Source organism: Janthinobacterium sp. FT14W, from assembly GCF_009208755.1.
Lineage (GTDB): Bacteria > Pseudomonadota > Gammaproteobacteria > Burkholderiales > Burkholderiaceae_D > Janthinobacterium > Janthinobacterium violaceinigrum.
Genome location: NZ_WFLL01000022.1, coordinates 1 through 57,671, shown reverse-complemented (window position 1 = coordinate 57,671; position 57,671 = coordinate 1). Strand labels below are relative to the sequence as shown.

The window sequence follows — 57,671 nt, the reverse complement described above, 5'->3', positions numbered from 1 at the left end:
GGCGCGTGAAGATGAAACCGTCCAATTGCTCGCCGAAGTATTCGACCATATCGTTGCGTTCCGCTTCGTCATGCACGAGCACGTCCAGGCCCAGCGCTTCCTGGCGCGCCACGGCAGGGGCGATTTCGGCGCGCATCTGCCGTGCGTACTCGGCCGCCGGCAACTCTCCCCGTTTATGGCTGGCGCGGGCGGCGCGGATGGCCGTCGTTTGCGGGAAGGAGCCGATGGTCGTCGTCGGGAAGCGGGGCAGCTGAAAACGCGCGCGCTGCACGGCCTGGCGCAGGGCAAAGCTGGAATCGCGGCGGTCCACGGTGGGCGACAGCGTTTGCAGGCGCTGCGCGACGGGCGGGCGGTGCACGCGGGCGCTGGCGCGCCGCCCTGCGATGGCCTGGCGGGACGTTGCCAGCGCGGCCAGCGCGGCGGCATCGGACTGCCCTTCCAGTGCGCCCTTGAGCAGGGACAGTTCCGTCAATTTCTCCGTGGCAAACGCCAGCCAGGTCCTGATTTCCCCGTCGAGACCCGTTTCCGCTTCCAGGCTGAACGGCGCGTGCAGCAAGGAGCACGACGGCGCCAGCCACAGGGGACCCGTGCGTCTGGCGGCCAGCGGCTGCAGCACGGCCAGGGCCGCATCGAGGTCGGTGCGCCAGACATTGCGGCCATCGACGATGCCGATCGACAAGACTTTATGCGCGGGCAGCCAGTCCGTCACGCTGACCAGCTCATGCCGCGCGCGGATGCCGTCCACGTGCAGGCCGGCCACGGGCAGGCGGCACGTCAGGCTGAGGTTTTCTTCCAGCGGCGAGAAATACGTGGCCAGCAGGATATTCACGCCCACCTGGTTCAGCTGCCAGTAGGTGCTTTCGAAGGCGCTGCGCCACGCGTTGGGCAAGTCCAGACCCAGGATCGGTTCGTCGATCTGCACCCAGGTGACGCCTTGCTGTTTCAGGCGGTCGAGCAGGGCGCCGTAGACGGGCAGCAATTGTTCCAGCAGGGCCAGGCGGTCAAAGCCCGGTGTCTTTTCCTTGCCCAGCCACAGGAAGGTGAGGGGGCCGATCAGGGCCGCCTTGACCGGGTGGCCCAGCGCCTGCGCCTCGGCCACTTCCGCCAGCAGGCGCTCGCCGGCCAGCGAAAACCGGGTCTGCGGCGACAATTCGGGCACCAGGTAATGGTAATTGGTGTCAAACCACTTGGTCATTTCCAGCGCGTGATGGCCGGCCTCGTGTGCCTGGTGGCCGTGGCAGCAGTCCCCGTGCGGCGCACGCGTGTCTGCGCCGCGCGCCAGCGTGAAATAGCGCGACAGCGGCGACTGCTCTGGCGTGAAATTGAAGCGGGCCGGTTCGCAGCCCAGCAGCTGGATGTGGTTGGCCACCTGGTCGTAAAAGGCGAAGTCGCCCACGGTGACGTAGTCGAGCCCCGCGTCGCGTTGCAGCGCCCAGTGGCGCGCGCGCAGTTGCCGGCCCGTCGCTTCCAGGTCCGCCTCGGACGCCGCGCCGCGCCAGTGGCTTTCCAGCGCCAGTTTCAGCTCACGCGCGGCGCCGATACGGGGAAAGCCAAGGATGTGGGTGTGCACGGTCATGATGTCATCGAGATTTAATGTGAATGCGCTAGAGTGTGCGGCAACTTGGTCTATAATCAAAACGAAACATTTTGCCGAATAACATGAAAATAATTCACGTACATCATCCATTGTCCCGATGCTAGAAATCCGCCACCTGCGCACCCTGAGTGCCTTGCGTTCGTCCGGCAGCCTGGTGCGCGCCGCGCAGCTGCTCAACCTGACCCAGTCGGCCCTGTCGCACCAGATCCGCCTGCTGGAAGAGCGCTACAAGGCGCCTTTGTTCGAGCGCAAGTCGATGCCGATCGCCTTTACGGCCACGGGCAGCCGCCTGCTGGAGCTGGCCGACAAGCTGCTGCCCGAGATCGAACTGGCCGAGCGCGACGTGGCGCGCCTGTCGCAAGGGGACAAGGGGCAGTTGCGCGTGGCGCTCGAATGCCATACCTGCTTCGACTGGCTGATGCCCGTGATGGATGCGTTCCGCCAGCGCTGGCCGGAAGTGGAGATCGACCTCGTGTCCGGCTTTCACAGCGAGCCGGCGGACTTGCTGCGTTCGGGCGAGGCGGATCTCGTGATCGGCTCGCCGTACGGCCCCGATTTCACCGTGTTTCCCTTGTTCCGCTTTGAAATGTTGGTGGTGATGGCGCAAAAGCACCGGCTGCAGGCGCAGCGCCGGCTGGCGGCGGCCGACTTTACGGGTGAAACATTAATTACCTATCCCGTGCCGGAAGAGCGCATCGACCTGATCCGCGAAGTGCTGCGGCCGGCCGGCATCGCGTTCGAACGCCGCACGGCGGAATTGACGGTGGCCGTGCTGCAGCTGGTGGCGAGCCGGCGCGGCATCGCCGCCTTGCCGAACTGGGCCATCAAGAATTACGTCGACTACGATTATGTGGTGGCGCGCCCGGTGGGCGAGCACGGCTTGTGGAGCGACCTGTATGTGTCCGTGCCCGACCATCTGCAGGACAAGGCATATGTGCGCGATTTCGTCAGCGTGATACGCGAGCAGTGCGCGGCCTCGCTCGATGGTATCAAGTTGTTGTCCTGATCAACGTTGAATTGGAAACAAACCAACAGGAAAGCTTGAGATATATCAAGGTTCAGCAATGAACCACCGCTTACAGTTGAGTACTGTGCGGCGCAACATGGCGCCGCCTACTCTTAGGGGAGGAACGACATGTTTTCATTTTCCGAACAATGGGCGCTCGCCGGCAAGGCCGTGGTGGAAGCACAATTGAGCACTGCGCAAGCGTATGCCCAGGCCGCCGTCGACAGCGGCACCAGCGTGCTGGACTTGCAGCTCGATGCGGCCCGCGCGGCGCTGGCCGCCGCTACGGTAGCGGGCAATCAGCTGCTGTCCGTGAAGGACCCGCAAGCCTTGCTGCAGCTGTCGCGCACGCAGTCGCAACTGGCCATCGAACGCATCGGTGCATATGGTCGCCAGGCAAAGGATGTTGCTCAAGAAACCCAGGAGAAATTCGACAGCGTGACAAAGGGTGAGTTTGCTGCATCGCGTCAAAAGTTTGGCGAGCTGTTGCAGGTGGTGAAGCAAACCCCCGTGCCCCTGATTATTCCCTTCAATAATTTTCTAAAAACCACTTTCGGCGGCGCCGATGAAGGGTATGATAAAAATAAAAACACGCGTCCCGCTCGTCAAACGTAGGCGCGTTACGGCCCGGCAGCGGCTATCCGCCGCGCCAGGCCGTCCGCCGCCATCGCCGGACAGGCTGTCATCGCCGCCGCCTGCGGTGCGGCGCTGGAACTGCGGCGTATGCCGCGCTAGAATGAAACACGGCTTGCTGTGTCTTCCCGGATTCATTGGATTGTATTACCACCTTGACCTTGGCCCTCGTGGCCTGCTTATCGGAGAAATAAATGGATGATGTCGTAATCGTGGCCGCCGGCCGTACCGCAGTCGGCAAATTCGGTGGCAGTCTGGCCAAGATTCCTGCGTCCGAACTGGGCGCGCATGTAATCAAGGGCTTGCTGGCACAAACCGGCATCGACCCGAACCTGATCGGCGAAGCGATCCTGGGCCAGGTGCTGACGGCCGCCGTCGGCCAGAACGCCGCGCGCCAGGCTGTCATCAAGGCTGGCTTGCCCAGCGCCATCCCGGCATTTACCATCAACAAGGTCTGCGGCAGCGGCCTGAAGGCCACGCACCTGGCGGCGCAAGCGATCAAGTGCGGCGACGCCAACATCATCATCGCCGGCGGCCAGGAAAACATGAGCGCTTCGCCGCACGCGATGAACGGTTCGCGCGACGGTTTCCGCATGGGCGACTTCAAGATGATCGATACCATGATCGTCGACGGCCTGTGGGACGTGTACAACCAGTACCACATGGGCATCACGGCGGAAAACGTCGCCAAGAAATACGAAGTGACGCGCGCCGAGCAGGATGAGTTCGCGCTGCAGTCGCAACTGAAGGCGGAAGCGGCGCAAAAAGCGGGCAAGTTCAAGGATGAAATCCTGCCGCTGGAAATCGCCAACAAAAAAGGCACGGTTGTCTTCGACAGCGACGAATACATCAAGCCCGGCTCGACCCTGGAATCGCTGGCCGGCCTGCGCCCCGCGTTTGCCAAGGATGGCACGGTCACGGCCGGCAACGCTTCCGGCCTGAACGACGGCGCCGCCGCCGTCATCATGATGTCCGCTTCGCAAGCGAAGGAACTGGGCCTCAAGCCGCTGGCACGCATCAAGGCCTACGCCTCGTCGGGCCTGGACCCGGCCGTCATGGGCATGGGTCCCGTCTCGGCCTCGCGCCTGTGCCTGAAAAAAGCGGGCTGGACGCATGAAGAGCTGGACTTGATGGAAATCAACGAAGCGTTTGCCGCGCAAGCGATTGCCGTCAACAAGGAAATGGGCTGGGATACCAGCAAGATCAATGTGAACGGCGGCGCGATTGCCATCGGCCACCCGATCGGCGCCTCGGGCGCGCGCATCCTGGTTACCCTGATCCACGAAATGATACGCCGCGACGCCAAGAAAGGCCTGGCCGCACTGTGCATCGGCGGCGGCATGGGCGTAGCCCTCGCCATCGAGCGCGACTAAGTAGCTGGCACCGCACCCAAGCTACTGCGCGGCGCTCTTTGCGGCCTGCGATGCTCACCGTGCTCCAGCACGGTTGCGCTTCTTGGCCACAAATCATCGCCGCTCGCTACGCTTGAGTGCGATGCGCTACGCCGCCGTCACGCGGCGGTTTTGGATTGCTTTCATTAGATTATTAACTTTTTAGCAACAGAACGACACTGAGGGGATGAAAATGGCAAGAGTTGCATTGGTAACTGGTGGCATGGGTGGTCTGGGCGAAGCGGTGTGTTTCAAGCTGGCGGCGCTCGGTTATCGCGTGGTGACCACCTATTCCCCGGGCAATCCGAAGGTCGCGGAATGGCTGGCGACGACCAAGGACATGGGCTACGACTTCAAGGCATATCCATGCGACGTGGCCGACTACGATTCGGCGGCTGCCTGCGTGGCGGCCGTGGAAGCGGAAATCGGTCCTGTCGACGTGCTGGTGAATAACGCCGGCATCACGCGCGACATGACGTTCAAGAAGATGGACAAGCCGAACTGGGACGCCGTGATGGGCACCAACCTCGATTCCGTGTTCAACATGACCAAGCCTGTCTGCGACGGCATGGTGGAACGCGGCTGGGGCCGCATCATCAATATCTCGTCCGTGAATGGCCAGAAGGGCGCTTTCGGCCAGACCAACTATTCGGCCGCGAAAGCCGGCATGCATGGTTTCACCAAGTCGCTGGCGCTGGAAGTGGCGCGCAAGAACGTCACCGTCAACACCATCTCGCCCGGCTACATCGGCACCAAGATGGTCATGGCGATTCCGCAGGAAGTGCTCGACAGCAAAATCATCCCGCAAATTCCGATGGCGCGCCTGGGCAAGCCGGAAGAAGTGGCCGGTCTGGTGGCCTACCTGGCCTCCGATGAGGCAGCGTTCGTCACGGGCGCGAATATCTCGATCAACGGCGGCCAGCACATGTCGTAATCGTTGGTGCGGACAAACAAAAAAGACAGCTGCGGCTGTCTTTTTTTATGCTGGCGAGCAAAACGGGACCAGCGCGTGCTTTGCCTTAGAATCAGCATTTCTCCATTGCATCATCTCCATGACTCTTCTTCCCGCCTTGCGCCGCGCCAGCGTGCTGGCCTTCCTTCTCCTGGGCACGTCCGCCGTCCAGGCCAGCGTCGCGTTCCACGTCACGGTGATTAGCGAGCGCGTCAACAAGCCCGGCGTGAAAACCAGCCTGCCCGCGCGCGATACGCAGGACAGCGATGTCGTGCTGGGCCCGCATTACCTGAGCGTGCGCGATGGCCGGCGCCTGTCCGTGCTCGACTTTGCCACGCGCCGCCGCTACGCAATCGATACGGCGGCGGGAACCTATGACAGTTACTCGCTGTTCGATGCCGTGGGCTTTCGCGCCGTCGAACTGCGCCACCGGCAGGGCATGGCCGGCATCCTGACGGCCGGCAAGCTGGAACAGCATGCGGCCTTGCTCGTGTACGAGGAACAGGCCTTGTCGCTACTGGCCGGCAAGCGGCGTGGCCCGCTGCTGCCGCAGGTGCTCGACGGCGCCGTGCTGTGGTCGCTCGACGGGCAGCCCCTGCTGCGCCTGGGGATAGCCGGCAGCCCCGTCAGCGGCGACGACGCCACGGCGTTTGCCCAGTATCTGCGCTACACCTGGGGCGGCCACCCGCTGGTGCTGAAGATGCTGGCCGGTGGCAAGCGCATTCCCGCCCAGTTCACCTTGCATTACCAGGAGGTGGGCGGCACGGTCGCGCGCCATTTCCGCATCGGCGCCATGACGGCGGAGGCGCCCGCCGCTTACACGCTGGCCGCCTACCGGCCCCGCCCGCTGGCGGCCGATGCGCCCCCGCTCGAGCGCGTGCTGGCGCAGGCGGCGACGCTGCCGCCGCTGGGGCCCCAGGCGCCTCCGGCGCTGCGGGCCGAGGCGGAAAAGCTCTTTGCGGCAGAGCAACCATTTGACGCTTTCCTGAGCATGCTGGAAGACCATTTTTCCACGGGCGCGCTGGTGGAGAAACTGACGCCCCGGCAGCAGCTGGCCATGCAGCAATGCCAGCCCATCCACGACTTGACGCGGGGGCTGCAGGCCAAGGACCAGGAAGGCATCGCGGCCGCGCTGGCCACCGTGCAGGAATTAAGGACGCAGACGGGGCTGGAGCAGCCTGTATTGGCCTTGTTCGAAGGAAATCTGCGCGCCAAGCTGGGGCAGTGGCCGGCAGCGACGGCCCTGTATCTGCAAGTGCTGCAAGCCAGGCCCCACATGGCGGCCGTGTACCAGGATCTGGGCGACGCCTTGCTGGCGCAGTTCGATGCGCCAAATGCGTGGCGCAGCTGGGATGCGGGCCGGGCCATGGCGCCCACGCTGCGGCAATTTCGCAAGGTCAACGATCTGGAGGCCCGCTTGCTGAGCGATTATCCCGCTTTCTTTGCCGGCGGTATGGCAGTTCAGCCCAGCACCAGCCGTCCGGCCAGCAGCACGAAGACGGAGGGCAGCACGAACTTGCCGTAAGGCGAAGGTTTGCCCCGCAGGCGGCGTGCCAGGCGCGCGGCCAGCATGGCGTACACGGCGTCGAACAGCAGACCCACCAGCACCAGGGTGGCACCCAGGCGCAGGTATTGCATGCCGACACTGTCGCTGCCGGTGACGAACTGCGGTAAAAACATGCTGCAAAACAGCAGTGCCTTTGGATTGAGCAGATTCGTCAGGAAGCCGCGCACCAGGCTGGCGCGGGCGCTGTGCGCCGTGGCGGGCGTCTGCGCTTCGGCCGCCGCGCTTTTCGACAGGGCCGACTGCAGCAGGCGCAGCGCCAGGTACAACAGGTAGGCGGCGCCCGCCCATTTGACCCACTGCAAGGCTTGCGGATGCGTCACCATCAGCGCCGCCAGGCCCGCGCCCGACAGCGCCACGTGCACGGCGCGCGCGCCGGCGATGCCCACTGCCGTCACCAGTGCCGTGGCCACGCCGCGCGCGGCGCCCGTGGCCAGCACCAGCGCCATGTCGGGGCCAGGTAATAAAAAGGCGCCAGCCAGTGCCAGCAGGTACATCAGGAAGGTAGAATCGGACATGGGCCAGTCGACAAGAAAAGCGGGAGCATGCGCACGGTGCAGCCTGCTCGCCGGGCCCCATTATGTTCCTGCCGTGATGAAATGTGCTTGCTTTTCCTGCCCTGCATGCCCTAGTATTCGGGTAGATTCCACTCCCATAAAAACAAAAATTAGATGAAAATTTCAGAAGTTAGCCTCGACGCCACCGATTTGCAGATACTCAGGCTGTTGCAGGATGAAGGAAGGCTGTCGAATGCGCGTCTGGCCGAGCGCTTGAAGCTCAGCGAAACCCCCGTGTGGCGCCGCTTGCGCCGCCTGGAAGAGGAGGGGTTTATTACCGGCTACCAGGCTTTGCTCAATCGCAAGAAGCTGGGCATCGGCCTGGTGGCGTTCGTGCGGGTCGTGTTTGCCAACCATGGCGGCGAGCAGCCTTCGCAGTTCGAGCAAGCCATCGCGACGATCCCAGAAATTTTGTCGTGCCACAATGTGGCGGGCGAAGCCGATTACTTCCTGCAAGTGGTGGCGCGCGACCTGGAAGCGTATGGCGAATTTGTCTCGACCGTGCTGCGCCGCCTGCCCGGCGTGGCGGAAATCCAGTCCAGCCTGTCGATGCGCGAAATCAAGTCGTCGAACCGCCTGCCCTTGCTGCTGGCCTGAGCCGGCGGGGGCGCACTATAATTGGAACAGTTGCCAGGCACGCAGTGCCTGGCGCCCTGACCGTATCTAGAGGACCGCCATGCCCGATTCCCTGACTCCCCTGTTTCCCGCCCTGTCGCCGAACCGGCACGGCATGCTGGCGGTCGATGACATCCACACCATTTACTGGGAAGAGTGCGGCAATCCCGACGGCATTCCCGTGCTGTTCCTGCATGGCGGCCCCGGCGCGGGCCTGTCGCCGCAGCACCGCCGCTTCTTCGACCCGCAGCGCTACCGCGTGATCCTGTTCGACCAGCGCGGCGCGGGCAAGTCCACGCCGCTGGGCGAATGGCGCAACAACACGACGCAGCTGCTGATTGAGGACATCGAACGCTTGCGCGCCCAGTTCGGCATCACCCAATGGCTGGTGTTCGGCGGTTCCTGGGGCTCGACCCTGGCGCTCGCGTATGGCCAGGCGCATCCCGAAGCCTGTCTCGGCTTCGTGCTGCGCGGCATTTTCCTGTGCACGCAGGCGGAAATCGACTGGTTCATCGATGGCGTGCGCTGGTTCTATCCGGAACTGTATGAGGAATTCGCCGCGCCCATCCCGGCAGAGGAGCGGGGCGACTTGCTGGCGGCCTACGTGAAACGCATCCTCAGCAGCGATCCCGCCGTGTACTGGCCGGCCGCGCGCGCCTGGAGCCGCTTCGAGGGGCGCCGCGTCTACCTGATGCCGCAACCGGAAGATGCGCCGAACGATGCGCTGGACCTGGGCGTGGGCCGGCTCGAATCGCATTACATGGCCAACCTGGGTTTTTTCGAGGAAGACCAGCTGATACGCAACATGGCGCGCATCGCGCATTTGCCGGCCGTCATCGTGCAGGGACGTTACGACGCCATCTGCCCGCCGCTGTCGGCCTATCGCCTGCAGCAAGCCTGGCCCGGCGCGCAGCTGGACATGATCCCGGACGCGGGCCATGGCGCGCTCGAGCACGGCATCGCTTCGGCGCTGGTGCGTGCCACCGAGCGCTTCGTGCCGGGGCGCGGCTTCGCATGATCTTGCAACACGCCGGTTGGCAAAGGGGCCAGCCGGCGTGCGCCACCTGCTACACTATGGCCTGTGCTGGCGCCAAGGTCGGGCGCCGGTGTGAACCCACGACTTTTTATCCATGAACATACAGATCGGCGACATCGGCCATATCATCCAGCTGGCGATTGCGCCGGTTTTCCTGTTGACCGGTATCGGCACCATGCTGGTGGTGCTGACGAACCGCCTGGGCCGCATCATCGACCGCACGCGCGTGCTGGAAGACCGGCTCGACATCGGCTACAACGATTTCTATATGGATGAGCTAGATACCCTGTATCGGCGCACCCATCTGATCAATTATTCGATTTCGCTCAGCACGGCCTGCGGCTTCTTTGTCTGCGTCATCATCGCCATGCTGTTTTTGGGCGACATCCTGAACCTGACCCTGGATAAATACATCGCGGCCTTCTTTGTGCTGGCCGTGGTTTGCCTGATCGGCTGTTTTATTTATTTATTGCGCGAAATTTACCTGGCCGCGACGGCCCAGCGCATCCGGCGCCATATCCGCCCGCCCCGCTAGGCGGCGCGCGCCGGCTTACCCTACTATTGAAGAACGAGTCCAGCATGCACGATTACAAACGTCCCCCCACCCTGCACCGCTACGGCCAGCGCAGCGAACTCGAGCTGGCGCTGAGCCTGGGCCAGTTCCGCCTGGTACCAGCGGGCAATTGTCTGACCCTGAGCTTTTCGCAAGTATGGGACAAGCAACTGTTCGACCTGTTCGCCCCGGCCGACGCCTGTCTGATCATCCACAATACGGAAGAATTCGGCGAACGCCTGCACCGCGCCGTGCAGCGCACCTTGCCCAGCTGGGCCGGCATCGATGGCCTGGTCGAATATGGCCAGCGCGCCGCCCTGGGCGCCGCCTTCACCAAGACGCGCGCCGAAGCGCCGGAGCAGGAATGGCTGTTCGCCTGGCGCTCGATGCAGCCGCAGGCCAGCCTGAACCCCGTCACCGTGAAGCTGGGCAGCCTGGAAAACTTCGCGGAAATCCGCGACCGCGATACCTACCTGGCGTAGTTCAGCCGGATTTTTCCGCGTGCTGGCTGTCGATGCGGGTGAGCACGGCGGCCATCATGCGCTCGATATCGCCGCGTATCATGGTCGTGCCCAGCATGCCGGGCACATAGAAGCCCGGCATCAGCCGGCTGGAAAAGACGATGCGCGTGCCGCCCGTCTCGGGGATCGGATACAGATTCCAGCGCGATTCGTAGTGCCGCATGTCGCCGGAGATCAGGGCGATGTCGATGGCCGTGAACGGCGTTTCCGTGGCCCGCACCACCAGGTGGATGGGGTGGTTCATGAACAGGAAGCGCGCCATGCCCTGCTGCTCGATGATGACTTCATTGCCGTTGCGCGACAGCACGCGGCAGGAGCTCAAGTCCGGCACGAATTCATTCATGCGCTCGTAGGTGGTCAGGGTCTTCCAGACGGAGGCCGGCGGCGCCTGCACGCTGCCGCTGGCATCGACTTCATACATGCGCTGCCCGTCGACCTCGATGCGCTTGACGTCGACCTTGAGCTTGTCCAGCCGCAGTGCCTGCGCCTGCGCCAGCACGGTAGCGGGGAGGGCGCACAGCATCAGCAGGCAGAGGAAGAGTCGCGTCATGCCACCTAGCCTACGGGAAAGTACCGCGCGGCACAAGCTGTACGCATCGCCGGCCCGTGCGGCGGGCGATTTAGAACTCCCGGTCTAGAGAAATACGCTGCGGCGGCCCGCAATGCTTGTTACCGTACGGCCTGCATACCATCTTCTATCGGACCGACCATGACTGCCTATCCCCACCTGCTGGCCCCGCTCGACCTGGGCTTCACCACCTTGCGCAACAGAGTCATCATGGGGTCCATGCACACGGGCCTGGAAGACCGTTTTTATCATTATGGCAAGCTGGCCGCGTTTTACCGCGAGCGGGCGCGGGGCGGCGTGGGGCTGATCGTCACGGGCGGCATTTCGCCGAACCGCCAGGGCTGGCTGCTGCCGTTCGGCGGCACCCTCAATTTCCTCGGCGACGTGCCGAACCACCGCAAGGTGACGCGTGCCGTGCACGAGGAGGGCGGCAAGATCGTCATGCAGATCCTGCATGCGGGCCGCTATGGCTATCAGCCCTTCGTCGTCTCGGCGTCGGCCAAGAAATCGCCGATCTCCCCGTTCCGCCCCCGTCCCTTGAGCGAACGGGGCATCGAGCGCACGATCTGCGACTACGTGCGCTGCGCGCGCCTGGCGCACAAGGCCGGCTACGACGGCATCGAAGTGATGGGCAGCGAAGGCTATCTGCTGAACCAGTTCCTGTGCGCGCGCACCAACCTGCGCCAGGACCGCTGGGGCGGCAGCATCGAGAACCGCATGCGCCTGCCCGTGGAGATCGTGCGCCGCATCCGCGCCGCCGTCGGCCCCGACTTCATCATCATGTACCGCCATTCGCTGCTCGATCTGGTCGAGGGCGGCAATACCTGGGACGACGTGGTGGCGGTGGCCAAGGCCCTGGAGCAGGCGGGCGTGACGATTCTCAACACGGGCTTCGGCTGGCATGAGGCGCGCGTGCCCACCATCGTCACCTCGGTGCCGCGCGCCGCCTTTGCCAGCGTGGCGGGCCGGCTGCGCCGCGAAGTGAGTATTCCCGTGGTGGCGTCGAACCGCATCAACATGCCGCACGAAGCCAATGCCATCCTGGAGCGGGGCGACTGCGACCTGGTGTCGATGGCGCGCCCGTTCCTGGCCGACCCGTTCTTTGTCGCCAAGGCGGCAGCGGGCCGCGCCGACGAGATCAATACCTGCATCGGCTGCAACCAGGCGTGCCTGGACCACACGTTCGCCAACAAGCGCGCCAGCTGCCTGGTCAACCCGCGCGCCTGCCATGAAACGGAACTCGTGTACGCGACCAAGGCCGTGCCGCGCCGGGTGGCCGTCGTCGGCGCCGGCCCCGCCGGCCTGTCCGCCGCCACCGTGGCCGCCGAATGCGGGCACGAGGTGACCCTGTTCGACAGCAGCGACAGCGTGGGCGGCCAGTTCAAGGTGGCCATGCAGATACCGGGCAAGGAAGAATTCACGGAAACCATCCGCTATTTTGCCCGCCGCATCGCCTTGTCGAATATCAAGCTGCGCCTGGGCCAGCGCGTCACGCGCGAGCAATTGCTGGCCGGCGGCTACGACGACGTGATCGTCGCCACGGGCATCAAGGTGCGCCTGCCGGCCATTCCCGGCATCGACCACCCGAAGGTGCTGTCGTATCTGGACGTGCTGCAGGAGAAGAAGCCCGTGGGCGCGCGCGTGGCCATCATCGGCGCGGGCGGCATCGGCTTCGACGTGGGCGAGTATTTGCTGCACGACCCGGCGCACCCGCTGCCGCAACCCGTGGCCACGTGGGCGGGCGAGTGGGGCGTGGACCTGGATGCGGCCACCGGCGGCGGCCTGGTGCCGCCCGTGGCGCCGGATCCCGTGCGGCAGATTTTCCTGTTGCAGCGCAAGACGTCGAAGGTGGGCGCGGGCCTGGGCAAGACGTCGGGCTGGGTGCACCGGGCGGCGCTGGCGAGAAATGGCGTGGCCATGCTGGCCGGCGTGACCTACGACAAGATCGACGGGCAGGGCTTGCACATCACGGTGGGCGGCGAGCAGCGCCTGCTGGCCGTGGACAACGTGGTCATCTGCGCGGGCCAGGACAGTTTGACGGAACTCATGCCGCCCGTGGACAAGGATGGCAAGCCCCTGCAGGCGGGCGGCCCCCGTTTCCACAAGATCGGCGGCGCCGCGCTGGCGGCGGAACTCGATGCCAAGCGGGCGATACGGGAAGGGGCGGAGCTGGCCGCCAGTTTGTAAATTGAGGGCTGGGGTCAGACCCGACGGGGGGATGCGCCCCAGTGGGGCACATCCCGATCCCGCAGGGACCGACCCCGGCATTTGCATGGGCTAGCGGTTCGGCATCAAGGAACCTTAATGGCCATGCCCCTTCTTCGCCGCATCAAAGCTCTGCAGTACGTGCTCGGCCATGCCATTCGCCAGTTCGTGCTCGCCGATAAACACCTTGCCCGCGTTTTCCGCGCGCAGCAATTCCGCCTCTTCCTCGCTGTGCGTGCGCACCACCGTCATGATGGCGGGGTTGAGCGCGCGCGCCGTCTCGATCATGGCGCGCACGTGGAAGGTGTCCGGCGTGGCGATGACGAGCATGGTGGCGTGCGTGATGTGCGCCTGGATCAGCACGGCCGGTTCGCCCGCATTGCCGGCCACGGCCGGAATGCCCTGCTTGCGCAGCTGGTCGACGATTTCGCGGTTTTCCTCGGCCACGACGAAGTGGATGCCCCGTTCCATCAGGGCGGCGGCGATGCGACGGCCCACCCGGCCGTAGCCGACCAGCACGATCTGGCCCGACAGCTTTTCCTGCGGCACCGTCATCGGCAGCTCGGCCAGCGGGTCGGTCGTGCGTTCGAACTTGCGGGCAAAATCGCTGTTGCTCATCACGCGCAGCAGCGGCTTGGCCATGCTGAACACGACGGGGTTGAGGGCGATGGACAGGATGGCGCCGGCCAGGATCAGGCTTTGCCCTTCCTGCGGCATCAGGCCCAGCGACAGGCCCAGGGCGGCCAGAATGAACGAGAATTCGCCGATCTGCGCCAGGCTGGCCGAGACGATGATGGCCGTTTTCGGCGGATAGCGTAGGGCCATCACCAGCAGGAAGGCGGCGATCGACTTGCCGAAGATAATGATGGCGCACACGGCCAGCACTTGCAGGGGCTTGTCGATGAGGATGTTCGGCTCGAACAGCATGCCGACGGAAACAAAGAACAGCACGGCAAACGCGTCGCGCAGGGGCAGCGACTCTTCCGCGGCGCGGTGGCTGAGTTCGGATTCGCGCAGCACCATGCCGGCAAAGAAGGCGCCCAGGGCAAACGACACGCCGAACAGCTTGGTGGAAGCGTAGGCGATGCCGACGGCGGCGGCGATCACGCACAGGGTAAACAGTTCGCGCGAACCGGTGCGCGCCACTTGCCACAGGATCCACGGGAACAGCTTGCGGCCCACGACCAGCATGAAGACGATGAAACCGGCCACTTGCCCCAGGGTCACGGCCAGGGTTTGCCACAGGCTGACGGCTTCGGCGCCAGGGGCGACCTTGCCGCCCAGCGCGCCGGCAAACGCGGGCAGCAGCACCAGGACCAGCACGGTGACGAGGTCTTCCACCACCAGCCAGCCGACGGCGATGCGGCCATTCAGGGAATCGAGGATGCCCCGTTCTTCCAGCGCGCGCAGCAGCACCACGGTACTGGCGACGGACAGGGCCAGGCCAAAGATCAGTCCGCCACCGAGGGTCCAGCCCCACCAGTGGGCCAGGCCCATGCCCATCGCCGTGGCGACGGCGATCTGCAGGATGGCGCCGGGCAGCGCAATCTTGCGCACGTCCCATAGATCTTCGATGGAAAAGTGCAGGCCGACACCGAACATCATCAGCATCACCCCGATTTCCGCCAATTGCCCGGCTATTTCCGCATCTGCCACAAAACCGGGCGTGGCCGGTCCGATGATGATGCCGGCGGCCAGATAGCCGACCAATGCCGGCAGTTTCAGGCGCGCGGCGATGAAGCCGAAGATGAGGCCGAACCCGAGGGCGGCGGCAATGGTGGTGATCAGGCTGATGTCATGGGGCATGCGTGTGGGGTTCCTTATGGCGAGAGAAAAGATGTTGCTCAGCGGCTAAGTATAAACGCATCAAAGCCCTTGCCGGAAAATTTCCTGCGGCTTTATTGCAAAAAACCTGTGCTATATCTTCGTTCAGGTGGCTGCGAACGCATGCCTAACCACCTGGAACTGCGCCTAATTCAAGGAATCAGGCGATTCTACCGCAGGATGTTCCCGTCCGGCTCACAGCTTGCGCACGACCACGCAGCCGATGGAATAGCCGGCGCCGAACGAGCAGATGACGCCCATGGCGCCTGCCGCCATGTCATCCTGATACTTATGGAAGGCGATGATGGAACCGGCCGACGAGGTGTTGGCGTAGGTGTCGAGGATCACGGGCGCTTCGTTCGCTTCCGCGTCGCGGCCCAGGATCAGGCGCGCGATCAGCAGATTCATGTTCAGGTTGGCCTGGTGCAGCCAGTAGCGGCTCACTTGCGCCACTTCCACGCCGGCCTTGGCCAGCGTCGCCTTGATCATCTCGGCCGCCATCGGGCACACTTCCTTGAAGACCTTGCGGCCTTGTTGGCGGAACAGTTTGTCGGCCTTGCCCACGCCGGACTCGTCGAAACGGTTGAGGAAGCCGAAATTGTTGCGGATGGCATTCGAGAAGCGCGTTTTCAGTTCCGTGCCGATGATCTCGAACTGGTGCTGCGAGACGGCCGTGTCTTTCGCTTCGACGATGATGGCCGTGCAGGCGTCGCCAAAGATGAAATGGCTGTCGCGGTCGCGCCAGTTCAGGTGGCCGCTGGTGATTTCGGGATTGAGGACCAGCACGGCGCGCGCCTGGCCGCTTTGCACGGCGGCCACGGCTTGCTGGATGCCGAAGGTGGCGGACGAACACGCCACGTTCATGTCAAAGCCATACCCGTCGATGCCCAGCGCATCCTGCACTTCCACGGCCATGGCCGGGTAGGCGCGCTGCATATTGCTGCAAGCTACGAGCACCATGTCGATGTCGGCCGGCGTGCGGCCCGCGCGCGCCAGCGCGTCATGCGCGGCAGCGACGGCCATTTCCGCCTGCAAGGACAGTTCGTCATCGCCCCGTTCCGCGATGCGCGAGACCATGCGCGCCGGGTCGAGGATGCCTTCCTTTTCCATCACGAAGCGCGACTTGATGCCGGAGGCCTTTTCGATGAAGGCCACGCTCGACAGGTCCAGCGCCGTGACGGTGCCCGCGGCGATCGCGTCGGCATTGTCGGCATTGAACTTTTCCGCGTAGGCATTGAAGCAGGCGACCAGCTCTTCGTTGGAGATCGAAAATGGCGGCGTGTACAGTCCGGTACCGCTGATGACGACTTGTTTCATGATTAAACTTTCAAATTTGGCAATCGGCGCGGCGCCGATAAGTGAAGCAAATTTTACACAAACAGGCTCGACTGTAGAGAGTTTCGTGTTGCGGGGAGGGGGAAGTGTGGCGGAAGATTGATTTTTGTCGCGTGGACGGTTGCCGGGGGGCATTACGCCCCCCGCGATTCTGCTGGCGCTGCTGCTTACTTCTTCTGTTCTTTCTTGACGTCGGCCTGCACGACCACCGGTTCGGCCTTGGCCAGCTGCACGGGCAGACCCTTCAGGTGGTTCAGCGCCTGGTGCAGCTGGAAATCGTCCTGGCTGCCGAATTCCAGCGGCTTGCGGGTCTTTTCCAGCGCAATGATGCGCAATTGTTCTTCCATCTCGTCGTTGACGGGGGCGGCCTTGGCGCTTTCCTTGTCGCGGTCGTTGCTCAGGTGCTTGGAGAGGTCCGCTTCGCGGATGCGCAAGCCGTTCAAGCCGTCGCCGTCCGCATTTTCATCGACCAGCAGGTCCGGCACGATGCCCTTGGCCTGGATCGAGCGGCCATTCGGCGTGTAGTAGCGGGCCGTCGTCAGCTTGACGGCCGTGTCGGCCGTCAGCTGGCGGATGGTTTGCACGGAACCCTTGCCGAAGGTTTGCGTGCCGATGATGGTGGCGCGCTTGTAATCCTGCAGGGCGCCGGCGACGATTTCCGAGGCCGAGGCCGAACCCGTGTTGACGAGCACCACCAGCGGCACTTTCTTGATAGCGGCCGGCAATTTCGCCAGCGCGTCGCCTTCCGAGCGGAACGTATAGTACTCGGCGCGGCCGTAGAACACCTGTTTCGAGTCCGGCAGCTGGCCGTTGGTCGAGACGATGGCCGAATCCTTCGGCAGGAAGGCGGCCGAGACGCCGATGGCGCCCTGCAGCACGCCGCCCGGATCGTTGCGCAGGTCCAGCACCATGCCCTTGATGTTCGGGTCTTGCTGGTACAGGGCCGTGATCTGCGCGGCCATGTCGTCGACGGTCGGTTCCTGGAATTGCGACACGCGCAGCCAGGCGTAGCCCGGCTCGACCATCTTCGCCTTCACGCTTTTCTGGTGGATTTCCTCGCGCGTGATGGTGAAGGCCAGCGGCTGCGGTTCATCCTTGCGGGCAATGGTCAGCGACACCTTGGTGCCCGGTTCGCCGCGCATGCGCTTGACGCTGTCGTCCAGGCTGACGCCTTTCACGGGTTGGCCGTCCAGGCGGGTGATCAGATCGCCGGCCTTGATGCCGGCGCGGTAGGCGGGCGAATCCTCGATGGGCGAGACGATCTTGATGTAGCCGTCTTCGCTCAGGCCGATTTCGATGCCCAGGCCGACAAACTTGCCTTCCGAGCCTTCGCGCAGCTCGGCGTAGGCTTTCTTGTCCAGGTAGGCGGAATGGGGGTCGAGCGAGGCGACCATGCCGGAAATGGCTTCTTCCAGCAGTTTCTTGTCTTCCACCGGTTCGACGTAATCGGACTTGATCAGGCCAAACACATCGGCCAGCTGGCGCAGTTCTTCCAGCGGCAGGGGCGGCTCGACGGATTTTTGCGCCATGGCGGAAAATTGCAGCGACACGGCGACGCCGGCCACCACGCCCAGGCCGATCAAGCCGGTATTTTTGAGTTTGCCCATCATTGCACCTTTGCAGCTAGCGTGTCTTGCACAAGCGCCAGTCCCCGTGGAGCGGCGCTTTTCTGAAAGTATAGACCTGAATCTCTGCCGGTGTGGGCCGGCCGTGGAAAAAGCGTACCTGGGCCCAGTCTACGCGCGAAAACGGGGCGGCCAGCTTGCCATATGTTGCGGCTTTGTATGCGATGTATAGTTGCTCTTGAGGGGAGTAAGCATTTGTAAGAGTCGAAAAAAAGCGTGTGCGGCGGCCCTATAGTGGATGCGCATTCTCGACCCGAAGTGGTTTTGCCTGCGTCTGCGGACGCAGGCTTTTTTTTATCCGGAGCCCCCATGACCTCGTTGAACTTACTCCCCGCCGTGCGCCGTCTGGGCCTGGCCTTGCTGCTGGGCACCACCGCCTTGACCGCCACGGCCGTGCCGCTTGCCGACATGCGCCTGGAAGACTTGCTGCCGATGGCGCCCGATTTCAGGACGGAATTGAAACTCAATGCGAATCAAACCACCTTGTGGCAGCAGGTGGAAGGAAAATCGCGTCAACTCTTGCGAGAACGCAAGGCGCGCCGCGAACGCCTGCAGGCGGCGGTGACGCAGGGCTTGCAGGCGCCCCGGCTGGAGCTGCGCGACCTGCTCGCCGGCATGGACAATGAAAGCACCGTGAGCCTGGCCGAAGAAAAGCAGCTGCGCGAGTGGTGGCTGAGCGTCAACGATGCCCTGGATGAGCACCAGCGCCAGATGGTGGCCCAGTTCATCGCCGGCCAGATGGCGCGCGTGATGGACGCCGCCGTGCCCCGCAGCGAGTCGCGCGGCGCGCCAGGTGGCGAGCATGGCGGGCGCAAGGGCGGCAAGGGGGGCATGGGCGGCGCGGGCGTCGGCATGGGCAGCGGCGGCGCGGGCATGACGCTCCCCGGCAATTGACGGGGATAATTGAGGGGCAATTCCGGGGCAGTCCGGGGGCAAGGATGGTCAACAGGCATGGTCGCGTGCTACATTCCTGCAGCGCCTGGCGCGGCGGGCTATCCGCCCGAAGCTATCTGCCCGGTCTTTTTGACATGCCCCATAAGGACAATCCGTGAATCGCTATCTCTTGAGCAGTCTGACCCTGACCCTGTTGGCTGCGTTTGCCCATGCCGCCGAACCGGCATCCGCCGCATCCGCCGTGGCAGCCCCCACCGTGGCGCCAAGCGCCGCGCCTGCCGCCGCCGGCGTCGTTTCCGGCATCGACGTGCAGTACATCGACCCCGCCGTGCGCGTGCAGGACGATTTCTTCACCCATTTGAACGGCAAGTGGCTGGCCACGGCCGAGATTCCTGCCGACAAGTCGAGCTGGGGTTCGTTCGCCAAGCTGCGCGATGACACCACGCCACAGTTGCGCGGCATCATCGAAGCCACGCAACAGGATAAAAACAGGAAGGCCGGTTCCGAAGCGCAGAAGATCGGCGACCTGTACGCCAGCTACATGGATGAAGCCAAGCTCGATGCGCTGGGCACGAAGCCGCTGGCCGGCGAACTGAACCGCATCCGCTCGCTGCGCGACAAGAAGGGCGTGCCCGCCCTGATCGCCCACCTGAGCCAGACGGGCGTGGCCACGCCGTACGCCGTCTACGTGGGCCAGGATGCCCGTGCCTCGACGAAATATGCGGCGTACGTGAGCCAAAGCGGCCTGGGCATGCCCGACCGCGACTACTACCTGGAAGCCAAGCAGGCCGGCGTGAAAGAAAAATACCAGGCGCACGTGGAAAAAATGCTGGCCATGGCCGACGACAAGAACGCCGCCGCCCGCGCCAAGGCTGTCGTGGCGCTGGAAACGGCCCTGGCTGAAGTGCAATGGACCAAGGTCGAGAACCGCGACCCTGTCAAGCGCTACAACAAGACCGACATCAATCAACTGAATGACCTGACCCCCGGCTACGACCTGAAGGCAGGCCTGGCCGCCCAGGGTATCGCCAACAAGGTCGATTACGTCATCGTCAACCAGCCCAGCTACCTGGCCGGCTACAACAAGGTGCTGGCCGCCACGGACCTGGACACCCTGAAAGCGTACTTCGAATGGCAGTTGCTGCGCAGCTATGCCAGCTACCTGTCGAAAAACTTCGTCGACGAAAGCTTTGCCTTCTACGGCACGGTACTGAGCGGCGTGACGGAAAACCAGCCGCGCTGGAAGCGTGGCGTGGGTGCCGTCGAGGGCGTGCTGGGTGAAGCCGTCGGCAAGCTGTACGTGGCGCAGTATTTCCCGGCAGAGCGCAAGGCGCACATGCAGGAACTGGTGAAAAACGTGCTGGCCGCCTACAAGGACAGCATCGACACCCTGGACTGGATGAGCCCGGAAACCAAGAAGGAAGCGCAAGCCAAGCTGGCCAAGTTCACGCCGAAGATCGCGTATCCGAACAAATGGCGCGATTATTCGAAGCTGCAAATCGTGCAGGGCGACCTGGTGGGCAACATGATGCGTGCCGCCAACTTCGGCTCCGCCCGCCAGGTGGCCAAGCTGGGCAAGCCGATCGACCGCGAAGAGTGGGGCATGACGCCGCAAACGGTGAACGCCTATTACAGCTCGACGATGAATGAAATCGTCTTCCCGGCCTCCATCCTGCAGCCGCCGTTCTTCGATGCCAACGCGGACGACGCCGTCAACTATGGCGCCATCGGCGCCGTCATCGGCCATGAAATCAGCCACGGCTTCGACGACAAGGGCAGCCAGTCCGATGGCGACGGCAACCTGCGCGACTGGTGGACGCCGGCCGACCGCAAGAATTTTGCCGCCAAGGCCGACGCGCTGACCAAGCAATATGACGGCTACAGCCCCTTGCCTGGCTACCACGTCAACGGCGCGCTGACCCTGGGCGAAAACATTGCCGACAATTCGGGCGTGGCGATTGCGTATAAAGCGTACAAGATCTCGCTGGGCGGCAAGCCGGCACCCGTGCTCGATGGCCTGACGGGCGACCAGCGCTTCTACATGGGCTTTGGCCAGGTATGGCGCAGCAAGATGCGCGAAGCGCAGCAGATCGTGCAGATCAAGACCGATCCCCATTCGCCGGGCCAGTACCGCGCCAATGGCACCATGGTCAACCAGCCGGGCTTCTACGAAGCGTTTGGCGTGAAACCGGGCGACAAGATGTATGTTGCGCCGGAAAACCGCGTCATCATCTGGTAAGCCCTGTCTTGATGAAAACGTAATCCTGTAGCAACAAAAAAGGCCACCTTGCGTGGTCTTTTTTGCATTCCTGCCAAAGTTCTTTCTGTCGTTTCGGCCGGTATGCTACAGTCAAAAACCGGGCCAGAAGCCCTGGGCCTTCTGACCCTTATGTTTCCACACAATACAATATTGAGGACAACCGTGAATCGTTATTTGTTAAGTGCATTGACCCTGAGTCTGCTGGCTGGCGTGTCCGGCATGGCTGGCGCCGCCGATACTGCCAAGAAAGCCGCTCCCGCCACCGCCACGGCCGCCGCGCTGACGTCCGGCATCGCCATCGAATACGTCGACCCTGCCGTGCGCGCGCAGGATGACCTGTTCCAGCACCTGAATGGCAAATGGCTGGCGGAAACCGTCATTCCTGCCGACAAGTCGAGCTGGGGCAGCTTTGCCAAGCTGGCCGACGATACGCAAACGCAGCTGCGCGGCATCGTCGAAGGCGCGGCCGCCGACAAGGCCCGCGCGGCCGGTTCGAATGCCCAGAAGATCGGTGATTTTTATAACAGCTTCATGGATGAAGCCAAGCTGGAAAGCCTGGGCCTGACGCCGTTGAACGCGGAGCTGGCGAAGATCGCCGCGTTGCAGGACAAGGCCGAGTTGCCGGCCGTGATCGCCCATTTCAGCAAGCTGGGCGTGACCTCGCCTTACGACTTCGGCATCCACCAGGACGCCAAGGACTCCACCAAATACGTGGCCGACATCGTGCAAAGCGGCCTGGGCTTGCCTGACCGCGATTACTACCTGGAAGCCGGCAAGGCCGACACGCGCGCCAAATACCTGGCCCACGTGGAAAAAATGCTCAGTTTGGCCGGCGACGCGAACGCTGCCGCGAATGCCAAAGCCATCCTCGCGCTGGAAACGGAGCTGGCCAAGGCGCAATGGAGCAATGTGCAGAACCGCGACCCCGTCAAGACCTACAACAAGGTGGAACTGGCCAAACTGGCCGCCGTGGCGCCAGGCTATGACTGGGCCCGCTACCTGAAGGATACGGGCATTGCCGGCAAGGTCAATTATGTGATCGTCAGCCAGCCCAGCTACCTGAAAGGCTTTGCCGAGATCGCCAACAAGACGCCGCTGGAAACGTGGAAAGCGTATTTCCAATGGCACTTGCTGCACGCCAACGCCGGCTACCTGCCGAAAGCGTATGTCGATGAAAACTTCGCGTTTTATGGCACCACCCTGACGGGCGTGACGGAAATGCGTCCACGCTGGAAACGCGGCGTGGGTGCCGTCGAAGGCGCACTGGGCGAAGCCGTGGGCCAGCTGTATGTCGAGCAATATTTCCCGGCCGAGCGCAAGGTGCGCATGGAAGCGCTGGTGAAAAACCTGATGACGGCCTACAAGCAAAGCATCGACAAGCTGGACTGGATGAGTCCTGTCACCAAGAAACAGGCGCAAATCAAGCTGGCCAAGTTCACCACCAAGATCGGCTATCCGAACAAATGGCGCGATTACTCGGGCCTGGCGGTGGCGCAGGACGATTTGATCGGCAACATCCAGCGTTCGCACCTGCTCAATTACAACCGCGAATTGAACAAGCTGGGCCAGCCTATCGACCGCGACGAGTGGGGCATGACGCCGCAGACCGTGAACGCCTATTACAACCCTGAACTGAACGAAATCGTCTTCCCGGCTGCCATCCTGCAAGCGCCGTTCTTCGACGCCAACGCGGACGACGCCGTCAACTATGGCGCCATCGGCGGCGTGATCGGCCATGAAATCAGCCACGGCTTCGACGACCAGGGCGCCCAGTACGACGGCGACGGCAACCTGCGCGACTGGTGGACCAAGGCCGACCATAAAAACTTCGCCAAGAAAACCAAGCAGCTGGTGGCGCAGTACAACAGCTTCAGCCCCGTTCCTGGCCACTTCGTCAATGGCGAACTGACCCTGGGCGAAAACATCGCCGACAATTCCGGCGTGGCGATTGCCTACAAAGCGTACAAATTGTCGCTGAACGGCAAGAAAGCGCCTGTCATCGACGGTTTCACGGGCGAGCAGCGCTTCTACGCGGGCTTTGCCCAGGTATGGCGCATGAAGATGCGCGAAGCCCAGCAACTGGTCTTGCTGAAAACGGACCCGCATTCGCCAGGCCAGTTCCGCGCCAACGGCACCATGCGCAACCAGCCAGGCTTCTACCAGGCGTTTGACGTGAAACCGGGCGACAAGATGTATCTGCCACCGAAAGACCGCGTCATCATGTGGTAAGACGCTAAGTAATCCTCGGGAAATTAGCGTGAATTTATGACGAATAGAACCGGATGCTATGCAAGGCGCTCACTGCGACGCAGTGCGAGCACTGCTAGCAGCGAGCAACGCCGCAGAGCGCCGGTTATAGAAGTCAGAAATCACAATAATTTATTGGGGGTTACTTAGTTCCCGGCAGAAGTTGCCAGCCGCCCCGCGCAAGCGGGGCGGCTTTTTTACGTCGTATGATCCGGCACAAACTGCGGGCGAAAAAAAACCGCCCAGAGGGCGGTTCCTTGTGCAGCGTAGCCGCTTACTTGGCAGGCTCTGCGGCTGGAGCGGCGGCGCCGTCAGCGGCTGCGGCCGGCGCCGGCACTTCCGGTTCCTTGAACTTGCCGCCCGAAGCGTTGGCGATGTAGACCACGGCGCGCGCCACTTCCACATCGTCGAGGTCGGGATTGCCGCCCTTGGCCGGCATCGCCCGCAAGCCTTCGATCGCGTGTTTCAGGACCGTATCGTAGCCCTGGGCCAGGCGGGCCGACCAGCTGCCCGCATCGCCAAATTTGGGTGCGCCAGCCACGCCGGCGCCATGGCAGGCCACGCAGGTGGCCGTATAGACGGCTTCGCCGCTTTGCAGCACCTTCGGACCGCTGGCATCCTTGAAGGTAAAGCCGGCATTGGCCACGGGGCTCAGGCGCTCGGCAATGGCTTCCGGCGACTGGCTGTCCGTACCGGCGCCCGTCAGTTTTTGCGCCGTGACGAACTGCACCAGCAAGATGATGCCGATAACGGTGATGAGGAAGAAGCCAGCTACGGCGGCAAGCAATTGTTTAGGCGTTTTGATCGCTGATTGTTGTTCGTTATGTGCGTCGCTCATGATGTCCTTAGTCCAGATTTGAAACTGATGGCCGTGTAAGGTAGCATTTTTACATGCCTGGATGTAAACCTTTATGAAACCCACAATTATAGGCACAAAAATTGAGCAGTGACATGCAATTGCCAGCGATACGACAGTTTCCGTAGACGTAGGTAAAGAAAAACGGTATCCTTCGCATCACTTCAGAAATTCCCCCTACGCGGCTGTAGCTCAGTGGATAGAGTATTGGCCTCCGAAGCCAAGGGTCGTGGGTTCGATCCCCGCCAGCCGCACCAAGATGTCCCCGCAGTTCTCGCGTCGATTCTCCCCCTCGTTATGTAGTTGATGGGCTGGCCTGTGCCTGTTCGCTTTGGCGCCGTGCCGTGCTTGTTCCGGCGCAAATTGTTATACTTCTTTGGTTGCGTTTATTGCGTTTGGATCGTAAGCTTCAATGGAAAGCGGGGAGGATGCCATGTCGAATGTGATTGAGCGCCTGGAGAACAAGGAAGACCTGGCACTGGCGAAGGCGGCGCAGCGCTGTCTGGTCAGTGCGCTTGATCATTCGCGCGCCGTGCAGATTGCCATCGTGGAGGAGGGGGCGCAGGACCTCGGTGACGCGCCGTTGCTGCGCTTGCCGCCGAATGTATTGCGCCTGTTTGCCGATGTGCTGGGCACCTTGGCGCAAGGGAAGGCTGTGACGGTCATGCCCAAGGAACTTGACGTGACGACCCAGGAAGCGGCGATGTATTTGAATATGTCGCGGCCGTATCTGGTGCGCTTGCTTGAAGCAGGGAAAATTCCCCATCATAAGGTGGGTACGCACCGCCGGCTGCGCTTTGAGGATGTGGTGCAATACAAGGATGAGCGCAAACGCCGCTCGGAACAGGCCTTGCAGGCCTTGGCAGATCAGGCACAGGAGCTTGAACTGGGGTATTGATGGCCGGATACTTCCGCTACACTGCCGTCCTGGATGCCTGTGTCTTGTATCCGGCGCCCTTGCGCGATCTCCTGCTGAGTTTGGCTGCGGACGGTATCTTCAGTGCGCGCTGGACAGCGCAGATACAGGCGGAGTGGCGACGCAACTTGCTGCTCAATCGGCCAGATCTCGATCCTGCCGCCTTGACACGGACAAGTGCGCTGATGGCGCAAGCGGTCGAAGACGGCGTGATCGACTCTTACGAATACCTGATTGATGCCTTGATCTTGCCCGATCCGAACGACCGGCATGTCCTGGCGGCTGCTATCGTGGGGCATGCCGATGCCATCGTCACCTTCAATCTCAAGGATTTCCCGGATGCGCTCATGCGCGGGCACAATATTGAAGTGGTGCACCCGGATGATTTTCTGGTGGCCCAGTATGAATTGGCCCCCATGCGCATGCTTGCTGTCATCAAGGAAAATCGGGCACGATTGCGCAAACCACCCAGATCCGCAGCCGAATTGATTGCCAATTACGAAGCGCAAGGCTTGCCCCAGTTGAGCAAGTTGCTGCGCTCCGTCATGGCTTCGCTATAACGTTGCGCGTTACTTCAGCAACCCCAGCAACGCCTGCGCCGCCGCCTCCGACGAGGCCGGATTCTGTCCCGTGATCAGGATGCCGTCCGTCAGCACATACGGGGCCCAGTCGGCGCCTTTCGAGTAGATGCCGCCGTTTTCCTTGAGCATGTCTTCCACGAGGAAGGGCACGACTTTCGTCAAGCCGACGGCCTCTTCTTCCGTATTCGTAAATCCCGTCACCTTCTTGCCTTTCACCAAGGGCTGACCGTCGCTGCCTTTGACATGGCGCAAGACGCCGGGGGCGTGGCAGACGGCGGCCACGGGCTTGCCGGCTGCCTGCAGCGCTGCGATGAGGGCGATGGAGTCCCGGTCTTCGGCCAGGTCCCACAGGGGGCCGTGGCCGCCCGGATAGAACACGGCGTCGTAGCCGGCCGCTTTCACGCTGGACAGCAGGACCGTGGAAGCGAGCGCGGCCTGGGCGGCCTGGTCGGCCTTGAAGCGGGCCGTGGCGGCCGTCTGCGATTCGGGGGCGTCGCTTTTCGGGTCCAGCGGCGGCTGGCCGCCTTTCGGCGAAGCGAGGGTGAGGAGCGCGCCCGCGTCTTTCAGCACGTAGTACGGGGCGGCGAATTCTTCCAGCCAGAAGCCGGTCTTGTGGCCCGTGTCGCCCAGCTGGTCGTGCGAGGTCAATACCATTAAAACGTTCATGCGGACTCCTGTGCAAGGGGGAATGGAAAGCCAGTGCCAAGCTCCCAGCTTAGTCCTGTTCCCGATTTCATGCTGCACGCCAGCGCTGCCTGTTTTTTGTGCGTGAAGTAGATCAAAATGCCCGCGACGCCCTTGCCGTTGTCGGTTTACACGCTCCAACGTGCTCCCGTTGCCGATATCAAAATTGATATCAAAACAGTGTAAAAATTGATTGGAGAGATTATCGCCCAGCCCCTAAGATAAACGCCGAGCATGCGAACGACATGCAAGCAGCATAAAAAATATCAAAACAATATCTGGAGATTCATGATGCGCCACGCCACCGGTCCGCTTGCGGCTACTTTTCCTCGTCCATTCACCTTGAAGGCAGCCGTTGCGGCACTGGCCGGTATCGGCTTGCTGAGCACGGCTTCGGTCTGGGCGCAGGATGCGGTGGCGGCCGATACCGGTGCCGAGCCTGCCGCGGAAGTGTCGGTCGTGACCGTCAGCGGCGTGCGCCGCTCCGCGCAAAATTCGCAGCAGATCAAGATGCGTTCGGACCAGGTCATCGATTCCATCGTCGCCGACGACATCGGCAAATTTCCCGATAACAACGTGGCCGAAACCCTGGCGCGCATTTCCGGCATCCAGATCCGCCGCGATTCGGGCGAAGCGAGCGCCGTCATGATACGCGGCTTGCGCGATGTCACGACCCTGCTCAACGGCCGCGAGCTGTTCACCACCACGGGCCGCTACGTCAACCTGGCCGACATTCCCGCCACCATGCTGCAGCGCGTGGACGTGTACAAGTCGCAGGGCGCGGATCAGGTCGAAGGCGGCGTGGCCGGTATCATCGACGTGCGCACCAACCGCCCGTTCGATTTCAAGGAGTTCACGGCCAGCGTGAACGCGCGCGCCGTCTACAGCGACAAATCGAAAGCCACGGACCCGAACATCAGCGGCATGCTGGCGAACCGCTGGAAGACGGGCATCGGCGAAGTGGGCGCGCTGCTGGGCCTGTCGCAGCAGCAGCACCGCTACCATGAAGAACGCGCATTCAATACGGCGCCCGTGGACAAGAGTTTCCTGTTGCCCGGTTTGACGGGGCCGGACCAGGTGGGCTTGCTGCCGATCAAGGGCGACCGCCGCCGCACCACCGCCAATGCCGTGCTGCAATGGCGTCCGAATGCCGACGTCGAACTGTATGCGGAAGGCATGGCCACGCGCTTCCTGCTCGATGCCGAGTCTGATTATTTCGTCGGCCTGCCATGGTGGGGCACGCCCGTGTCGGCCACAAAAATTCCCGGCACCGACCAGCTGCAAACCCTCACCTCGACCAACGTCAACACCATCATGTCGACGCAGGCGAACAAGAACGAGACGAAGACGCATCAATTTGCCGTGGGCGGCTTGTGGGAAATCAATCCGGAATGGCGTTTCACGTCGGAAGTGGCCAGCACCAAGAGCAGCTATACCTGGCGCAACCCCATCCTCGACGCCATCACGCAAGTGCCGAACGCCACCATCAATACCAACCAGAACGGCACCCTGCACGTCGATTACACGGGCATCGATTTGCAAGACCCGTCGAATTACTATCTGAAGGGCTTTTTCGACCGCTACGGCCGGGACCAGGGCAGCTCGAACGATGTGCGCGCCGACCTGGCCTACACGCCTGGCGCGGGCGGCATCTTCAAGGAAATCAGCGTCGGCGTGCGCGGCGTCAAGCGCGAAGCCGAATCGATCAAGAGTTTCGAGGGCAATGCGGAAGCACCGGACGTGTCCGGCGCCGCGTTTCCGTTCAGCCGCCAGAGCGTGACGTCGATTCCCGGCCTCAATTGCCTGTCGGAACCGATGTCCAGCGGCGGCCCCGACTATGGCCTGAAGCAGTGGTACACGCCATGCGCCAGCTTCCTGCTCAATAACACGGGCGCCGTGCGCCAAGCCGTCACGGGCAGCAGCGCGGCGCGCGCCATGGACCCCGGCTCGTTCTTCAAGGATACGGAAAAGACGTATTCCATCTACACCAAGGCGAAGGTCGCCTTCAAGCTGGCTGACTATCCCGTCGACGGCACCGTGGGCGTGCGCGTGGTGCGCACGGAACAAAGCCTGCAAGGCAACAGTTCGCAGGATGGCGTCTATACGCCCGTCATCAGCGACACGTCCAGCACCGATGTGCTGCCGAGCGTGGCCCTGAAAATCAAGCTGCGCGCCGACCTGGTCGGCCGCTTCGCGGCGGGCCGCACCATCAGCCGCCCGGGCTTCGCCCAGCTCAATCCCGGCGTGGCCCTCGTCAATTCGACGGAAACGGTGAAGGCGACGGGCGCGGGTGGCAATCCGGATTTGAAACCGGTCGTGGGCGACAACGTCGACGCCGCACTGGAATGGTATTTCGCGCCGGCCGGTTCCGTGACGGCCACCGTGTTCCACCACAAGTTCGACGGCTATATCCAGCAACGCATTTCCAGCGAAACCATTGCCGGCAAGACGTATGACGTGGATCGTCCGTACAACACGGCGGCCGGCAAGCTGCAAGGCCTGGAAATCGGCTATCAGCAGTTCTATGACGGCTTGCCCGGCATCTTGAGCGGCCTGGGCCTGCAAGCGAACGGCACCTACATGAGCGGCACCACCGACGACGAGACGGGCAGCCATGCCATCACGGGCGTGTCGCGCTATGCCTACAACCTGGTGCTGCTGTACGAAAAAGATGCGTGGTCGGGCCGCCTGGCCTATAACTGGCGCTCGAAATTCATCGACAGCTACAACCAGGGCGGTCCCGGCCTGGACTTGAAGGTGGCGCCAACGGCCCAGCTCGACGGTTCGCTGTCGTACAAGATCAACGAGCAGTTCACGCTGACTCTCGATGGGAATAACTTGCTCGATACCAAGTTCAAGGATTACTGGAACGCGCCGGGCGTGTATGCGCGCGATACGCGACGCTATGACCGCACGGTAGGCCTTTCTTTACGCTGGAAAATGTAAAACGTCCATGGCTGCGTTGCATTGCCTCGCCGTACTCCTCGTACTGTCTTCGGCAACGCGCCTTGCCCTGAACGTTTTACATGAGTGAAAAAAGCAGTATCCAAGGGCGTTGCCATGGTTTCGGCCGGCAACGCCCCTGCCAGTTGGGCAGTCACGCACGATTCATCATAAAAAGAATGGACGGAAAGCATGGAGACGCAAAAATTATCCACCGTTGAAAAGGTCGGCTTCGGCGCCGGCGACATGGCGCTCAATGTCGTCATTTCGTCGATGATGTTGATCATCACCTTTTTCTATACCGATATCTATGGCTTGAAAACCAGCGACCTGGCCCTGCTGTTCGTGGCCGTGAAAGTCATCGGCGCCATCGCCGACCTGGTCATGGGCCAGATCACGGACCGCTACAGCTTTGCCTCGGGCCGCTACCGGCCGTACCTGCTGTGGCTGGCCGTGCCGTATGGCGTCAGCGTCTTCTTTGTCTTCAGCACGCCCGAGTGGCAGTATGACGCCAAGCTGGTCTGGGCATATTCCACGTATATCCTGATGACCATCATGACGGCCGGCGTGGGCATCCCGTATATTTCCCTGATCAGCGGCTTGACGAGCGACCCGCAGGACCGCCTGTCGGCCAACGGCTACCGCCTGTTCTTCGCCAAGATCGGCGCCTTCATGGTGACCATCGTCGTGCCGATTTTGTCGCAGCGCTGGGGCGGCGGCAACCCGGCCGTCGGCTACCAGGCGGCCATGGCCGTGATGGCCGTCATGGGCGTGGCCCTGTTCCTGTTCTGCTATTTCTCCACCACCGAGCGCGTCGTGCACGTGGTGGAAAAGCAATCGTTGCTGGCGCAATTGAAGGTGCTGCTGCAGAACGACCAGTGGCTGGTGCTGTGCGGCGTGTGCGTCACGGGCACCATCGGCTACGTGGTGCGCGGTTCCGTCGCTATTTATTACGCGAAATACTACCTGGGCGGCAGCACGGAAACGGTAGCCGCCTTTTTGACCACGGGCGTGGTGGCGGCCATCCTGGCCATGATCGCCTCGACCTGGATCACCAAATTCTATTGCAAGGTAAAACTGTTCCGCTACACGCAGATCGGCGTCGCGCTGATCAGCCTGGCGATCTATTTCTTCGTAAAACCGAGCGACACCGTGCTGGCCTTCGCCCTGTATTTCCTGCTGTCCTTCGTGGTGGACTTGCACGCGCCCGTGTTCTGGTCGGCCATCGCGGAAACCATCGACTATGGACAAGTCAAAACGGGCAAGCGCGTCTCCGGCTTCGCCTTTGGCGGCATTTCCGTCTGCCAGAAGGCGGGCATGGCGGTGGCAGGCGGCCTGGTGGGCGTGCTGCTCGCATATTTCGATTACCAGCCCAACCATGAGCAAACGCAATTCGCCCTGAACGGCATCGCCCTGATGCTGTCGATCATTCCCGGCTTTTTCCACTTGCTGATGGGCTTGCTGATGTTCAAGTACCGCATCAGCGACAGCTATTACACGGGTGTCAAGGTAGAGATGCACAAGCGTGGCTACGTCGCCGCATGAGGACACCTGAGCTAACCTACTGCGCGTCGGTATAGGCGGCCTGCGATGCTCACCGGCTCGGCGCCCCCGTACGAGAGTACGGTTGCGCTTCTTAGCCACCTCTCCCTTCCGCTCGCTACGGTTTTCTCAGGTGTTGTAAGGCAAACTAATTTTATCTAATGAAATGATTTGGAGTGCTTATGGTTGAAGTACTGAAACCGCTGATCGAACAACGTGCCGATCCGCATATCTACCGCCACAGCGACGGTTATTATTACTTTACGGCCTCCGTGCCCCAGTACGACCGCATCGAGCTGCGCCGCGCGGACAGCATTGCCGGGCTGGCCGACGCGCCCCCCGTCGACGTGTGGCACAAGCCGGAAACGGGGCCGTACAGCGAGCTGGTGTGGGCGCCGGAATTGCACTTCAACCAGGGCGCCTGGTATGTGTATTTCGCCGCCGCGCCGAGCCGCGAGATCAAACATAAACTGTTCCAGCACCGCATGTATGCAATCCGCAATACCAACGCCAACCCCCTGGAAGGCGAGTGGGAATTCATGGGGCCGATCGACACGGGCATCGACACCTTCTGCCTGGACGCCACCACGTTCGAGCATGAGGGCGTGCTGTACTACCTGTGGGCACAGAAGGATGTGGCCATCGAAGGCAATTCGAACCTGTACATTGCGCCGATGGCCACGCCGTGGCAGCTGGCCGGCCCGCCCGTGATGCTGAGCAAACCGGAATTCGACTGGGAAATTCGCGGCTTCTGGGTCAACGAGGGGCCGTCCGTGCTGAAACGCAACGGCAAGATCTTCATCAGCTATTCCGCCAGCGCCACCGATGAAAACTATGCGATGGGCCTGCTGTGGGCCGATGCGTCGGCCGACCTGCTCGACCCGTTCTCGTGGAACAAGTCGCCCGAGCCCGTGTTTGCCACCTGCTACGAGCACGGCATCTATGGCCCCGGCCACAACAGCTTTACCACGGCCGCCGATGGCGACGGCGTGTTGCTGGTGTACCATGCCCGCACGTACACGGAAATCGTGGGAGATCCTTTGTGGAACCCGGACCGCCACACGTTTGTGAAGCCGCTGCGCTGGGATGCGCAAGGCATGCCCGTGTTTGGCCGCTCATCGACCCTGTAACATTCCGGACCCGACGCCATGACCCCAGTTGATTCTGTTTCAGTCACGCAAGCCCCGTTCGGCATCCTGCCCGATGGCTCCCACGTCAGCGTGTTTACGTTGAGCAACCGCCAGGGCATGCAAGTCAAGGTGCTCGACTTTGGCGCCATCATCAGCGAAATCCACGTGCCGGACCGCGACGGCACCTTTGCCGACGTGGTGCTCGGTTTCGAGCGCATCGAACCCTACCTGGCCAACAGCGCCTACCTGGGCGCCGTCATCGGGCGTTTCGGCAACCGCATCGCCGAGGGACGTTTCAGTCTCGACGGCAAGGATTACCAGCTGGCCGTCAACAATGCGCCGAACCACTTGCATGGTGGAAAGCAAGGTTTTCACCAGGTCATGTGGCGGGCCGAGCCGTTTACCAAGGAGGACGCCGTGGGCATCGCGTTGACGCGCAGCAGCCCGGACGGCGAAGATGGCTACCCGGGCCAGCTGGACGTGACCGTGGTGTACGAGCTGGACAACGACAATGCGCTGAGCCTGCGCTACCACGCCGTGACGGACCAGGCCACGCCCGTCAACTTGACCAACCACAGCTATTTCAACCTGGCGGGGCAGGGCGATATCCTCGGCCACGAAGTGACGATCAACGCGGACCGCTATCTGCCCGTCGATGCGGGATCGATTCCCACGGGCGAGCTGGCGCAGGTGGGCGGCACGCCGTTCGACTTGCGCCAGAGCACCGTCGTCGGCGACAGCATCGCCTTGCCGCATGAACAGATCCGCATCGGCCGCGGCTACGACCATAACTTCGTGCTCAATCAAAAGCCGGGCCAGTTGCTGAACCTGGCCGCCACCGTGCGCGATCCCGTGTCGGGGCGGGTGATGCAGGTGTACACGCAGGAGCCCGGTGTCCAGTTCTATTCGGGAAATTTTCTCGACGGCAGCCAGTACGGCAAGCTGCGCGCCAACAGCTACCGCAGCGCGCTATGCCTGGAAACCCAGCATTTCCCCGATGCGCCGAACCAGGCACATTTCCCCAACACCATCTTGCGCCCGGGGCAGGTGTATCAGACGGAAACCGTGTACCGCTTTTCCGCCGAGTAAGCCTCGCGTCCAAAACAGCCCACGCCCTGCCGCCATGCGCCCGCAGGGCGTTTTCATTGGGACATGCTGATATCGTTTTCGATATCGGAACGAATTAAAAATTGATTGGAAAGGCATGGCAGGATTCTTTAGTATTCCAACATCGCTGCCCGGGCCGACGACATTAGATCCGGCATGGCACAACCAGGAGAATGGCATGTCTGAGACAAAAAAGAAGGTAGCCCTGCGCTCCGCCGAGTGGTTCGGCTCGCAGGACAAGAACGGCTTCATGTACCGCAGCTGGATGAAAAACCAGGGCATACCTGACCACGAGTTTCACGGCAAGCCCATCATCGGCATCTGCAATACCTGGTCCGAACTGACTCCGTGCAACGCCCATTTCCGCCAGCTGGCCGAACACGTCAAGCGCGGCATCCTGGAAGCGGGCGGTTTCCCCGTGGAATTCCCCGTCTTCTCGAACGGTGAGTCGAATCTGCGCCCCACCGCCATGCTGACGCGCAACCTGGCCTCGATGGACGTGGAAGAATCGATCCGCGGCAACCCGATGGATGCCGTCGTGCTGCTGGTCGGCTGCGACAAGACGACGCCGGCGCTGCTGATGGGTGCGGCCAGCGTCGACATCCCGACCATCGTCGTCAGCGGCGGCCCCATGCTGAACGGCAAGCTCAATGGCAAGGACATCGGTTCCGGCACGGCCGTGTGGCAGCTGCACGAGCAGATGAAGGCGGGCTCGATCACCTTGCACCAGTTCATGTCGGCCGAATCGGGCATGTCGCGCTCGGCCGGTACCTGCAACACCATGGGCACGGCCTCGACCATGGCCAGCATGGCCGAAGCGCTGGGTACCTCGCTGCCGCACAACGCCGCCATTCCCGCCGTCGATTCGCGCCGCTACGTGCTGGCCCACATGTCGGGCATCCGCATCGTGGAAATGGTGCACGAAGACCTGCGCCTGTCGAAAGTGCTGACGCGCGAAGCGTTTGAAAACGCCATCAAGGTCAACGCCGCCATCGGTGGCTCCACCAATGCCGTGATCCACCTGAAGGCGATTGCCGGGCGCATCGGCGTGCCGCTGGAACTGGAAGACTGGACCAAGGTAGGCCGCGGCACGCCGACCATCGTCGACCTGCTGCCGTCGGGACGTTTCCTGATGGAAGAGTTTTACTACGCGGGCGGCTTGCCGGCCGTGATACGCCGCCTGGGCGAGGGCGATTTGCTGCCGCACAAGAATGCGCTGACCGTCAACGGCAAGTCGATCTGGAACAACTGCGTCGAAGCACCGATCTACAACGATGAAGTGGTGCGCACCCTGGACAACCCGCTGCTGGCCGATGGCGGCATCTGTGTGCTGCGCGGCAACCTGGCGCCACGCGGCGCCGTATTGAAACCGTCGGCCGCTTCGCCGCATTTGATGCAGCACCGGGGCAAGGCCGTCGTCTTCGAGGATTTCGAACACTATAAATCGCGCATTCTTGACCCGGATCTCGACGTCGATGCCGATTCCGTGCTGGTCATGAAAAACTGCGGCCCGAAAGGCTATCCGGGCATGGCCGAAGTGGGCAATATGGGCTTGCCGCCCAAGCTGCTGGCGCAAGGCATCACCGACATGGTGCGCATCTCGGACGCGCGCATGAGCGGTACGGCCTACGGCACCGTCGTCTTGCACGTGGCGCCGGAAGCCATGGCGGGCGGCCCCCTGGGCATCGTGCGCGACGGCGACATGATCGCCCTCGATTGCCACAACGGCAGTCTGAATATCGACATCAGCGACGGGGAAATTGCCGAGCGCCTGGCGGCCCGCGAACTGGGCAGCGCGCCCGGTCCGAAGAGCGGCTACCAGCAGCTGTACATCGAACACGTGTTGCAGGCCGATGAAGGCTGCGATTTCGACTTCCTGGTCGGCAATCGCGGTTCCGCCGTGCCGCGCCACTCACACTAAGCGGAGAATTCCATGCTGTTGCTGCAATTTACGAATGAACACGGCGGCCGCCTCGTCGGCCTGCTGCAAGACGACCAGATCCGCGTCATCGAAGGCTACAACACGACGTATGCGCTGGCGCAAGACGCCATCCGCAAGAAGGTCAACCTGGCGGAACTGGTCAACGCCAGCGTCGGCACTGCCACGCATTCCTATGCGGACGTGGCCGCCGGCGGCCGTTTGCTGGCGCCGCTCGACCACGCGGACGAGGCGCACTGCTACGTGACGGGCACGGGCCTGACCCACCTGGGCAGCGCCGGCGCGCGCGACGCCATGCACAAGAAGATCGGCGGCGACGCCGAATCCTTGAGCGACTCGATGAAAATGTTCCGCCTGGGCGTGGAAGGCGGCAAGCCAGCCGCTGGCACGGCCGGCGCCCAGCCCGAATGGTTCTACAAGGGCGACGGCTCCATCGTGCGCGCCAGCGGCCAGCCGCTGCGCATGCCGGACTTTGCTCTCGATGGCGGCGAAGAGCCGGAAATCGCCGGCCTGTACGTGATCGGCGACGACGGCCAGCCCTGCCGGGTCGGCTACGCCATCGGCAATGAATTCTCGGACCACGTGACGGAGCGCCAGAACTATCTGTACCTGGCCCATTCGAAGCTGCGCATGTGCAGCGTGGGCCCGGCCCTGCTGGTGGGCGAATTGCCTGCGCACATAGCGGGCGCCTCGCGCGTGCTGGACGCGGCGGGCAATGTGCGCTGGGAAAAAGCCTTTGTCAGCGGCGAAGAAAATATGTCGCACACGATTGCCAACCTCGAGCACCATCACTTCAAGTATCCGCTGTTCAAGCGCCCTGGCGACGTGCACGTGCACTTCTTCGGCACGGCCACCCTGAGCTTTGCCGATGGCGTCAGCGTGGCACCGGGCGAAACCTTTGAAATCGAAGCGCCGGCCTTTGGCCCTGCCTTGCGCAACCGCCTCGACGTCTTCCCAACCGAATTTGCGAAAGTGAGCACATTATGAGTTTGAATATCACCGGTGATGCATGGATCGGCGGCGTGGCCGTCAAGGGTAATGGCGGCTCCTTCGAAGCGTGGGACCCGGCCGCGCGCGCGCACATCGCGCCCGCCTTCCACATGGTGGACGCAGCGCAAATCGACGAAGCCTGCCGCCTGGCGCAAGCCGCGTTCGACCCGTTCCGCGCCACCACGGATGCGGAGCGCGCCGACTTTTTAGACATGATCGCCGCGCAAATCCTCGAGCTGGGCGACGACTTGATCGTGCGCGCCATGACGGAAAGCGGCTTGCCGCGCGCGCGCCTGGAAGGCGAACGCGGCCGCACGGTGGGCCAGTTGAAACTGTTTTCCGGCTTGCTGCGCGAAGGCTCGTGGACCGATGCGCGCATCGACAGCCCGCTGCCTGAGCGCGTGCCGCCCCGTCCAGACTTGCGCCTGCGCATGATCGGCCTGGGTCCCGTCGCCGTGTTTGCGGCCAGTAACTTCCCGCTGGCCTTCTCCGTGGCCGGCGGCGATACGGCCTCGGCCCTGGCGGCCGGCTGCCCCGTCGTGCTGAAAGCCCACTCGGCCCACCCTGGCACGTCGGAACTGGTGGCGCGCGCCATCGTGAAAGCGATTGCCATCTGCAAGCTGCCGGCCGGCGTGTTCGCCTTGCTGACGGGCACGGGCAACGGCATCGGCCAGGCCCTGGTGGCCCACCCGGCCATCCAGGCCGTGGGTTTTACGGGTTCGCGTTCGGGCGGCATCGCCCTGATGAAGGTGGCGGCCGAACGTCCGCAACCGATCCCTGTCTACGCGGAGATGAGCAGCATCAACCCCGTGTTTGTGCTGCCGCAAGCCCTGGCCGCCCGTGGCGCCGCGATCGCCAGCGGCTTTGCCGCCTCGCTGACGATGGGTGTGGGCCAGTTCTGCACGAATCCCGGCCTCGTGCTGGGCTTGGAAGGTACCGACTTCACGGCCTTTGCCGCCGCTGCCGCCGAAGCGCTGGCGCCCGCGCCGGCCGCCACCATGTTGACGGCCGGCATAGCCAGCAGCTATGCCAAGGGCGTGGCCGCCCTGGCGCAGCACGCAGACGTGACGCCGCTGGTGCAGAATGCGGGCGAGGAAGGCAAGGGCGCCGCCGCCCTGTTCGTCACATCGGGCGAGGCGTTTTTGGCCAAGCACGATCTGCGCGACGAAGTCTTCGGTCCCGCTTCGCTGCTGGTGGCATGCCGCGACATCGAGCAACTGCTGGCGATCACCGAAAGCCTGGAAGGCCAGCTGACGGCCACCCTGCAGATGGATGCGGGCGACCTGGCAGACGCGCGCCGCTTGCTGCCCGTGCTGGAACGCCGCGTGGGCCGCATCCTGGCCAACGGTTTCCCGACCGGTGTGGAAGTGTCGACGGCCATGGTGCACGGCGGCCCGTTCCCGGCCACGTCGGACGGCCGCAGCACCTCGGTGGGCACGGCCGCCATCAACCGCTTCCTGCGCCCGGTGTCTTACCAGAACCTGCTGCAGGACTTGCTGCCGGAGTCGCTGCGTGACGATAATCCGCTGGGCATCTGGCGCCGTCACGATGGCGTGCTGGGCAAAGACTAAAAACCTGCGGCGCGGCGGGGCCGATGGCCTTGCCGCGCCAGCTTGCGTTGCACGTTGTACATAAAAAATAAACAGGTGGAGACAAGATGAAGCAATTGGCGAAATATGGCAGCTTGCAGGGCAAGCGCGTGTTCATCACGGGTGGCGGCAGCGGCATCGGCGAATCCCTGGTGGCGGAATTTGCCGCCCAGGGCGCGCTGGTGGCGTTTGTCGATATCGCCGTGGAAGCGAGCGAGGCCCTGTGCCGCCGCCTGGCTGAAGCGGGCTGGACGGCACCCCTGTTCCGCCATTGCGACATCACGGATATCCCATCCCTGCAAGCCGTCATGGCCGAACTGGCCGCGAAGCTGGGCGACTTCGATATCCTCGTCAACAATGCGGCCAACGACCAGCGCCACCAGGCGCAGGACGTCACGCTTGAATACTGGAACGAGCGCATTGCGATCAATCAACGTCCCATGTTCTTCACGTGCCAGGCCGTGTTCGAAGGCATGAAGCGCAAGGGTGGCGGCTCCATCATCAATGTCAGCTCGATCTCGTGGCACATGAAGTCGGGCGGCTACCCCGTGTATGCCACCACCAAGGCGGCCGTCGTGGGCCTCACGCGGGGCCTGGCGCGCGACTATGGCGCCCACAATATCCGCGTCAACACGGTGACGCCCGGCTGGGTCATGACGCAGCGCCAGATCGACCTGTGGGTCGACGAGGCGGCGGAAGTGGAAATCAAGAAAAGCCAGTGCCTGCCGAATAAACTGATGCCGCAGGACATCGCCGCCATGGTGCTGTTCCTTGCCGCCGATGACGGCGCGATGTGCTCCTCCCAAGAATTCATCGTCGACGCCGGCTGGGTCTGACAAAACGTCCAGGGCGTTGTTGCAGGGTCTTGCCGTACTAGCGTACTGTCTGCGACCCTGCGCCTAGCCCTGGGCGTTTTGTCGGCCGCAGAGTTGCAGCCTGCCAAATCTTTCCTCTTTCGAAATACCGCTCTTGCCGCCCCAACCCTGCGGCAGGAGAGGCATCGCCACATCCATTGCCGGCTTGATCCGGCCCTTGCTTTTCACTTAAACACAGGAGACAGCATGAAATTCATCCATACCAGCATCGTGGCCCTCGGCCTGGCCGCCGGCAGCGTCCTGGCTGCGCCTGTCAATGTCACCATCGACGTGGCCAGGCCCGGTTCCGTGATCAATAAAAACATCTACGGCCAGTTTGCCGAGCATCTGGGGACCGGCATCTACGAAGGCATGTGGGTGGGCCCGGAGTCTTCCATTCCGAACACCAGGGGCTGGCGCAATGACGTGCTGGGCGCGCTGAAACAATTGCACGTGCCCCTGGTGCGCTGGCCGGGCGGCTGCTTTGCCGATGAATACCACTGGAAGGACGGCATCGGCGCGCGAGACCAGCGCCCCACCAAGGTCAACACCAACTGGGGCGGCGTGGAAGAGTCGAATGCCGTCGGCACCCATGAATTCTTCGACCTGGCGGAACTCCTGGGCGCGCAGACCTATATCAACGGCAACCTCGGTTCCGGCACGCCGCAGGAAATGTCCGAATGGCTCGAATACATGACGTCGGACAGCAAGTCCACCCTGGCCGAGCTGCGCCGCAAGAATGGCCGCGCCCAGCCGTATAAAGTTGATTACTTTGGCATCGGCAACGAAGCCTGGGGTTGCGGCGGCAATATGCGTCCGCAGTACTACGCCGACCTGTACAAGCACTATCACACCTTCATGAAGACGCCGGAAAGCGCGCGCCCGAAATTCATCGCCAGCGGCGGCAATGACGACGACACCAGCTGGTCCAGCACCCTGAGCCGCGAAATCAAGCCGAACATGATGGACGCCATCAGTTTCCACTACTACACGGTACCGACGGGCGTGTGGGAAAAGAAGGGCGCGGCCACGGGCTTTGGCGAAAATGAGTGGATTTCCACCCTGAGCCGTACGCTGCGCATCGATAGCTTGATCAAGAACAATCTCGCCGCCATCGACAAGAACGACCCCTCGAAAAAGACGGGCCTGTACGTCGATGAATGGGGCACCTGGTACGACGTGGAGCCGGGCACCAACACGGGCTTTTTGTTCCAGCAAAACAGCTTGCGCGATGCGCTGGTGGCCGCTCTGAACTTCAATATTTTCCACGCCCACGCGGACAGGGTGCGCATGACGAATATCGCGCAAATGGTCAATGTGCTGCAGGCAATGATCATCACGGACAAGGATAAATATTTTCTCACGCCTACGTATCACGCGTTTGAAATGTATGTGCCGTTCCAGGACGCCACGAGCTTGCCGGTCGCCATCAGCGGCAATGGCAAGTACAGCCTGGGCAAGGTCAGCATTCCTGAAGTGAGCGCCTCGGCCGCACGCGCCAAGGATGGCAAGGTGTATCTATCCCTGGTCAACACGAATCCGCACAAGGCCGTCGACGTGAGCGTGGCGCTGGCGGGTCAAAAAGTGACGGCCGTGACGGGCCGCGTGCTGACCGCCAGCAAGATGGACGCCGTCAACAGCTTTGCGCAACCGCAAGCCGTGCAGCCCGTGGCGTTCAGTGCCAAGGCGCAAGGCGGCAAGCTGACCGTGTCGGTGCCCGCCAAGGCCGTCGTCGTGGTGGTCGTCGACTAGCCTTTCACCCTTGTCATTCATCAAGCCGGCCCGCATGATGGGCCGGCTGACCATTTTGGAGAATTCGATGCACATGTTGACGCGCGGCGCGGCCGCCATCCTGGGCACCCTGGCGATCATGGGGGCTGCGCACGCGGCCCAGGTCAGCGTGCACGACCCCGTGATGGCCAAAGAGGGCGACACGTATTATCTGTACAGCACGGGCCCCGGCATCACGTTCTACAGCTCGAAGAACATGGTGGACTGGCAGCCGGAAGGACGCGTGTTTGCGGGCCAGCCGACCTGGGCCAAGACGGCCGCGCCATCGTTTGACGACCATATCTGGGCGCCCGACGTGCAGTTTCATGATGGTAAGTATTACCTGTACTACTCCGTGTCCGGCTTCGGCAAGAATACGTCCGGCATCGGCGTGACCGTCAACAAGACGCTCGATCCCCGCTCGCCCGACTACCGCTGGGTGGACCAGGGCATGCTGCTGCAATCGGTACCCGAGCGCGACGAGTGGAACGCCATCGATTCGAACATCATCACGGACAAGCACGGCACGCCGTGGATGGCCTTCGGCTCGTTCTGGAACGGCATCAAGCTGGTGAAATTGACGCCCGACTGGACCCGCATTGCGGAACCGCAAGAGTGGCACTCCTTGGCGCGCCGCGCGCCGCTGCCGCCGCGCGCGGGCGAATTCAAGCCTGCGCCGGAAGAGATCGAAGCGCCGTTCATCTTCCGGCGCGGCGACGACTATTTCCTCTTCGTTTCCTGGGGCCTGTGCTGCCAGAAGGAAAAAAGCACCTACCACCTGGCCGTGGGCCGCTCGAAAAGCGTGACGGGGCCCTACCTGGACAGGGATGGCCGCGACATGGCGCAGGGCGGCGGCACGCTGCTGCTGCAAGGCGACAAGGAGTGGCAGGGCCTGGGCCACAACAGCGCCTACACGTTTGACGGCAACGATTACCTGGTGCTGCACGCGTATGAAACGGCGGACAATTACTTGCAGAAACTCAAGATCCTGCCCATGACGTGGGACCAGCAGGGCTGGCCGCAGGTCGATGCGCGCGACTTGAACCGTTATCAAAGCCGCCAATTGCCGGCCGCGCAACCGTAAAGGCCCCGCCATGAAAACAACCTTGTTGACGCTGGCGCTGGCCGCCGGCGGACTGCTCACGCCCGGCTTGCAGGCGGCGGAGCTGTTTCCCCTGTCATCCGTGCGCCTGGGGGCGGGACCGTTCCTCGACGCGCAAACGACGGACTTGCACTATCTGCTGGCCTTCGAGCCCGACAGGCTGCTGGCGCCGTTCCGCCGCGAGGCGGGCTTGCCGCAGGTCCAGCCCAGCTATGGCAACTGGGAGTCGACGGGCCTCGACGGCCACCTGGGCGGGCACTATCTGTCCGCGCTGGCGCTGATGGTGGCGTCCACGGGCGACGCGCAGGCGCGCGAACGCCTCGATTACGTGCTGGCGGAACTGAAGCAATGCCAGGACGCCAATGGCAACGGTTATCTGGGCGGCATTCCCGACGGCAATGCCGCCTGGCAAGCGATTGCCAAAGGCGAGTTGCAGGCCGATACCTTCTCCGTCAACGGGCGCTGGGTGCCGTGGTACAACCTGCACAAGGTATTTGCGGGCTTGCGCGACGCCTACCAGTACGCGGGCAATCTGCAAGCGAAGGCCATGCTGATCGCCTTGTCGGACTGGGCCGTGAAACTCTCGGCATCCTTGTCCGACGCGCAGATGCAGGCCATGCTGCGCGCCGAGCACGGCGGCATGAACGAGGTGCTGGCCGACGTCTACGCGATGACGGGCGAGCAGAAATATATGGACCTGGCCGTGCGCTTTTCGCACCAGGCCATATTGCAACCACTGGTGGCGCAGCAGGACAAGCTGACGGGCTTGCATGCGAATACGCAAATCCCGAAAGTGATCGGCTTCGAGCGCATCGGCGCACTGACGGGCCGGCGCGACTGGCAGCAGGCGGCGCAATTCTTTTGGCAAACCGTGCGCGACAAGCGCACGGTGGCCATCGGCGGCAACAGCGTCAAGGAACATTTCCACGACGAACACGATTTTTCGTCCATGGTGGAAGAGGTGGAAGGGCCGGAAACGTGCAATACCTACAATATGCTCAAGCTGACGGAGCAGCTGTTCCGGCGCGACGAACAGGTGCGCTATGCGGATTACTACGAGCGCGCGCTGTACAACCACATCCTGTCGTCGCAGCGCCCCGGCACGGGCGGCTTTGTCTACTTTACGCCCATGCGCCCGAACCATTACCGCGTGTATTCGCAAGTGGACAAGGGCATGTGGTGCTGCGTGGGTTCCGGCATCGAAAGCCAGGCCAAGTATGGCGAGTTCATCTACGCGCATGCGGGCGACGCCCTGTACGTGAACCTGTTCATGGCATCCACCCTGGACTGGAAAGAGCAGGGCGTCAAGATTATCCAGAGCACGCAGTTCCCCGACCGGGACACGACGCGCATCACGCTTGGTCAATTCACCGGCAATACAGCGTTCAGCCTGAAGATCCGCTACCCGCAGTGGGTGGCCAAGGGCAAGCTGCGCGTCAAGCTCAACGGCAAGGCCCTGCGCGTGAAGGGTGCGCCGGGCGAGTACGTGAGCATCGCGCGCACGTGGAAAGCGGGCGACACCGTCGACGTCGCCTTGCCCATGACCACGCGCCTGGAGCAGATGCCGGACCAGTCGAACTACTATGCCGTGCTGCACGGTCCCATCGTGCTGGCCGCAAAGACGCAGCCGTTCGCCTATGAAAGACTGAATTATTTTGCCGACGATACGCGCATGGGGCATATCGCCCAGGGGCAAGTGTGCCCGCTGGAATCGTCGCCCCTGTTCGTCAGCGACACCAAAGACTTCATGCACAAGATCCAGCCCGTGAAGGGCCAGCCGCTGACGTTCACGGCGCCCGGCTTGATCCAGGGCAAGGATGCGGCGACTTTGCGGCTGATTCCCTTCTTCCGTCTGCACGATGCGCGCTACATGCTGTACTGGCCCGTGTCCACGCCCGCCAGCCTGGCGCAGCTGCAGGAAACCACCCGGCAGGCGGAGGCGCAGCGTTTGGCGCTCGACGCGCGCACCATCGACCAAGTGGCGCCAGGGCAACAGCAGCCCGAATCCGACCATTTCTTCCAGGCCGAGGGGGGAGAAAACGGCATCAACAAGGGCAGTCACTGGCGCCACGCGACGGGCTGGTTCAGCTATGTACTGAGCGACCCGCAAGGCGCAGCGAAAACCCTGCGCCTGACCCTGTCCACCCTCGATGCGGGCCGCGTGTTCGACGTGCAGGTCAACGGCACGACGGTGCAGACCATTGCCGTGGCGGCCGATGCGCCGCAGGAACTGCATGCGGTGGACGTGGCCTTGCCCCCCGAACTGGTCAAGGCGGCCGGCGGCAAGCTGGTGGTGAAATTTGTTGCCGGCAAGGATTCCGTGGCCGGTGGCCTGTACGGGCTGCGCCTGCTGCGCTGACGGGGAGGGAGTTGCTGCGGTCATCCACCGATACGCAAATCGGTATCGCAAGCGAAAAAGAATTGATTGGATGGCTATGTTGCTTTCTCCTACCATGGGTTCATAAAAAACCGCCCATCCGGCATCCGGCTGTGATGGTATTCCAATAAAAAAACTGGAGACAAGAATGACCCTGAGCCGCCGCACCCTCCTCGCCAGCGCCATGCTGCTGGCCGCTTCCGCCACCACCTTCGCCACTTCGTCCGCGTTTGCCGCCAAGCCCCTGGTCATGGGCTTTTCGCAGGTGGGCGCCGAAAGCGAATGGCGCACTGCCAATACCGTCTCCATCAAGGATGCTGCCAAGAAAGACGGCGTCACCTTGAAATTTGCCGACGCGCAGCAAAAGCAGGAAAACCAGGTCAAGGCGCTGCGCTCGTTCATCGCGCAAAAGGTTGACGTCATCGCCTTTTCGCCCGTCGTGGAGTCGGGCTGGGATACCGTCTTGCGCGAAGCCAAGGCTGCCAAGATCCCCGTCATCCTGACGGACCGCGCCGTCAATGTGGCCGACAAATCGCTGTACGTGACCTTCATCGGCTCCGATTTCGTGGAAGAGGGCCGCCGCGCGGGCCAATGGCTGCTCGAGCACGCCAAGAAAACCCCGGATGCCACCCTCAACATCGTGGAATTGCAGGGCACTGTCGGCTCCGCCCCCGCCATCGACCGCAAGGCGGGCTTCCAGGAAGTCATCGGCAAGAATGCCAAGCTGAAGATCATCCGTTCGCAAACGGGCGACTTTACGCGCGCCAAGGGCAAGGAAGTGATGGAAGCGTTCCTCAAGGCCGAGGGCAAGAAGATCAACGTGCTGTACGCACACAATGACGACATGGCCATCGGCGCCATCCAGGCCATCGAAGAAGCGGGCATGAAGCCGGGCAAGGACATCATCATCATTTCCATCGATGGCGTGAAAGGCGCATTCGAAGCCATGATCGCCGGCAAGCTGAACGTCACCGTGGAATGCAGCCCGCTGCTGGGCCCGCAACTGATGTCGGTGGCGCGCGATGTGGTGGCCGGCAAACCCGTGCCCGCCCGCATCACGACGGTGGAAGGCGTGTTCCCTGCCGAGGTGGCCGCCAAGGAATTTCCGAACCGTAAATACTAAGCTTGCCGCATGATGAAGACGCAAGCGCATCACACTGCCGCGCCAGCTCCCTTGCTGGAGTTGCGCGGCATCAGCAAAACCTTTCCCGGCGTCAAAGCCCTCAGCGACGTTGCTCTGCGCCTGTATCCGGGCGAAGTGCATACCCTGATGGGACAGAATGGCGCGGGCAAATCGACCCTGATCAAGGTGCTGACGGGCGTGTACACGCCCGACAGCGGCCAGATTTTGCTCGACGGCACGCCCATCGCGCCCGCGTCCACGTCGGATGCGCAGCTGCTGGGCATCAGCACCGTGTACCAGGAAGTCAATCTGTGCCCGAACCTGTCGGTGGCGGAAAACATCTTTATCGGCCGCTATCCGCGCCGCTTCGGCGGCATCGATTGGCGTGGCATGCAGCAGCAGGCGCGTGCCTTGCTGCAGCAATTGCAGATCGATATCGATGTCACGGCACAATTGTCCAGCTTTCCGCTGGCCATCCAGCAAATGGTGGCCATTTCGCGCGCGCTGAACATTTCGGCCCGCGTGCTGATCCTCGACGAACCCACGTCCAGCCTGGACGAGGCGGAAGTCACCCTGCTGTTTTCCGTGCTGCGCCGTTTGCGCGAGCAGGGCATGGCGATCCTGTTTGTCACGCACTTCCTGGACCAGACCTACGCCATTTCCGACCGCATCACCGTCATGCGCAATGGCGAGCGCGAGGGCGAGTATGCGTGCAGCGAACTGTCGCACCTGGCGTTGGTGAACAAGATGATCGGCGTGGCTGCCGATACGCAGGAACAGGCGCTGGACCTGGCGCACGCTGCGGACGCCGCCAGCTTCGGTCCCACGGTGCTGGAAGCCTCCGGGCTGGGCCGCAAGGGCGCCTTGCTGCCCATGGATTTCCACATCCGCCAGGGCGAACTGCTGGGCCTGGCCGGCTTGCTGGGCTCGGGCCGCACGGAACTGGCGCGCCTGCTGTTCGGCGCCGACAAGGCCGACTCGGGCGCCATCAGCATGCAGGGCAAGCCGCGCCATTTCCACGTGCCGCGCGATGCGATTGCCCAGGATATCGGCTTTTGCTCGGAAGACCGCAAGCACGAGGGGGCGATCTTGTCGCTGTCCGTGCGCGAAAACATCATCCTGGCCTTGCAAGCCCGCACGGGCTTGCTGCGCGCCATTCCCTTTAAACGCCAGCAGGCGCTGGCCGACGAGTACGTCAAGGCGCTGGGCATCAAGACGGCCAGCATCGAGACGCCCATCGGCAGCCTGTCGGGCGGCAACCAGCAGAAGGCCTTGCTGGCGCGCTGGCTGGTGACGTCGCCCGCCATGCTGATCCTCGATGAACCCACGCGCGGCATCGACGTGCGCGCCAAGCAGGAAATCATGAGCTATGTGGGTAAACTCTGCCGCAAGGGCATGGCCATCCTGTTCATCTCGTCCGAACTGCCGGAAGTGCTGCGCTGCAGCGACCGCATCGTCGTCATGCGCGACCGCAAGGCGTGCGGCGACTATGCGCGCGGCGAGCTGGACGATAGTTCCGTGCTGCAAGTGATCGCCGGAGACGCCACATGAGTTTATCCACGCCCTCCAGCGCGCCACCGGCGGCGCGCCTGGCTACCATCACGGATACATCCATTGTGCATACCGTTCTGCATCACCCCCTGAGCCGGCCCCTGGCCGCGCTGTTGTTGCTGCTGCTGGTCGATTTCTTTGCCATCCCCGGCTTTTTCCACTTGGAAATCCGCGATGGCCATCTGTACGGCAGCGTGATCGACATCGTCAACCGCGCCGCACCGCTGATGCTGGCGGCCCTGGGCATGACCCTCGTCATCGCCACGCGCGGCATCGACATTTCCGTGGGCGCCGTCGTGGCCCTGTCCGGCACCGTGGCCGCCATGCTGATCGGCGGCACCATGGTGATGGACGATGGCGTGCCCACCTACGTGAGCAATATCCCCATGGGCTGGGCCCTGGCGGCCGCCCTGGGCGCAGCCCTGCTGTGCGGCGCCTGGAACGGCGTGCTGGTGGCGGGCCTGGGCTTGCAGCCCATCGTCGCCACCCTGATCCTGATGGTGGCGGGGCGCGGCCTGGCGCAATTGCTGACGGATGGCCAGATCGTCACCGTCTACTACCAGCCGTTTTTCTTCATCGGCAGCGGCTACCTGTTCGGCTTGCCGTTTTCGCTGTTCCTCGTCGCTGCCGTGTTCCTCATCACGGCCGTGCTGATGCGGAAAACCGCTTTGGGCCTGTTCATCCAGGCCGTCGGCATCAACCCCGTGGCCGCGCGCCTGGCCGGCATCAGGACGGCGACCCTGATCTTTTTCGTCTACGTCTTTTGCGCCGCCTGCGCGGGCCTGTCGGGGCTGATGATCAGCTCGAACATCAAGAGCGCGGACGCGAATAATGCGGGCCTGATGCTGGAACTGGACGCCATCCTGGCGGTGACCCTGGGCGGCACGTCCCTGGCGGGCGGCAAGTTCAGCTTGGTCGGCAGCATGATCGGCGCCCTCATCATCCAGACCCTGACCTACACGATCTATTCGCTGGGCGTGCCGCCCGAGGTGAACATGGTCGTCAAGTCCGTCGTCGTCTTCCTCGTCTGCCTGTCGCAATCGTCGGAATTCAAGCAATTGCTGCATCGGAGAAAAGCATGAAGGGCTTGCTGCACACCCCGTATTTCACCTCGCTCGTCACGGTCCTGCTGCTGGTAGTGATGCTGGGCCTGGGCGGCGCCGCCTACCCGGGCCTGCTGTCGACGCAAGTGATCTTCAACCTGTTGATCGATAACGCCTTTTTGCTGGTGATCGCCGTCGGCATGACCTTCGTCATCGTCTCCGGCGGCATCGATCTGTCCGTCGGGTCCGTGCTGGCCCTGTCGACCATGATCGCCGCCTGGCTGCTCAACGTGGCGCACTGGCCGCCAACGCTGGTGATCGCCACCGTGCTGGCGCTGGGCGCCGTATTCGGCGCCAGCATGGGCGCGCTGATCCATTACTTTAAATTGCAGCCCTTCATCGTTACCCTGGCCGGCATGTTTCTGGCGCGGGGACTGTGCTACTTGATCAGCATCAATTCCATCACCATCGATGACCCCCTGTTCGTGGCCATGTCGCAAACGCAATTGGGCTTCCTGGGGGGCTTCGTGTCGCCCGGCGTCGTGATCGCCGTGGCAACCTTGCTGCTGGCCATCTGGCTGGCGCATGCCACGCCGTTCGGCCGCGCCGTGTATGCGATTGGCGGCAATGAACAGTCGGCCCTGATGATGGGCTTGCCCGTGGGCCGCACCAAGGTGCTGATCTACGCGTTCAGCGGCTTTTGCGCGTCCTTGGGCGGCGTGCTGTTTTCGTTCTACATGCTGTCCGGCTATGGCTTGCATGCGCAAGGCACGGAACTGGACGCGATTGCCGCCGTCGTCATCGGCGGCACCCTGCTCAGCGGCGGCTACGGTTACGTGGCGGGCGCCCTGTCGGGCGTGCTGGTGCTGGGCACCATCCAGACCCTGATCGCCTTCGACGGCACGCTCAGTTCATGGTGGACCAAGATCGTCATCGGCGGCCTGCTGTTCGTCTTTTGCGTCGTGCAAAGACTGATGGCCATGGGCCAGAAAAATACCAACGGGAGTTAATGGATGTTGAAGCAGTACAAACGTGCCGCAGCCATCGGCATGGCGGCAGCGCTCGCCTGTGCAGCCTTTGGCGCGCAGGCAGCCAATCCCATCGTGAAGGATATCTACACGGGCGACCCGGCCGCGCTGGTCGACAATGGGCGCGTGTATTTGTACGTGGGCCACGATGAAGCGAGCGCCACGGATACGGATTACCGCATGCACGAGTGGCGCGTGTATTCCTCCTGCGACATGGCCAACTGGACGGACCACGGCTCGCCCGTGCGCTTTTCCACTTTTGCCTGGGCGGCCAAGGATGCGTGGGCGGGCGACATCGTCAAGCGCGACGGCAAGTATTATTTCTATTCGACCGTCGACCACAAGACCATCCCCGGCAAGGCCATCGGCGTGGCCGTGTCCGACAGCCCCACGGGCCCCTTCGTCGATGCGCGCGGCAGCGCCCTGATCACGAACGACATGACGAAGCAGACGGCGATTCCGTGGGACGATATCGACCCCGCCGTGTTCATCGACACGGATGGGCAGGCCTACATTTACTGGGGCAACACGGTCTTGAAATACGCCAAACTGAAACCCAACATGACGGAGCTGGACGGCCCGATTCTGACCTTCGGCATGGATGCGTTCACGGAAGCGGCGTATATGCACAAGCATGGCGACACGTATTACCTGTCGTACTCGCGCAACTTCCCGGAAGAGACGGCGTACTCGACGGGGCCGACACCGACAGGGCCGTGGCATTTCCGCGGCACCATCATGGACAAGAATGCCGTGGTGAAAACCATCCACCAGGCCATCATCGAATTCAACGGCAAGTCCTACATCTTCTATCACAACGACAAATTGCCGGGCGGCGGAGAATACCGGCGTTCCGTGGCCGTGGAAGAGCTGAAATACAGGCCGGACGGCACCATCGAATTCATCCATCAGACGGCGGGTCCGGCCGCCAACCCCAGCACTGCCTGCAAGGCATCGTGAACGTTCGTCGAGCACACACAAAAAGGAGACACACCGATATCAACAATATCGATATCCATCAGTATTCGATATCGATCATGATATGATTTATTCATGGATACCCTCAACCCCAACTGGTTCTTGCGAGCCCGCCTGAAGACGCGGCAATTGCTGCTGCTGATCGCCCTGGACGAGCAGCGCAATATCCATCGCGCGGCGGAAGAATTGCACATGACGCAGCCGGCCGCGTCCAAGCAAATCAAGGACCTGGAAGAGATGCTGGACGTGCGCCTGTTCGACAGGTTGCCGCGCGGCATGGAGCCCACCATCTACGGCGAGACGATGATACGCCATGCGCGCATGGCGCTGACGAGCTTGTCGCTGGCGCATGACGACATCGTGGCACTGAAGTCGGGCCTCACGGGCCAGGTGGAAGTGGGGGTCATCATGACGCCGGCCATGGCCTTGCTGCCGCGGGCGATTGCCCGCATCAAGCAGCAGGCGCCGCTGATGCGCATCGGCGTGCATCTGGAGCACAGCAACACCCTGATGGACATGCTGCAGCATGGCACCCTGGACTTCATGATCGGCCGCATCCTGGAAAAGGAAAGCAGCGCCGGGCTCATCTACGAGGAATTGACGGAAGAACCGGCCAGCGCCGTGGCGCGCAATGGCCATCCGCTGCTGTCGCGCAAGAATCTGCAATTGAAGGACCTGGCGGCCCAGCCGTGGATCTTGCCGCCGCAGGGCAGCATCCTGCGCCACCGCTTCGACATGATGTTCCGCCGCGCCAGCCTGGAACCGCCCGTGGACGTAGTCGACACGACGGCCTTGCTGCTGATCACGTCACTGCTGCAGCAGACGGATTCCCTGCACGTGATGCCGACGGAAGTGGCGCACTACTACGAATCGCTGAACGTGCTGAGCATCTTGCCCATCGAACTGCCGTGCAAGATGGATGCGTTCGGCATCATCCGCCAGCAGGACCATCTGCTGTCGCCGGGGGCGGATATGTTGTTGAAGGCTGTACGGGCTACCGCCGCGGACATGTATTAAACCCAACGGCAAATACTGGGGTCGTACCCTTAGGGTACGGCCCCGGATCTTGCTTTTGGGGTTCAGTCGGGCACCTCAAAGAAAAACAGCTGCACCAGCCGGCCATTCTCCGGCGTGTCGCCAAACACATTGCTGATCGAGTGGAAATAATGGCCCTTGTAGACGATCAGGCGGTTGTGGCGCATCGGCACTTCCAGCAGCGCTTGCCAACTGTCGCGCTGTTCCTGCAAGTCGTTGAATTTCTGCACTTTACTGTTGGGCAACCAACGTTTCTGGAAATCCTTGAAGCTGGCGTAGCCTCCCGCCTTCACGTCCGCTTCGGGTAGTCTGCGGTACCAGCCGCTGGGCTGGTGGCGCCAGAACGTGGTGCCGCCCTGGCACTGCTCGGGCGGGTTCAGATACAGCACGCCCGCATAGAAATTGAAATTGTTGCCCGTCTCATTGTCCACGTGGATATCCGTGCGCGCCATCGCGTCCGCATAGCTGAGGCGGCAGGAGCCGTTGTCGGGCGAGATGAAGCGGATGGGGCGGCCCAGCGCCGTGGCGATGCGCTCCATGATGGCCTGGCAGGGCTGGCCCGCCGTCTGGCTGCCCGGGTAGTTCTGTCCCGCATAGCGCTGCTGCTCGAACGGCAAGGCCAGCGCCTGGGCGCGCCAGGCGGCGGGGTCGGGCAGGAAGTCGTCGATGATGTGCAAGTCCGTTTCGCGGATAAACTCGTGCAGGGTGTCTGCGGCATTGAGCGTCGTCAACGTTTCGGGATGTTCCGCTTGCGGACTGGCAAAGCCGATGCGGCACGTTTGCGCCAGCGCCGGGTGCAGCGCCAGGGCTTGCGCATAGCGGGCCAACGCCGGTTCCTGCTGTCCCGTGCGGTAATACAGCTCGGCCAGGCCCTGCAGGGTTTGCCAGCGCTGCGGGCGCAGCGCGTGGGCACGTTCCAGCTCGGCGATGGTCTCCATCAGCCGCTGTTTACCCAACAACAATTCCGCATGGCTGATGGCAAAGTCGTGCTCGTGCGGCGCCAGCCGCGCCGCCGTGGCGTAGCTGGCCAGCGCCCCCTCGCTGTCCGTGCCGCGCAGCACATTGCCGAGGTTGTAGTGGAACAGGGCATTGTCGGGCTGTTGCTTGAGCGACAGTTTCAGCAAGCCCAGGCCGATGGCTCCCTGGCCCAGTTCCAGCATGGCCAGGCCCTGGAAATGCTGGGCTTCCGCCAGGGCCGGGTCCTGCTTGTACGCGGCCTGGTAGGCGTTGATCGCCTCGATCAGCTTGCCCGCCTGCTGCAGCCGTTGCCCGTTTGCCAGATGTTGTTCCGCCAGTGTCTGTTCGCCCATGTCGCTATCCCGATGCAATGTGGCGAACAGTGTAACGCAAAGGCTCCGGTGCTTACAGCGCTTGCTGCACAGGAATTTCCTGCCCGTTCAGCTTGATTGCCACCTTGACGATCTGCGCCTTGACCTGGTTGCTGGCCATGTCCGCCTCCTGGGCGTAGGCATACACGACGATGGCGAAGTCCTTGTAGCCGCTGCGGGCCGCCTCGATCTTGCGCGCCGCCTCCTGCTCCACTTTCAGCAAGGAATAGCCGTCGCCATTCGTGAATGCCAGCTTGTAGTCGCCGTTGTCGTACATGTAGTAATACGTGCCCGCTTCGGCGAACTTGGCGGGGAAGGCGGCCTTGTCCATTGCGTACGGCGACAGCGCGCCCTGGCCATTGATCTGGTAGCGCAGGTAGCGCTTCGTCTTGGCCTCATTGACCCTGGCGTCGATCTGCGGTTTCAGGGCGTCCAGCACTTCCTGCTTGCGGAAGGCGTCGTTGCTGCCCGCATATTCGCGCGAGATGCGCTGCGCCACGGCCGCATAGTCGGGCGGCACGCCGGACAGGGCGATGTAGCTGTACATCAACTGGTTGCCGCTCGTGATGTCGACATAGCTGGCGCTTGGGGTGGCCGGGTCCGCCTGTGGCAGGCTGGCGGCCGCCGCCTTTACCTGGGCTTTCGCGGCCAGGTCGGCGACATTCGCGGCGACGGGGGCGGAAGCGGCCGGTGCGGCAGTGTCGGACTTGCCGCAGGCGGACAGCAGGACGGCGATGGCGAACAGGGCGGGGAGGGTACGTTGCATGATATTTCCTTCAGTGAATGTGTGAGGTGACTTAGCCGATGGTTTTACGTTTGTATTCGCCGACGCCGTAGGCGGCCAGGACGATGGAAGCTGCCAGCACCAGATAAAAGCCGATGCCGAACGAGAGTCCCTGCCACACCTGGCCCAGCATTTCGCTGGCCATCTGCTCGGCCATGCGGGCTGCGCGGCTGCCCATGATGCCGCCCATGGCGTTGCCCGCGTCGCTGACGGCGCCCTTGATCTTGATGAACAGCAAGCTGCTGTGGATGACGACGAACAGCAGGGGCGCGCACTTGCCCAGCGCTGCTTTCGGGTGGCTGCTGGCCATGGTGGCGCAGCAGGCGGCAATGGCCAGCAGGAAGAAGAATTGCGCCGACGTAAAACCGCCGCCGCCATCGCGGGCAAAGCTTTCCAGGCTGTCCGCGGACAGGCCCAGCAGCTGCCAATAGGTGCGCGACACGGAGGCGAACAAACGGATGCCGATGGTGTTGAAGACAAAGGCGCCGGCGATCAGCACGCCAAGGCTGGCCAGCACCTTGATGCCCAGCGCCGAGACGGCCTGGCCCCACAGTTGCTGGCCCTTGTCGCGCGCCAGTTTCGCCGCGCCGGCCATCTCTTCCTGTGCCAGTTGCTGCGCCGCCACGGCGCTGACGGTGGCGAGGCCGCCTGCCTCGTTGAAACGCACGTCGACGACGGCGTTGATGGCGGGCGCCACGTCCGAGCGCCAGTGGGTGGCCACGTCGAAGGCATGTTGGATGCCGGCCACGCTGACGGAACCTTGTCCACTCGGCTGGTAGGCGAGGATGCGGCCCCGTTGGCCGGTGGTGATTGCTGCTGGGCTGGATGCTTGCATGGGATTTCCCTGGTCACTGTCATGCTGTATTGCATGTACCCACGGATAACGGGGCCAGTTCAGGGAAATCCAAAATTATTTTGAATTATTTTTTCGGCGGCTGTAATACGTCCTTGGCGGCGCCCTGGTAATCCTTCATCAAGCCCATGAAGGCGTCCTGCAAATGCCGGGCCGCGTCCTGCGGCGGTGCGCCCGTGCGCCGCGCCAGGTCGAATTTATACGCATGGGCGGGGCTGTAGCCGGCTTGCGAGGCGGCGTCCAGCAGCACGCCGGCCCGTTTCAGCGAGGCGGGGTCGCCTTTGACCATCAGCAATTCCGCCAGATACGTCTGGGCAATGGGGAAATCCTTGGCGGCCGCCTTTTCCAGCCATTGCATGCCCGCCTTCGGCTGCTTGACGCCCGCGTCGCCGCCGCCGATGCCATAGCCGAGCGCCGTCAGCGCCACCAGGTCGCCGCCCCGCGCGCGCTTTTCCAGCTGCTGGCGGGGAAACGGCCGGGCCGCGATCTGCATGCGGATTTCATAGTTGATGTCCTGTAATACATTGCCGGGCCAGACTTTCGCGCCCGGGACGGCGGGCGACGTCGCTGGCGCCGGCGCCGGGAGGGGGGCGCGCATGCCGTTGTTGCCGGAAGCCAGCACACCGGGCGCGGGCGGGCTGACGCCCTTGCCGCTGCCCATGTTCAGCACCAGGCGGGCCGACGTTTCGCCGAACGACACGCGGGGCTTTTGCACATCGTGCGTCATGGCGGCCACCCGCGCCGCCACTTGCGAAAACACCTCGCCCATGGGCAAGCCCGGGGCATCGAGCGCGTCGAGCAGGGCGCTCGTGTACGGGCTGTTGCGCGAATCGGGCGACCAGAAATCGCGCGCCAGCGCGCCCGGCCCCGCCGAATAGGCGATCACCACGCCCCGTGGCGCGGCCGTATCGGCAAAGCCGTGGCTGGCCGCGTTGCCGCCGGGCACCGCCACGGCGCCGCCGCGCGTATATTCCTGGCGGCAAGCGTCGAGGATCAGCACGGCGCCGCGCGCGCCCGTACGCTGCAAGTCGCCCGCCAGGCTGGCGACGGACACGCCCTGCGCGGCAATGGCGGACGCGCTCAGCGCGGTCATGTTGGCGCCCAGCGGCAGCACATAATTGGCTTCGCCCGCCTGCGCGCCGTGGCCCGCGTAAAACACGAGGGCGATATCGGCGCCGCGCGCCTGCGTGGAAAACTCGGCCGACGCCTTTTGCAGCTGCGCCGCATTGATATCCGTGCGCAACAGCACTTCAAAGCCCAGGCGGCGCAGGCGCTCGGCCATGGCGCGCGCATCGTTGACGGGATTCAATAATGGCTGCAGATAGGCCGCGTTGCCGATCACCAGCGCCATGCGCTTGCCGGGCACCGCTGGCATGGCGGCATGCGCCACGTTGCTGCCCAGTAAAAAGAGGAGGCTGAAAAACAGGGGAATCAGGCGATGCATCGGGGTCTCGGGGGATTGTCGTGTGAGTAACAAAAGTTAGCGATTTCCACTCTGATATGAGAAAATTGCCTAAATGCATTTTACCTTACTGACAAGTTTCTCTTGTCTGTTGTCATGTCTGGCCAGCGCATTGCTTGTCTGCCGGTGCGCATTGCTGCCGGCCAGTGGCGCGTGGCGCCCAACACTCGATCGGACCGGCTGTGCAATCGGAACAATTTGAACGGATTCATGCTTTCTGGACCCGCCGCCCGCAGCTGACACAAGGCGAACTGGGCGAGTTTTACCAGCGCGTCATGGCCGCGCTGACGCCGTGCCGCCCCCGCGAAGCGGCGTCGCTGGGCGACTCGCTGGCCGACCTGCGTCACCAGTTTTTCATTGAAAAAGTCCTGCACAGCGACAGCGAGGCGGCGCCCCACCACGTCGGCGCCTTGTTCCTGTACTTCAAGCGCTTCATCATCGATCAGCTGCGCAAGCAGCGGATTGAGGAAGATGTCGACGCGCAAGACGGCTGCGAGCTGCGCGCGCCCGATGCATATGCGGAACCGCTGCGCGATTACCAGCTCACGCCGCAGCAGGTGCGCGCCGCGGCCGACGTGTTCATCGCCACCTTGCCCCGCGACTTGATCTTGCTGCTGCGCCATTGCGGCTGCGGCGGCATGCCCGTCAAGGAACTGGCCGAGCAGATTGCTTCCGCGCATTACCACGGCGGCAAGCTGGGCCTCGTGCACAGGCAGAAGGGCGATCCCGACAGTGCCGGGCGCCAGGTGGTCGAGCCGGCCCACCGCGCCACCCTGCTGGGCAGCTGGGTCTTGAGCCTGCTCAAGCTGCGCGTGGGCGATGCCCTGGCCGCGCGCGACCTGCAGGCGGCGCAAATAGTTTTGGATATTTTGTGCGTGGCCGCGTTATCCCTGCACCTGGACCCCGTGTCCACGCCGTCGAACCCGAATGAAAGGCCACCGGCATGACTGCATTGACGCCCTCGTTGACCATCGTTGCCGCCCGCTTGCCGTCGCCGCCGTCTTCCGCCGAACTGCTGGAGTCGGACGTGGCGGGCGAGACCCCCGACTGGCGCGGCATCGCCGTGCCGGAACACGTCATGCAGCGCTTTGCGCGCCGCAGCGATGCGGCGCCGCTGGCCGCGCGGCCCATCGCCGGCGGACAGATCCATGTGCTGGCGCGCTGCCCCGGCTTTGGCGCCGTGCTGCTCGATGCCTGGGACGGCGCGCAGCAGCGCTGGCGCGGCTGGCTCGTCATGCCCGACACAGCGTATGCGGATGCCTGCGGCCTCGTCGTCGAAGAGCGCGATGCGCCCGCCGATCCCCGCGCCGGCCTGGTGCTGTGCGACATGCCGCTGACCCTGGCCGTGGCGGACCTGGGCGCCTGCCTGGGCGTGTTCAGCCAGGAGCGCCTGCAGGCGGCGCGCTGGCTGGAGCTGCACGGCCGCGCAAATACGGCGCCGGCGGCGCCGGGCGTGATTGCCCGCGTGGCCTTGCCCGGCGACGGCTATGCGCTGACGGGCACGCCCTTGTCGACTGAGCTGGGCAAGGATGGCCGCGTGGCCTACCGGCAATTGCTGCGCCAGGGGCTGCAGCAGCTGCAGATCGCTGTGGCGCCGCCTGCAAGCGATGCTGCGGCTCCCGTGAAACCGGTGCCGGCGGCCAGGCAGGCAGCCAACGCCAGCCGCTGGCTGAAAGTCGTCACGGCCGTGGCCGCCAGCGTGATGGTGGTGCAATCGGCCTGGCTGTTCCTGCCGAAGGAAAACGCCGTCGTCGGCAATGCGGAATTCCGCAATGGCGGCAGCGGCGTCGAGACGGGCGTGCGCACGCGCGTGCTGTTCCGCGCCGAGGCCACGGAGGCGGAAATCCGCACCTGGCTGCAGCGCGAGCAGCTGGAAATCGTCGCCGGGCCGGACACCCTGGGCGCGTTCACTGTGCTGTCGCGCGACCGCCGCAAAGTCTTGCCGCCGCCGGGACCGGGCAATCCGCTGGCCGTCATCAATCCCTGATTCTGAAATAAGAGAAAGTTATCAAGTATGGCAACGTATAAAAATTTTGCATCTTCGCACTGGCGCAAGCTGATGGCTGGCGTGGCCGCCGGCATCCTGTTGACGGGCTGCGCCATGACGCCGAACGGCCGTGGCGGCGTGATGATGGGCCTCGATACTGCCGAGCTGTTCGGCACGCCGCTGTCCACCTTCCGCCTGCGCGACGGCACGGAAGGCACTTTGCGCAAGGACCCGCAGGGCAAGTATTCCATCAAGCTGTCGCAGGCCTTCCGCGTCGTGCCGCTGGCCAATGCCATCACGGCCCGCGTGGCGCGCGTGGAAAACGTGGGCGAGCGCACCGTGGTGATCGTGGAAACCCAGGAGCGCAACTGCGCCTACCGCTATGAAGTGCTGGCCTTCCAGGGCACGGACGTGCTGCAGTGGACGGTGGGCAATTGCCAGGACCGCCCCCGCGTGGAACTGGCGGCGGACGCGAAATCGCTGAATATCGATTTTCCCAACTACAACCGTTTGTCGCGCATGATCTACACGGACAACCGCTTGCTCAACGCCAGCGTGCCCGTGCCGCCCGGTGTCGATACGCGCGCGCAGCCGTTTGCTGACGATGCCTTGCGCGCCACGGGCCCCGCCATCGCCACCGTGCCGGGCAATGACAGCGGACGCGTGATTCCCGCCGCACCGGCCGCCGCCCCCGCGCCGGCCGCCGCGCTGAAGGCGGGCAGCCGCGCCAGCGCCA

47 protein-coding genes and 1 tRNA gene (1 of these 48 running past the window's edge) are annotated in these 57,671 nt (G+C 63.1%); 36 read left to right on the top strand and 12 right to left on the bottom strand.

Annotated elements, in window-relative coordinates; all coding sequences use genetic code 11:
- Positions 1–1,576: the 5' portion of a 5-methyltetrahydropteroyltriglutamate--homocysteine S-methyltransferase gene (gene metE / locus GCN74_RS15990; RefSeq protein ID WP_152257596.1), read on the bottom strand. It extends 746 nt beyond the left edge of the window; the window shows 1,576 of its 2,322 coding nt (coding positions 1–1,576); its start codon is at positions 1,574–1,576; its stop codon lies beyond the left edge, outside the window.
- A 118-nt stretch (positions 1,577–1,694) separates the two neighbouring features.
- On the opposite strand from metE, the gene GCN74_RS15985 reads away from it, so the two are divergent.
- The 5 genes from GCN74_RS15985 to GCN74_RS15965 all read left to right on the top strand — a co-directional run bounded on the left by GCN74_RS15985 (position 1,695) and on the right by GCN74_RS15965 (position 7,104).
- Positions 1,695–2,603, top strand: a complete 909-nt coding sequence (locus GCN74_RS15985; protein ID WP_152257595.1) for a LysR family transcriptional regulator — start codon at positions 1,695–1,697, stop codon at positions 2,601–2,603.
- Positions 2,604–2,732: 129 nt separating this feature from the next.
- Positions 2,733–3,218 carry a phasin family protein gene (locus GCN74_RS15980; RefSeq protein WP_152257594.1) on the top strand — a complete coding sequence of 162 codons (486 nt, stop codon included), beginning with the start codon at positions 2,733–2,735 and terminating at the stop codon, positions 3,216–3,218.
- Positions 3,219–3,430: 212 nt separating this feature from the next.
- Entirely contained in the window at positions 3,431–4,609 is a 1,179-nt protein-coding gene (locus GCN74_RS15975) for an acetyl-CoA C-acetyltransferase (protein ID WP_152257593.1), read from the top strand.
- Between the two features lie 211 nt (positions 4,610–4,820).
- Complete coding sequence (gene phbB / locus GCN74_RS15970) at positions 4,821–5,561, top strand: acetoacetyl-CoA reductase (protein ID WP_035823615.1); 741 nt, start codon at positions 4,821–4,823, stop codon at positions 5,559–5,561.
- A gap of 118 nt (positions 5,562–5,679) precedes the next feature.
- A complete protein-coding gene (locus GCN74_RS15965; protein ID WP_152257592.1) occupies positions 5,680–7,104 on the top strand; it encodes a hypothetical protein in 1,425 nt (474 codons plus the stop codon).
- Here GCN74_RS15965 and GCN74_RS15960 read toward each other — a convergent pair.
- Entirely contained in the window at positions 7,041–7,661 is a 621-nt protein-coding gene (locus GCN74_RS15960) for a LysE family translocator (protein WP_226939074.1), read from the bottom strand. The two genes, GCN74_RS15965 and GCN74_RS15960, sit on opposite strands and share 64 nt — an antisense overlap.
- 153 nt (positions 7,662–7,814) lie before the next feature.
- Between GCN74_RS15960 and GCN74_RS15955 the strand changes: the two genes are divergently transcribed.
- The 4 genes from GCN74_RS15955 to GCN74_RS15940 all read left to right on the top strand — a co-directional run bounded on the left by GCN74_RS15955 (position 7,815) and on the right by GCN74_RS15940 (position 10,386).
- Entirely contained in the window at positions 7,815–8,297 is a 483-nt protein-coding gene (locus GCN74_RS15955; RefSeq protein ID WP_034752896.1) for an Lrp/AsnC family transcriptional regulator, read from the top strand.
- A gap of 79 nt (positions 8,298–8,376) precedes the next feature.
- Entirely contained in the window at positions 8,377–9,333 is a 957-nt protein-coding gene (gene pip / locus GCN74_RS15950; protein WP_152257591.1) for a prolyl aminopeptidase, read from the top strand.
- A gap of 112 nt (positions 9,334–9,445) precedes the next feature.
- Positions 9,446–9,886 (top strand): DUF2721 domain-containing protein, encoded by a 441-nt coding sequence (locus GCN74_RS15945; RefSeq protein ID WP_152257590.1) that lies wholly within the window; start codon positions 9,446–9,448, stop codon positions 9,884–9,886.
- Positions 9,887–9,930: 44 nt separating this feature from the next.
- Positions 9,931–10,386 (top strand): hypothetical protein, encoded by a 456-nt coding sequence (locus tag GCN74_RS15940; RefSeq protein WP_152257589.1) that lies wholly within the window; start codon positions 9,931–9,933, stop codon positions 10,384–10,386.
- Between the two features lies 1 nt (position 10,387).
- On the opposite strand, the gene GCN74_RS15935 is transcribed toward GCN74_RS15940, so the two are convergent.
- Positions 10,388–10,975 carry an SRPBCC family protein gene (locus GCN74_RS15935; RefSeq protein WP_226939073.1) on the bottom strand — a complete coding sequence of 196 codons (588 nt, stop codon included), beginning with the start codon at positions 10,973–10,975 and terminating at the stop codon, positions 10,388–10,390.
- A 159-nt stretch (positions 10,976–11,134) separates the two neighbouring features.
- On the opposite strand from GCN74_RS15935, the gene GCN74_RS15930 reads away from it, so the two are divergent.
- Entirely contained in the window at positions 11,135–13,180 is a 2,046-nt protein-coding gene (locus tag GCN74_RS15930) for an NADPH-dependent 2,4-dienoyl-CoA reductase (protein WP_152257588.1), read from the top strand.
- Positions 13,181–13,294: 114 nt separating this feature from the next.
- On the opposite strand, the gene ybaL is transcribed toward GCN74_RS15930, so the two are convergent.
- The 3 genes from ybaL to GCN74_RS15915 form a co-directional block, all read right to left on the bottom strand.
- Positions 13,295–15,004, bottom strand: a complete 1,710-nt coding sequence (gene ybaL / locus GCN74_RS15925) for a YbaL family putative K(+) efflux transporter (RefSeq protein ID WP_152257587.1) — start codon at positions 15,002–15,004, stop codon at positions 13,295–13,297.
- 213 nt (positions 15,005–15,217) lie between these two features.
- Complete coding sequence (locus GCN74_RS15920; RefSeq protein ID WP_152257586.1) at positions 15,218–16,339, bottom strand: beta-ketoacyl-ACP synthase III; 1,122 nt, start codon at positions 16,337–16,339, stop codon at positions 15,218–15,220.
- A 185-nt stretch (positions 16,340–16,524) separates the two neighbouring features.
- Entirely contained in the window at positions 16,525–17,967 is a 1,443-nt protein-coding gene (locus GCN74_RS15915) for a S41 family peptidase (protein WP_152257585.1), read from the bottom strand.
- A 324-nt stretch (positions 17,968–18,291) separates the two neighbouring features.
- Here GCN74_RS15915 and GCN74_RS15910 point away from each other — a divergent pair, with 324 nt between their 5' ends.
- The 3 genes from GCN74_RS15910 to GCN74_RS15900 all read left to right on the top strand — a co-directional run bounded on the left by GCN74_RS15910 (position 18,292) and on the right by GCN74_RS15900 (position 23,365).
- Positions 18,292–18,876 carry a hypothetical protein gene (locus GCN74_RS15910; RefSeq protein WP_152257584.1) on the top strand — a complete coding sequence of 195 codons (585 nt, stop codon included), beginning with the start codon at positions 18,292–18,294 and terminating at the stop codon, positions 18,874–18,876.
- A gap of 154 nt (positions 18,877–19,030) precedes the next feature.
- Positions 19,031–21,115 (top strand): M13 family metallopeptidase, encoded by a 2,085-nt coding sequence (locus tag GCN74_RS15905; RefSeq protein ID WP_193317110.1) that lies wholly within the window; start codon positions 19,031–19,033, stop codon positions 21,113–21,115.
- Positions 21,116–21,298: 183 nt separating this feature from the next.
- Positions 21,299–23,365: a M13 family metallopeptidase gene (locus GCN74_RS15900; protein ID WP_152257583.1), complete on the top strand. Its 2,067-nt coding sequence runs from the start codon at positions 21,299–21,301 to the stop codon at positions 23,363–23,365.
- A 292-nt stretch (positions 23,366–23,657) separates the two neighbouring features.
- Here GCN74_RS15900 and GCN74_RS15895 read toward each other — a convergent pair whose 3' ends face one another.
- A complete protein-coding gene (locus tag GCN74_RS15895) occupies positions 23,658–24,221 on the bottom strand; it encodes a c-type cytochrome (RefSeq protein ID WP_099665866.1) in 564 nt (187 codons plus the stop codon).
- A 199-nt stretch (positions 24,222–24,420) separates the two neighbouring features.
- Between GCN74_RS15895 and GCN74_RS15890 the strand changes: the two genes are divergently transcribed.
- The 3 genes from GCN74_RS15890 to GCN74_RS15880 all read left to right on the top strand — a co-directional run bounded on the left by GCN74_RS15890 (position 24,421) and on the right by GCN74_RS15880 (position 25,715).
- Positions 24,421–24,496, top strand: a tRNA-Arg gene (locus tag GCN74_RS15890).
- A gap of 176 nt (positions 24,497–24,672) precedes the next feature.
- The gene (locus GCN74_RS15885) at positions 24,673–25,137 is read left to right on the top strand and encodes a helix-turn-helix domain-containing protein (RefSeq protein ID WP_193317109.1); all 465 of its coding nucleotides are present in this window, start codon (positions 24,673–24,675) and stop codon (positions 25,135–25,137) included.
- A complete protein-coding gene (locus tag GCN74_RS15880) occupies positions 25,137–25,715 on the top strand; it encodes a putative toxin-antitoxin system toxin component, PIN family (RefSeq protein WP_152257581.1) in 579 nt (192 codons plus the stop codon). Before GCN74_RS15885 ends, GCN74_RS15880 begins: the two co-directional genes overlap by 1 nt.
- A 9-nt stretch (positions 25,716–25,724) precedes the next feature.
- On the opposite strand, the gene GCN74_RS15875 is transcribed toward GCN74_RS15880, so the two are convergent.
- Positions 25,725–26,402, bottom strand: a complete 678-nt coding sequence (locus GCN74_RS15875; RefSeq protein WP_152257580.1) for a type 1 glutamine amidotransferase domain-containing protein — start codon at positions 26,400–26,402, stop codon at positions 25,725–25,727.
- 306 nt (positions 26,403–26,708) lie between these two features.
- Here GCN74_RS15875 and GCN74_RS15870 point away from each other — a divergent pair, with 306 nt between their 5' ends.
- The 17 genes from GCN74_RS15870 to GCN74_RS15790 all read left to right on the top strand — a co-directional run bounded on the left by GCN74_RS15870 (position 26,709) and on the right by GCN74_RS15790 (position 50,503).
- Positions 26,709–29,366 carry a TonB-dependent receptor gene (locus GCN74_RS15870; protein WP_152257579.1) on the top strand — a complete coding sequence of 886 codons (2,658 nt, stop codon included), beginning with the start codon at positions 26,709–26,711 and terminating at the stop codon, positions 29,364–29,366.
- A 189-nt stretch (positions 29,367–29,555) separates the two neighbouring features.
- Positions 29,556–30,908: an MFS transporter gene (locus tag GCN74_RS15865; protein ID WP_152257578.1), complete on the top strand. Its 1,353-nt coding sequence runs from the start codon at positions 29,556–29,558 to the stop codon at positions 30,906–30,908.
- A gap of 179 nt (positions 30,909–31,087) precedes the next feature.
- The gene (locus tag GCN74_RS15860; protein WP_152257577.1) at positions 31,088–32,035 is read left to right on the top strand and encodes a glycoside hydrolase family 43 protein; all 948 of its coding nucleotides are present in this window, start codon (positions 31,088–31,090) and stop codon (positions 32,033–32,035) included.
- Between the two features lie 18 nt (positions 32,036–32,053).
- On the top strand, positions 32,054–33,124 hold the full coding sequence (locus tag GCN74_RS15855; protein ID WP_152257576.1) for an aldose epimerase family protein: 1,071 nt from the start codon (positions 32,054–32,056) through the stop codon (positions 33,122–33,124).
- A 196-nt stretch (positions 33,125–33,320) separates the two neighbouring features.
- Positions 33,321–35,063, top strand: coding sequence for an IlvD/Edd family dehydratase (locus tag GCN74_RS15850; protein WP_152257575.1), 1,743 nt, complete (start codon positions 33,321–33,323; stop codon positions 35,061–35,063).
- 12 nt (positions 35,064–35,075) lie between these two features.
- A complete protein-coding gene (gene araD1 / locus GCN74_RS15845) occupies positions 35,076–36,068 on the top strand; it encodes an AraD1 family protein (RefSeq protein WP_152257574.1) in 993 nt (330 codons plus the stop codon).
- Entirely contained in the window at positions 36,065–37,642 is a 1,578-nt protein-coding gene (locus GCN74_RS15840) for an aldehyde dehydrogenase (NADP(+)) (RefSeq protein ID WP_226939072.1), read from the top strand. Before araD1 ends, GCN74_RS15840 begins: the two co-directional genes overlap by 4 nt.
- 86 nt (positions 37,643–37,728) lie before the next feature.
- Entirely contained in the window at positions 37,729–38,496 is a 768-nt protein-coding gene (locus tag GCN74_RS15835) for an SDR family NAD(P)-dependent oxidoreductase (RefSeq protein ID WP_152257573.1), read from the top strand.
- A gap of 225 nt (positions 38,497–38,721) precedes the next feature.
- Positions 38,722–40,266: an alpha-N-arabinofuranosidase gene (locus GCN74_RS15830; RefSeq protein WP_152257572.1), complete on the top strand. Its 1,545-nt coding sequence runs from the start codon at positions 38,722–38,724 to the stop codon at positions 40,264–40,266.
- A 67-nt stretch (positions 40,267–40,333) separates the two neighbouring features.
- Positions 40,334–41,368 (top strand): arabinan endo-1,5-alpha-L-arabinosidase, encoded by a 1,035-nt coding sequence (locus GCN74_RS15825; protein ID WP_226939071.1) that lies wholly within the window; start codon positions 40,334–40,336, stop codon positions 41,366–41,368.
- A gap of 10 nt (positions 41,369–41,378) precedes the next feature.
- The gene (locus tag GCN74_RS15820; protein ID WP_152257571.1) at positions 41,379–43,745 is read left to right on the top strand and encodes a glycoside hydrolase family 127 protein; all 2,367 of its coding nucleotides are present in this window, start codon (positions 41,379–41,381) and stop codon (positions 43,743–43,745) included.
- 166 nt (positions 43,746–43,911) lie between these two features.
- A complete protein-coding gene (locus GCN74_RS15815; protein ID WP_152257570.1) occupies positions 43,912–44,886 on the top strand; it encodes an ABC transporter substrate-binding protein in 975 nt (324 codons plus the stop codon).
- A 9-nt stretch (positions 44,887–44,895) separates the two neighbouring features.
- On the top strand, positions 44,896–46,437 hold the full coding sequence (locus GCN74_RS15810) for a sugar ABC transporter ATP-binding protein (protein WP_226939070.1): 1,542 nt from the start codon (positions 44,896–44,898) through the stop codon (positions 46,435–46,437).
- Positions 46,434–47,519 (top strand): ABC transporter permease, encoded by a 1,086-nt coding sequence (locus GCN74_RS15805; protein WP_152257569.1) that lies wholly within the window; start codon positions 46,434–46,436, stop codon positions 47,517–47,519. Before GCN74_RS15810 ends, GCN74_RS15805 begins: the two co-directional genes overlap by 4 nt.
- Positions 47,516–48,490, top strand: coding sequence for a galactofuranose ABC transporter, permease protein YjfF (gene yjfF, locus GCN74_RS15800; protein ID WP_152257568.1), 975 nt, complete (start codon positions 47,516–47,518; stop codon positions 48,488–48,490). Before GCN74_RS15805 ends, yjfF begins: the two co-directional genes overlap by 4 nt.
- A gap of 3 nt (positions 48,491–48,493) precedes the next feature.
- Entirely contained in the window at positions 48,494–49,468 is a 975-nt protein-coding gene (locus GCN74_RS15795; protein WP_152257567.1) for a glycoside hydrolase family 43 protein, read from the top strand.
- A 93-nt stretch (positions 49,469–49,561) separates the two neighbouring features.
- The gene (locus GCN74_RS15790) at positions 49,562–50,503 is read left to right on the top strand and encodes a LysR family transcriptional regulator (protein WP_070219038.1); all 942 of its coding nucleotides are present in this window, start codon (positions 49,562–49,564) and stop codon (positions 50,501–50,503) included.
- Between the two features lie 62 nt (positions 50,504–50,565).
- Here GCN74_RS15790 and GCN74_RS15785 read toward each other — a convergent pair whose 3' ends face one another.
- From GCN74_RS15785 to GCN74_RS15770, 4 genes are all read right to left on the bottom strand, one after another.
- Entirely contained in the window at positions 50,566–51,831 is a 1,266-nt protein-coding gene (locus GCN74_RS15785) for a DUF6445 family protein (protein ID WP_152257566.1), read from the bottom strand.
- 52 nt (positions 51,832–51,883) lie between these two features.
- The gene (locus GCN74_RS15780) at positions 51,884–52,615 is read right to left on the bottom strand and encodes a hypothetical protein (RefSeq protein WP_152257565.1); all 732 of its coding nucleotides are present in this window, start codon (positions 52,613–52,615) and stop codon (positions 51,884–51,886) included.
- 31 nt (positions 52,616–52,646) lie between these two features.
- Complete coding sequence (locus tag GCN74_RS15775) at positions 52,647–53,468, bottom strand: hypothetical protein (protein ID WP_152257564.1); 822 nt, start codon at positions 53,466–53,468, stop codon at positions 52,647–52,649.
- An 85-nt stretch (positions 53,469–53,553) separates the two neighbouring features.
- Positions 53,554–54,930 (bottom strand): caspase family protein, encoded by a 1,377-nt coding sequence (locus GCN74_RS15770; protein WP_152257563.1) that lies wholly within the window; start codon positions 54,928–54,930, stop codon positions 53,554–53,556.
- A 200-nt stretch (positions 54,931–55,130) separates the two neighbouring features.
- On the opposite strand from GCN74_RS15770, the gene GCN74_RS15765 reads away from it, so the two are divergent.
- The 3 genes from GCN74_RS15765 to GCN74_RS15755 all read left to right on the top strand — a co-directional run.
- Positions 55,131–55,895 carry a hypothetical protein gene (locus tag GCN74_RS15765; RefSeq protein ID WP_152257562.1) on the top strand — a complete coding sequence of 255 codons (765 nt, stop codon included), beginning with the start codon at positions 55,131–55,133 and terminating at the stop codon, positions 55,893–55,895.
- Entirely contained in the window at positions 55,892–56,935 is a 1,044-nt protein-coding gene (locus tag GCN74_RS15760) for a hypothetical protein (protein WP_152257561.1), read from the top strand. The genes GCN74_RS15765 and GCN74_RS15760 overlap by 4 nt, the downstream gene beginning before the upstream one ends.
- Before the next feature lie 27 nt (positions 56,936–56,962).
- Positions 56,963–57,671 (top strand): hypothetical protein (locus GCN74_RS15755; RefSeq protein WP_152257560.1); only part of this gene is annotated, 709 nt, incomplete at its 3' end.

Bases quoted from the DNA above. Each gene is read 5' to 3' on its own strand.
- GCN74_RS15985 (WP_152257595.1), top strand. From the start codon at position 1,695: ATGCTAGAAATCCGCCACCTGCGCACCCTGAGTGCCTTGCGTTCGTCC.
- GCN74_RS15980 (WP_152257594.1), top strand. From the start codon at position 2,733: ATGTTTTCATTTTCCGAACAATGGGCGCTCGCCGGCAAGGCCGTGGTG.
- GCN74_RS15975 (WP_152257593.1), top strand. From the start codon at position 3,431: ATGGATGATGTCGTAATCGTGGCCGCCGGCCGTACCGCAGTCGGCAAA.
- phbB (WP_035823615.1), top strand. From the start codon at position 4,821: ATGGCAAGAGTTGCATTGGTAACTGGTGGCATGGGTGGTCTGGGCGAA.
- GCN74_RS15965 (WP_152257592.1), top strand. From the start codon at position 5,680: ATGACTCTTCTTCCCGCCTTGCGCCGCGCCAGCGTGCTGGCCTTCCTT.
- GCN74_RS15960 (WP_226939074.1), bottom strand. From the start codon at position 7,661: ATGTCCGATTCTACCTTCCTGATGTACCTGCTGGCACTGGCTGGCGCC.
- GCN74_RS15955 (WP_034752896.1), top strand. From the start codon at position 7,815: ATGAAAATTTCAGAAGTTAGCCTCGACGCCACCGATTTGCAGATACTC.
- pip (WP_152257591.1), top strand. From the start codon at position 8,377: ATGCCCGATTCCCTGACTCCCCTGTTTCCCGCCCTGTCGCCGAACCGG.
- GCN74_RS15945 (WP_152257590.1), top strand. From the start codon at position 9,446: ATGAACATACAGATCGGCGACATCGGCCATATCATCCAGCTGGCGATT.
- GCN74_RS15940 (WP_152257589.1), top strand. From the start codon at position 9,931: ATGCACGATTACAAACGTCCCCCCACCCTGCACCGCTACGGCCAGCGC.
- GCN74_RS15935 (WP_226939073.1), bottom strand. From the start codon at position 10,975: ATGACGCGACTCTTCCTCTGCCTGCTGATGCTGTGCGCCCTCCCCGCT.
- GCN74_RS15930 (WP_152257588.1), top strand. From the start codon at position 11,135: ATGACTGCCTATCCCCACCTGCTGGCCCCGCTCGACCTGGGCTTCACC.
- ybaL (WP_152257587.1), bottom strand. From the start codon at position 15,004: ATGCCCCATGACATCAGCCTGATCACCACCATTGCCGCCGCCCTCGGG.
- GCN74_RS15920 (WP_152257586.1), bottom strand. From the start codon at position 16,339: ATGAAACAAGTCGTCATCAGCGGTACCGGACTGTACACGCCGCCATTT.
- GCN74_RS15915 (WP_152257585.1), bottom strand. From the start codon at position 17,967: ATGATGGGCAAACTCAAAAATACCGGCTTGATCGGCCTGGGCGTGGTG.
- GCN74_RS15910 (WP_152257584.1), top strand. From the start codon at position 18,292: ATGACCTCGTTGAACTTACTCCCCGCCGTGCGCCGTCTGGGCCTGGCC.
- GCN74_RS15895 (WP_099665866.1), bottom strand. From the start codon at position 24,221: ATGAGCGACGCACATAACGAACAACAATCAGCGATCAAAACGCCTAAA.
- GCN74_RS15885 (WP_193317109.1), top strand. From the start codon at position 24,673: ATGTCGAATGTGATTGAGCGCCTGGAGAACAAGGAAGACCTGGCACTG.
- GCN74_RS15880 (WP_152257581.1), top strand. From the start codon at position 25,137: ATGGCCGGATACTTCCGCTACACTGCCGTCCTGGATGCCTGTGTCTTG.
- GCN74_RS15875 (WP_152257580.1), bottom strand. From the start codon at position 26,402: ATGAACGTTTTAATGGTATTGACCTCGCACGACCAGCTGGGCGACACG.
- GCN74_RS15870 (WP_152257579.1), top strand. From the start codon at position 26,709: ATGATGCGCCACGCCACCGGTCCGCTTGCGGCTACTTTTCCTCGTCCA.
- GCN74_RS15865 (WP_152257578.1), top strand. From the start codon at position 29,556: ATGGAGACGCAAAAATTATCCACCGTTGAAAAGGTCGGCTTCGGCGCC.
- GCN74_RS15860 (WP_152257577.1), top strand. From the start codon at position 31,088: ATGGTTGAAGTACTGAAACCGCTGATCGAACAACGTGCCGATCCGCAT.
- GCN74_RS15855 (WP_152257576.1), top strand. From the start codon at position 32,054: ATGACCCCAGTTGATTCTGTTTCAGTCACGCAAGCCCCGTTCGGCATC.
- GCN74_RS15850 (WP_152257575.1), top strand. From the start codon at position 33,321: ATGTCTGAGACAAAAAAGAAGGTAGCCCTGCGCTCCGCCGAGTGGTTC.
- araD1 (WP_152257574.1), top strand. From the start codon at position 35,076: ATGCTGTTGCTGCAATTTACGAATGAACACGGCGGCCGCCTCGTCGGC.
- GCN74_RS15840 (WP_226939072.1), top strand. From the start codon at position 36,065: ATGAGTTTGAATATCACCGGTGATGCATGGATCGGCGGCGTGGCCGTC.
- GCN74_RS15835 (WP_152257573.1), top strand. From the start codon at position 37,729: ATGAAGCAATTGGCGAAATATGGCAGCTTGCAGGGCAAGCGCGTGTTC.
- GCN74_RS15830 (WP_152257572.1), top strand. From the start codon at position 38,722: ATGAAATTCATCCATACCAGCATCGTGGCCCTCGGCCTGGCCGCCGGC.
- GCN74_RS15825 (WP_226939071.1), top strand. From the start codon at position 40,334: ATGCACATGTTGACGCGCGGCGCGGCCGCCATCCTGGGCACCCTGGCG.
- GCN74_RS15820 (WP_152257571.1), top strand. From the start codon at position 41,379: ATGAAAACAACCTTGTTGACGCTGGCGCTGGCCGCCGGCGGACTGCTC.
- GCN74_RS15815 (WP_152257570.1), top strand. From the start codon at position 43,912: ATGACCCTGAGCCGCCGCACCCTCCTCGCCAGCGCCATGCTGCTGGCC.
- GCN74_RS15810 (WP_226939070.1), top strand. From the start codon at position 44,896: ATGATGAAGACGCAAGCGCATCACACTGCCGCGCCAGCTCCCTTGCTG.
- GCN74_RS15805 (WP_152257569.1), top strand. From the start codon at position 46,434: ATGAGTTTATCCACGCCCTCCAGCGCGCCACCGGCGGCGCGCCTGGCT.
- yjfF (WP_152257568.1), top strand. From the start codon at position 47,516: ATGAAGGGCTTGCTGCACACCCCGTATTTCACCTCGCTCGTCACGGTC.
- GCN74_RS15795 (WP_152257567.1), top strand. From the start codon at position 48,494: ATGTTGAAGCAGTACAAACGTGCCGCAGCCATCGGCATGGCGGCAGCG.
- GCN74_RS15790 (WP_070219038.1), top strand. From the start codon at position 49,562: ATGGATACCCTCAACCCCAACTGGTTCTTGCGAGCCCGCCTGAAGACG.
- GCN74_RS15785 (WP_152257566.1), bottom strand. From the start codon at position 51,831: ATGGGCGAACAGACACTGGCGGAACAACATCTGGCAAACGGGCAACGG.
- GCN74_RS15780 (WP_152257565.1), bottom strand. From the start codon at position 52,615: ATGCAACGTACCCTCCCCGCCCTGTTCGCCATCGCCGTCCTGCTGTCC.
- GCN74_RS15775 (WP_152257564.1), bottom strand. From the start codon at position 53,468: ATGCAAGCATCCAGCCCAGCAGCAATCACCACCGGCCAACGGGGCCGC.
- GCN74_RS15770 (WP_152257563.1), bottom strand. From the start codon at position 54,930: ATGCATCGCCTGATTCCCCTGTTTTTCAGCCTCCTCTTTTTACTGGGC.
- GCN74_RS15760 (WP_152257561.1), top strand. From the start codon at position 55,892: ATGACTGCATTGACGCCCTCGTTGACCATCGTTGCCGCCCGCTTGCCG.